General features: G+C 58.5%; 54 protein-coding genes and 1 tRNA gene. 30 read left to right on the top strand and 25 right to left on the bottom strand.

Annotated features, from left to right (window positions below):
* The first annotated feature begins 119 nt into the window (after positions 1-119).
* Positions 120-575 (top strand): Fur family transcriptional regulator, encoded by a 456-nt coding sequence (locus NCN05_RS08790; protein ID WP_250397792.1) that lies wholly within the window; start codon positions 120-122, stop codon positions 573-575.
* A 15-nt stretch (positions 576-590) separates the two neighbouring features.
* On the opposite strand, the gene NCN05_RS08785 is transcribed toward NCN05_RS08790, so the two are convergent.
* From NCN05_RS08785 to stpA, 6 genes are all read right to left on the bottom strand, one after another.
* Positions 591-791: a hypothetical protein gene (locus NCN05_RS08785; RefSeq protein ID WP_250397791.1), complete on the bottom strand. Its 201-nt coding sequence runs from the start codon at positions 789-791 to the stop codon at positions 591-593.
* Positions 792-895: 104 nt separating this feature from the next.
* Positions 896-1,291: a DUF3721 domain-containing protein gene (locus NCN05_RS08780; RefSeq protein ID WP_045172888.1), complete on the bottom strand. Its 396-nt coding sequence runs from the start codon at positions 1,289-1,291 to the stop codon at positions 896-898.
* Positions 1,292-1,294: 3 nt separating this feature from the next.
* On the bottom strand, positions 1,295-1,510 hold the full coding sequence (locus NCN05_RS08775) for a DUF3721 domain-containing protein (RefSeq protein ID WP_250397790.1): 216 nt from the start codon (positions 1,508-1,510) through the stop codon (positions 1,295-1,297).
* 47 nt (positions 1,511-1,557) lie between these two features.
* Entirely contained in the window at positions 1,558-2,511 is a 954-nt protein-coding gene (arsS, locus tag NCN05_RS08770; RefSeq protein WP_250397789.1) for an arsenosugar biosynthesis radical SAM (seleno)protein ArsS, read from the bottom strand.
* 952 nt (positions 2,512-3,463) lie between these two features.
* On the bottom strand, positions 3,464-8,929 hold the full coding sequence (locus tag NCN05_RS08765) for a DUF4347 domain-containing protein (protein WP_250397788.1): 5,466 nt from the start codon (positions 8,927-8,929) through the stop codon (positions 3,464-3,466).
* Positions 8,930-9,400: 471 nt separating this feature from the next.
* Positions 9,401-10,609: a glucosylglycerol 3-phosphatase gene (gene stpA, locus NCN05_RS08760; protein WP_250397787.1), complete on the bottom strand. Its 1,209-nt coding sequence runs from the start codon at positions 10,607-10,609 to the stop codon at positions 9,401-9,403.
* A gap of 179 nt (positions 10,610-10,788) precedes the next feature.
* Between stpA and NCN05_RS08755 the strand changes: the two genes are divergently transcribed.
* On the top strand, positions 10,789-12,093 hold the full coding sequence (locus tag NCN05_RS08755; RefSeq protein WP_250397786.1) for an aromatic ring-hydroxylating dioxygenase subunit alpha: 1,305 nt from the start codon (positions 10,789-10,791) through the stop codon (positions 12,091-12,093).
* Between the two features lie 32 nt (positions 12,094-12,125).
* On the opposite strand, the gene NCN05_RS08750 is transcribed toward NCN05_RS08755, so the two are convergent.
* A complete protein-coding gene (locus tag NCN05_RS08750; RefSeq protein WP_250397785.1) occupies positions 12,126-12,515 on the bottom strand; it encodes a hypothetical protein in 390 nt (129 codons plus the stop codon).
* A gap of 287 nt (positions 12,516-12,802) precedes the next feature.
* Between NCN05_RS08750 and NCN05_RS08745 the strand changes: the two genes are divergently transcribed.
* From NCN05_RS08745 to NCN05_RS08710, 8 genes are all read left to right on the top strand, one after another.
* A complete protein-coding gene (locus NCN05_RS08745; protein WP_250397784.1) occupies positions 12,803-13,366 on the top strand; it encodes a glutathione S-transferase family protein in 564 nt (187 codons plus the stop codon).
* Between the two features lie 144 nt (positions 13,367-13,510).
* Positions 13,511-15,025 (top strand): DUF8648 domain-containing protein, encoded by a 1,515-nt coding sequence (locus tag NCN05_RS08740; RefSeq protein ID WP_250397783.1) that lies wholly within the window; start codon positions 13,511-13,513, stop codon positions 15,023-15,025.
* 70 nt (positions 15,026-15,095) lie between these two features.
* On the top strand, positions 15,096-16,226 hold the full coding sequence (locus NCN05_RS08735; protein WP_250397782.1) for a phosphotransferase enzyme family protein: 1,131 nt from the start codon (positions 15,096-15,098) through the stop codon (positions 16,224-16,226).
* A gap of 1 nt (position 16,227) precedes the next feature.
* Positions 16,228-16,803 carry a DOMON-like domain-containing protein gene (locus NCN05_RS08730; RefSeq protein WP_250397781.1) on the top strand — a complete coding sequence of 192 codons (576 nt, stop codon included), beginning with the start codon at positions 16,228-16,230 and terminating at the stop codon, positions 16,801-16,803.
* Positions 16,804-16,842: 39 nt separating this feature from the next.
* Positions 16,843-17,832 carry a lytic transglycosylase domain-containing protein gene (locus NCN05_RS08725; protein WP_250397780.1) on the top strand — a complete coding sequence of 330 codons (990 nt, stop codon included), beginning with the start codon at positions 16,843-16,845 and terminating at the stop codon, positions 17,830-17,832.
* A gap of 43 nt (positions 17,833-17,875) precedes the next feature.
* Positions 17,876-18,547, top strand: a complete 672-nt coding sequence (locus tag NCN05_RS08720) for a hypothetical protein (protein WP_250397779.1) — start codon at positions 17,876-17,878, stop codon at positions 18,545-18,547.
* Positions 18,548-18,575: 28 nt separating this feature from the next.
* The gene (locus NCN05_RS08715; RefSeq protein WP_250397778.1) at positions 18,576-19,901 is read left to right on the top strand and encodes an O-acetylhomoserine aminocarboxypropyltransferase/cysteine synthase family protein; all 1,326 of its coding nucleotides are present in this window, start codon (positions 18,576-18,578) and stop codon (positions 19,899-19,901) included.
* Positions 19,902-19,918: 17 nt separating this feature from the next.
* Positions 19,919-20,812 carry a homoserine O-succinyltransferase gene (locus NCN05_RS08710; protein WP_250397777.1) on the top strand — a complete coding sequence of 298 codons (894 nt, stop codon included), beginning with the start codon at positions 19,919-19,921 and terminating at the stop codon, positions 20,810-20,812.
* A gap of 26 nt (positions 20,813-20,838) precedes the next feature.
* Here the strand turns inward: NCN05_RS08710 and NCN05_RS08705 are convergent, their stop codons facing one another.
* Positions 20,839-21,156, bottom strand: coding sequence for a DUF723 domain-containing protein (locus NCN05_RS08705; protein ID WP_115081774.1), 318 nt, complete (start codon positions 21,154-21,156; stop codon positions 20,839-20,841).
* 59 nt (positions 21,157-21,215) lie between these two features.
* Here NCN05_RS08705 and NCN05_RS08700 point away from each other — a divergent pair, with 59 nt between their 5' ends.
* Positions 21,216-21,800: an alpha-ketoglutarate-dependent dioxygenase AlkB family protein gene (locus NCN05_RS08700; RefSeq protein ID WP_250397776.1), complete on the top strand. Its 585-nt coding sequence runs from the start codon at positions 21,216-21,218 to the stop codon at positions 21,798-21,800.
* Here the strand turns inward: NCN05_RS08700 and NCN05_RS08695 are convergent.
* On the bottom strand, positions 21,791-22,705 hold the full coding sequence (locus tag NCN05_RS08695; RefSeq protein ID WP_250397775.1) for an AEC family transporter: 915 nt from the start codon (positions 22,703-22,705) through the stop codon (positions 21,791-21,793). The two genes, NCN05_RS08700 and NCN05_RS08695, sit on opposite strands and share 10 nt — an antisense overlap.
* An 88-nt stretch (positions 22,706-22,793) precedes the next feature.
* Here NCN05_RS08695 and NCN05_RS08690 point away from each other — a divergent pair, with 88 nt between their 5' ends.
* From NCN05_RS08690 to NCN05_RS08680, 3 genes are all read left to right on the top strand, one after another.
* Positions 22,794-22,985: a hypothetical protein gene (locus NCN05_RS08690; RefSeq protein ID WP_115081919.1), complete on the top strand. Its 192-nt coding sequence runs from the start codon at positions 22,794-22,796 to the stop codon at positions 22,983-22,985.
* A gap of 191 nt (positions 22,986-23,176) precedes the next feature.
* Positions 23,177-23,566, top strand: coding sequence for an AbrB family transcriptional regulator (locus tag NCN05_RS08685; RefSeq protein ID WP_006849603.1), 390 nt, complete (start codon positions 23,177-23,179; stop codon positions 23,564-23,566).
* A 123-nt stretch (positions 23,567-23,689) separates the two neighbouring features.
* Positions 23,690-24,001, top strand: coding sequence for a hypothetical protein (locus NCN05_RS08680; RefSeq protein ID WP_170950954.1), 312 nt, complete (start codon positions 23,690-23,692; stop codon positions 23,999-24,001).
* Between the two features lie 27 nt (positions 24,002-24,028).
* Here the strand turns inward: NCN05_RS08680 and NCN05_RS08675 are convergent, their stop codons facing one another.
* The 4 genes from NCN05_RS08675 to NCN05_RS08660 are packed head-to-tail and all read right to left on the bottom strand — an operon-like array spanning position 24,029 to position 27,694.
* Positions 24,029-24,772 (bottom strand): amino acid ABC transporter ATP-binding protein, encoded by a 744-nt coding sequence (locus NCN05_RS08675; RefSeq protein ID WP_186497476.1) that lies wholly within the window; start codon positions 24,770-24,772, stop codon positions 24,029-24,031.
* Complete coding sequence (locus NCN05_RS08670; protein ID WP_250397774.1) at positions 24,769-25,743, bottom strand: amino acid ABC transporter permease; 975 nt, start codon at positions 25,741-25,743, stop codon at positions 24,769-24,771. The genes NCN05_RS08675 and NCN05_RS08670 overlap by 4 nt, the downstream gene beginning before the upstream one ends.
* A complete protein-coding gene (locus NCN05_RS08665; protein ID WP_115010207.1) occupies positions 25,743-26,633 on the bottom strand; it encodes an ABC transporter permease subunit in 891 nt (296 codons plus the stop codon). Before NCN05_RS08665 ends, NCN05_RS08670 begins: the two co-directional genes overlap by 1 nt.
* Positions 26,633-27,694, bottom strand: a complete 1,062-nt coding sequence (locus tag NCN05_RS08660) for an amino acid ABC transporter substrate-binding protein (protein WP_250397773.1) — start codon at positions 27,692-27,694, stop codon at positions 26,633-26,635. The genes NCN05_RS08665 and NCN05_RS08660 overlap by 1 nt, the downstream gene beginning before the upstream one ends.
* A gap of 69 nt (positions 27,695-27,763) precedes the next feature.
* Between NCN05_RS08660 and NCN05_RS08655 the strand changes: the two genes are divergently transcribed.
* On the top strand, positions 27,764-28,108 hold the full coding sequence (locus tag NCN05_RS08655; protein WP_250397772.1) for a hypothetical protein: 345 nt from the start codon (positions 27,764-27,766) through the stop codon (positions 28,106-28,108).
* Here the strand turns inward: NCN05_RS08655 and NCN05_RS08650 are convergent.
* Together NCN05_RS08650 and NCN05_RS08645 are read right to left on the bottom strand one after the other, a co-directional pair.
* A complete protein-coding gene (locus NCN05_RS08650) occupies positions 28,087-29,649 on the bottom strand; it encodes a SulP family inorganic anion transporter (RefSeq protein WP_250397771.1) in 1,563 nt (520 codons plus the stop codon). The genes NCN05_RS08655 and NCN05_RS08650 overlap by 22 nt on opposite strands.
* Positions 29,650-29,679: 30 nt before the next feature.
* Positions 29,680-30,993 carry an FAD-binding oxidoreductase gene (locus tag NCN05_RS08645; protein WP_250397770.1) on the bottom strand — a complete coding sequence of 438 codons (1,314 nt, stop codon included), beginning with the start codon at positions 30,991-30,993 and terminating at the stop codon, positions 29,680-29,682.
* On the opposite strand from NCN05_RS08645, the gene NCN05_RS08640 reads away from it, so the two are divergent.
* Both NCN05_RS08640 and NCN05_RS08635 read left to right on the top strand, forming a co-directional pair.
* On the top strand, positions 30,934-32,031 hold the full coding sequence (locus tag NCN05_RS08640) for a sirohydrochlorin chelatase (RefSeq protein ID WP_250397769.1): 1,098 nt from the start codon (positions 30,934-30,936) through the stop codon (positions 32,029-32,031). The genes NCN05_RS08645 and NCN05_RS08640 overlap by 60 nt on opposite strands.
* Before the next feature lie 406 nt (positions 32,032-32,437).
* Positions 32,438-32,704: a DUF2811 domain-containing protein gene (locus NCN05_RS08635; RefSeq protein WP_250397768.1), complete on the top strand. Its 267-nt coding sequence runs from the start codon at positions 32,438-32,440 to the stop codon at positions 32,702-32,704.
* Here NCN05_RS08635 and NCN05_RS08630 read toward each other — a convergent pair.
* The 6 genes from NCN05_RS08630 to NCN05_RS08605 all read right to left on the bottom strand — a co-directional run bounded on the left by NCN05_RS08630 (position 32,685) and on the right by NCN05_RS08605 (position 36,984).
* Entirely contained in the window at positions 32,685-34,328 is a 1,644-nt protein-coding gene (locus NCN05_RS08630; RefSeq protein WP_250397767.1) for a GMC oxidoreductase, read from the bottom strand. The two genes, NCN05_RS08635 and NCN05_RS08630, sit on opposite strands and share 20 nt — an antisense overlap.
* Before the next feature lie 58 nt (positions 34,329-34,386).
* Positions 34,387-34,463, bottom strand: a tRNA-Met gene (locus NCN05_RS08625).
* Positions 34,464-34,508: 45 nt separating this feature from the next.
* Entirely contained in the window at positions 34,509-35,477 is a 969-nt protein-coding gene (locus NCN05_RS08620) for an asparaginase (RefSeq protein ID WP_250397766.1), read from the bottom strand.
* A gap of 16 nt (positions 35,478-35,493) precedes the next feature.
* Positions 35,494-35,988 (bottom strand): CGLD27 family protein, encoded by a 495-nt coding sequence (locus NCN05_RS08615; RefSeq protein ID WP_115010212.1) that lies wholly within the window; start codon positions 35,986-35,988, stop codon positions 35,494-35,496.
* A gap of 11 nt (positions 35,989-35,999) precedes the next feature.
* On the bottom strand, positions 36,000-36,356 hold the full coding sequence (gene rsfS / locus NCN05_RS08610) for a ribosome silencing factor (RefSeq protein ID WP_038554011.1): 357 nt from the start codon (positions 36,354-36,356) through the stop codon (positions 36,000-36,002).
* A complete protein-coding gene (locus NCN05_RS08605) occupies positions 36,349-36,984 on the bottom strand; it encodes a DUF3318 domain-containing protein (protein ID WP_011364772.1) in 636 nt (211 codons plus the stop codon). The genes rsfS and NCN05_RS08605 overlap by 8 nt, the downstream gene beginning before the upstream one ends.
* A 104-nt stretch (positions 36,985-37,088) precedes the next feature.
* On the opposite strand from NCN05_RS08605, the gene carB reads away from it, so the two are divergent.
* Genes carB through NCN05_RS08590 form a run of 3 tightly spaced genes read left to right on the top strand, consistent with a single transcriptional unit; the run spans position 37,089 to position 42,522 of the window.
* Positions 37,089-40,412, top strand: a complete 3,324-nt coding sequence (carB, locus tag NCN05_RS08600) for a carbamoyl-phosphate synthase large subunit (RefSeq protein WP_250397765.1) — start codon at positions 37,089-37,091, stop codon at positions 40,410-40,412.
* A gap of 35 nt (positions 40,413-40,447) precedes the next feature.
* Positions 40,448-41,113 (top strand): DUF3386 domain-containing protein, encoded by a 666-nt coding sequence (locus NCN05_RS08595; protein WP_250397764.1) that lies wholly within the window; start codon positions 40,448-40,450, stop codon positions 41,111-41,113.
* Positions 41,114-41,169: 56 nt separating this feature from the next.
* The gene (locus tag NCN05_RS08590) at positions 41,170-42,522 is read left to right on the top strand and encodes an alanine/glycine:cation symporter family protein (RefSeq protein WP_250397763.1); all 1,353 of its coding nucleotides are present in this window, start codon (positions 41,170-41,172) and stop codon (positions 42,520-42,522) included.
* Between the two features lie 67 nt (positions 42,523-42,589).
* On the opposite strand, the gene NCN05_RS08585 is transcribed toward NCN05_RS08590, so the two are convergent.
* Together NCN05_RS08585 and NCN05_RS08580 are read right to left on the bottom strand one after the other, a co-directional pair.
* Complete coding sequence (locus NCN05_RS08585) at positions 42,590-42,820, bottom strand: DUF6447 family protein (RefSeq protein ID WP_114987892.1); 231 nt, start codon at positions 42,818-42,820, stop codon at positions 42,590-42,592.
* A gap of 49 nt (positions 42,821-42,869) precedes the next feature.
* The gene (locus NCN05_RS08580; protein WP_250397762.1) at positions 42,870-44,615 is read right to left on the bottom strand and encodes an ABC transporter ATP-binding protein; all 1,746 of its coding nucleotides are present in this window, start codon (positions 44,613-44,615) and stop codon (positions 42,870-42,872) included.
* A gap of 39 nt (positions 44,616-44,654) precedes the next feature.
* Here NCN05_RS08580 and NCN05_RS08575 point away from each other — a divergent pair, with 39 nt between their 5' ends.
* From NCN05_RS08575 to NCN05_RS08560, 4 genes are read left to right on the top strand one after another with little or no spacing between them, the layout of a single operon-like run.
* Positions 44,655-44,852, top strand: a complete 198-nt coding sequence (locus NCN05_RS08575) for an RNA-binding S4 domain-containing protein (RefSeq protein WP_041435023.1) — start codon at positions 44,655-44,657, stop codon at positions 44,850-44,852.
* Between the two features lie 32 nt (positions 44,853-44,884).
* Positions 44,885-45,616 carry a triose-phosphate isomerase gene (gene tpiA / locus NCN05_RS08570; RefSeq protein ID WP_115010249.1) on the top strand — a complete coding sequence of 244 codons (732 nt, stop codon included), beginning with the start codon at positions 44,885-44,887 and terminating at the stop codon, positions 45,614-45,616.
* Between the two features lie 43 nt (positions 45,617-45,659).
* A complete protein-coding gene (gene folP / locus NCN05_RS08565) occupies positions 45,660-46,439 on the top strand; it encodes a dihydropteroate synthase (protein ID WP_250397761.1) in 780 nt (259 codons plus the stop codon).
* Positions 46,436-47,419 (top strand): GlcNAc-transferase family protein, encoded by a 984-nt coding sequence (locus NCN05_RS08560; RefSeq protein WP_250397760.1) that lies wholly within the window; start codon positions 46,436-46,438, stop codon positions 47,417-47,419. The genes folP and NCN05_RS08560 overlap by 4 nt, the downstream gene beginning before the upstream one ends.
* Before the next feature lie 80 nt (positions 47,420-47,499).
* On the opposite strand, the gene NCN05_RS08555 is transcribed toward NCN05_RS08560, so the two are convergent.
* A complete protein-coding gene (locus NCN05_RS08555; protein ID WP_250397759.1) occupies positions 47,500-51,510 on the bottom strand; it encodes a magnesium chelatase subunit H in 4,011 nt (1,336 codons plus the stop codon).
* A 117-nt stretch (positions 51,511-51,627) separates the two neighbouring features.
* Between NCN05_RS08555 and dapB the strand changes: the two genes are divergently transcribed.
* Genes dapB through NCN05_RS08530 form a run of 5 tightly spaced genes read left to right on the top strand, consistent with a single transcriptional unit; the run spans position 51,628 to position 54,850 of the window.
* Entirely contained in the window at positions 51,628-52,461 is an 834-nt protein-coding gene (dapB, locus tag NCN05_RS08550) for a 4-hydroxy-tetrahydrodipicolinate reductase (protein WP_250397758.1), read from the top strand.
* A gap of 10 nt (positions 52,462-52,471) precedes the next feature.
* Positions 52,472-53,128: a DUF8619 family protein gene (locus NCN05_RS08545; protein WP_250397757.1), complete on the top strand. Its 657-nt coding sequence runs from the start codon at positions 52,472-52,474 to the stop codon at positions 53,126-53,128.
* A gap of 50 nt (positions 53,129-53,178) precedes the next feature.
* The gene (locus NCN05_RS08540; protein WP_114987899.1) at positions 53,179-53,430 is read left to right on the top strand and encodes a CAB/ELIP/HLIP family chlorophyll-binding protein; all 252 of its coding nucleotides are present in this window, start codon (positions 53,179-53,181) and stop codon (positions 53,428-53,430) included.
* 41 nt (positions 53,431-53,471) lie between these two features.
* Positions 53,472-54,617 (top strand): FAD-dependent monooxygenase, encoded by a 1,146-nt coding sequence (locus NCN05_RS08535; RefSeq protein ID WP_250397756.1) that lies wholly within the window; start codon positions 53,472-53,474, stop codon positions 54,615-54,617.
* A gap of 20 nt (positions 54,618-54,637) precedes the next feature.
* Entirely contained in the window at positions 54,638-54,850 is a 213-nt protein-coding gene (locus NCN05_RS08530) for a DUF2949 domain-containing protein (RefSeq protein WP_114987901.1), read from the top strand.
* Here the strand turns inward: NCN05_RS08530 and NCN05_RS08525 are convergent.
* On the bottom strand, positions 54,841-55,395 hold the full coding sequence (locus tag NCN05_RS08525; protein ID WP_250397808.1) for an adenine phosphoribosyltransferase: 555 nt from the start codon (positions 55,393-55,395) through the stop codon (positions 54,841-54,843). The two genes, NCN05_RS08530 and NCN05_RS08525, sit on opposite strands and share 10 nt — an antisense overlap.
* A gap of 521 nt (positions 55,396-55,916) precedes the next feature.
* Here NCN05_RS08525 and NCN05_RS08520 point away from each other — a divergent pair.
* On the top strand, positions 55,917-56,622 hold a 706-nt coding region (locus NCN05_RS08520), incomplete at its 3' end, for a DUF4347 domain-containing protein (protein ID WP_250397755.1).

Raw genomic sequence — 56,622 nt, 5'->3', positions numbered from 1 at the left:
CGCTATCACCAACTTTCATCTCGCTGATTGCAAACGAGGGCACCGACGAGGGGCCTGAGCCGGAGGGCGAGACAGCACTCTCATTAAGGCCTACTCTTGAGAATGAGCGAGGAGAATCAGTGACATCGTCCTCCGCGCCTGCCGCAACGGACATCACCCTGCAGCAGGGGCTGCATCAGGACGGACGCCGTCTGACCCCGCAGCGCAAAAGGGTTCTTGAGCTGTTCGAGCGCTGTGGGTCCGGCTGTCACCTCAGTGCCGAAGAGGTGCACCAGCAGCTAGCGGCCCTTGAGATGAAGGTGTCTCTGGCAACCGTGTATCGCACCCTGCGCCTGCTGGCCGACATGGGTCTGCTCCAGGAACTGGAGCTCAGTGAAGGGGGGCGGCGCTTCGAGCTCGCCGTTGACGATCACCGCCAACATCACCACGTGGTGTGCATCCGCTGCGGCCGCACCGAGGAATTCGAAAGTGAACCTGTGCTGGCAGCAGGAGCCGCTGCCGCCGCCCATGTTGGTTTTCAGTTGATTGAATCGAGCCTGAACGTGCGTGCGATCTGCCCCAAATGTCAGGAATAGATCGCAACAGCCGGATCATTCAGCGCGAAATTCCTTGTCGTAGAGATCAGCCACCAGAAGCTCAATCAGCTCGACGGACACCAGTTCCTTTTCGCGTCTCAACGTGTTCAGCAAGATCTGAACCTGGCGGTGATGCATCAATGACACTTCACCCATCTCCAACCATCGGGTACTGAGCAGGGTTTGAAGACGTTGGCGTGGCGACGATGGTGACATCAGATGCGCCCTGTTTCGCACACTGAAGCCAGCAGCACAGCCTCTGAAAAGGCGTGAGCAACAGAAGTCTTCCGAAGCTTTTGTGAAGCGGAAGCGCGGGCTGCTTACTGAGGATGCTCGTTGCAGGGCATCCAGTAGCGATCGCCCATGCGATGCACGCCCTCACAACCCAATTGGCGCGCCTGTTCCTCCGCCTCTTCGCGACTGGGATAGGCCAGATAGCGGGGATTGGTGGTGGAGCGGATCTGAATCAAGCCCATGCTCATCGGGCCGGCCGTGATCACTCCCATGGTGTTGACACCAACCGCCACCAATCCCATCCCGACGATGGCGGCATTGATCACGCCCATCGCCACCACACCAATCGACACCACACCCATCGGCACCACACCGATGCAGATCACCCCCATCGGCACGATGCCGATGGAGATGGTGCCGAGGGGAGCAACGCCGATCGCGATCCGCTTCGGCTTGCTGCCGCAATGCCCGCCTTCAGTCATGGATCAGTGGGCTCCCTGGTAATGCGCATCACCGTGCTTGTCGCAGACCATCCACATTTCGCCCATCTGGTGGGCACCGGTGCAGCCAAAACCTGGGGCCGCCGCCTCAGCTTCAGCCTGCGTTTTGAACATCGCCTGCTTGGGCTTGCCGTGGGATCCGGCCATGGCCGTTGTTGCCGTGAGCATCAACGTGGCGACAGCAAAACAGATGCGTTGCAACGGATGGCCTCTTCACAGATCCACCCACTATGCCCATAACGCGCTGATCAGCCCTGGAGCGCCCCGCCACAACTTGAGCCGGCGCCAGCGGTGCAGCCAAAACAATGCGGGGCCGTGTGGATGGGCTGATCCGCCGGAGCGGTCTCAAGCAGGATCAGATCACGAAGGTGACGCACCTCACCGGGGCAGGGCAGGCCAAGCTGCTGATTGAAATCACAGTCGTAGAGATGGCCCTGCCAATCCACACTGATCAGCTGACGGCACATCACAGCCCCCAGATTGTCCGGGTTGTGCGCGTCCTCCAGAAGGGTCTGATAACGCTGCAAATCGCCACTGCGTTCCAGTTGCTTGGCGAAACGTTGGATGGGCATGTTCGCCAACGTGAGCAGACGATCGAAACGGATTCCCAACGCGCCCAACACCTTCTTGTAATCCGCCTCCAAGGCTTGCTGAGGAGGAGGCAGCACCGGACCCAGCGGGTTGTAGACGAGATCCAACTGCCGGTTTGGATCACCCGTTCCATAGCCCAGGGCATTGAGCTGGCGCAGTCCGCTGATGCTGCGCTCAAACACGCCATCGCCCCTCTGTTGGTCAACGTTCTCAGCGCTGTAACAAGGCAAGGAGGCAGTGATGCAAACGCCCTGCTCCGCCAGGAATTCAGCCAGATCGTCCTGGCCGGGTTCGCTGAGGATCGTGAGATTGCAGCGGTCAATCACGGTGGTGCCGCGTGAACGTGCCTGGCGCACCAACGCGCGAAAACCCGGATGCAACTCCGGTGCTCCCCCCGTGAGATCGAGGCAGGAAATGGAATGCCGTTCAAGGATCTGCGGAATCAACGCCAGCAGATCCGCACTCATCATCTCGGTGCGGGCGGGCCCGGCATTGACATGGCAGTGGGCACAACTCTGGTTGCAGCGGTAGCCGAGATTGACCTGCAACGTTGTGAGCTGTCCGCGCTTCAGGGGCGGGAAAACGGTCTCAACAACAGCCACCGGCTCCACGCAAGTCAGACTGATTCTTCCAGACAGATCACTGGGTTACTAACAGCATGGCGATTTATCCCTTTCATATCAATGGGTCTCGGTTCTTGCAGATCTGAGAAATCCCCACACCCCCTTACAGCTCTGATCACTTGAACTGATGGAGTTGTCGAAGCGAAGCGGCTGATTGGTAGCGCCAAGCGATCAGGCGGCATAAAGGCTTTTAGTTCCCTGCACGTACGGAGAAAGGCCTCAGAAATATCTTTAAAATTTGAGCATGAAGTTCTGTTCTCACTGCCCTAAAAGGTGATGTTCGTATCTATCGATGGAGAAGACACAAGGGAAGCAAATAATGGGTGACTTAATTCTTTTACCGGTATTGATCCAGCTGGGCGCTATGGATGCAATCAAGGCTGCTGTCGTTGGGGGGGCTGTTTTTGATCCACCAATCGGTTCCAAATCGGAGCCCTCAAATTTACGGTGTTGTCGACAAGTAGGACAAGCAAGGGGAAGAAGCTGCAGAAGAGAGCAGACCGGCCGATTGGACTAGTAGTTCTTGTGGCGTTGGCAGCAGGGTCGGCGGTCGAGGCTGGATTAGCAGTGAAGTAATCACCTGTAGCGGAGAAACTACTCGCCAGACCGTCAAAGCTTCGAAGTAGGGGCTACAAGGGCTTCCATCGCTACCTTCAAGTAGGAAGGCCTTATAGATATTTAGCCAAGTTTACTTGATTGACAATTGAAATAAGCACAATCAGAATTAATTGTAGATCAAGGTCTTCAAGTAGCTATATCACTCGTTGCCCTGCCGGAGATCAGAAAGAAACATTTAGGCAGACAAATCACGCAAACGAAAAGCCATTCATCCCAAAACACATATAAATCAGAGAACTAAAGACTAGCTATCAATCACACAGATGAGCCCATCTTGCTAACACTTAATCTGCTTCAAGCAATCGCAATTAAGTCAAAACAATCAATTCTCAGTGACTTTGCTCGTTGTTGTCGAAGTAAGGTTTGATTCGCCAATCAAAGCCAACTGTTCTGAAGTCGTAATGTCATAGCTGGAGATCGCTTCCGCAGATTGATCAGCCGTCGAGACCGCAATGCCAACAACCGTTGAAGCCTCTACAAAGCCTTGCTCGCTCACGATCGCGCTGATCGACTCTGAATTCTTAATCGTGTTCGGGTTGCTTCCACCAGAGATGCCCTGAATGCTGGACGTCAAGCTCGAGACGGCATCGCCAAACACTGATGTGGACGATGCCGATGTGCTGTCGGTTAGGTCCGCACGGATGCTGCTTTCAATATCAGCAAAACTGAAGTCCGTATCACTAATACCAGTTGTATGGGAGATGGTATCAGCGATAACGATGCCTCCAATTCCGACCCCATCTGCGCCAACAGATTCGGCTGAAACACTATTCATCACTTGAGCATCAACATCAATCAAGCCCAGACCACCACTGGTGACGTTGCTGTCCTGAAGCACTGAGACGTCCTGCCAACCAACAGCTTCACTACTGCCAGCAGTAGTAGTAGCAATCGAAATGGTTTGAACATCAGCGCTCAGCGCTGCCTGTACAGACGCATCAGCCGCAACCATCAGTTGTGTGGCATCAACAATGTCGTTGCTGCTCACTGCCATTACATCACCAACAATCGACTCTGCATCTGCCATCACCCTAGACATATTGGAGATCACAAGATCCAACTCACTTCCAGTGAGATTGACGTCAGTATCAGCAATACCATCGGTGCCAATAAAGCCAAGACCAAAACCAACCGCGACGGCATCAGATCCTTCTGATGTACTGCTAGTCGACGCGGAACTCATTCCACCAAAATCAAGATCAAAGCTCACTCCATCTGCAGCATCGAAGTCGGAATCCTCCACTCCAATCGTGATCAATTCGCTGTAGGCAGAAGCCCCAATCGAAACACCTACGGCATCGGCCTCGCTACTGCCAGCGACGTCATAGTCAACTATGACATCATCTTCCACATCAACCGTTGTTTCACTCACACCAACAAGACGCACGTCCGATACTGCATTTGAATCGAAGCTTGTTTTAATCCAATCGACGGACTCAAGATCCTCAGTACTCAACCTTAAATGATCTGATTGGAGCGTTTCTTCGGTGGGTTTTGAGACATAATTGACAAAGTCGCCAAATTCACCAGATCGCGCAAAGTTTGAAACATTTGAAACATCCCAGCCAGTAAATGAAAGCTTGTCAAATCCAGACCCACCATCAATAAAACCATCAGCTTCGCCATCTACGTAAGATTCGATTATCGCTGAATCGTTTCCAGAGCCCATCCCAACAATTCCGACCTGTTCAATCGCAAAGAATTCATCATTGCCGTCAAACAGATTTGTGGTACCACTACTAGTTACCAGATTAACCGTATCATCGTTGGAGCCAGTATCGATTGATCCAAAGTTAGTGCTTACATTCACCGTGTCTTCGTTGGAGCCAGTATCGATTAATCCAGAGTTAGTGCTTACATTCACCGTGTCTTCGTTGGAGCCAGTATCGATTGATCCAGAGTTAGTACTTACATTCACCGTGTCTTCGTTGGAGCCAGTATCAATTGATCCAGAGTTAGTGCTTACATTCACCGTGTCTTCGTTGGAGCCAGTATCAATTGATCCAGAATTAATGCCTACATTCACCGTGTCTTCGTTGGAGCCAGTATCAATTGATCCAGAGTTAGTGCTTGCATTAACTGTGTCACCACCAGAGCCAGTATCAATTGATCCATAGTTAGTGCTTACATTCACCGTGTCATCGTTGGAGCCTGTGTCGATTGATCCAGAGTTAGTGCTTACATTCACCGTGTCACCGCCAGAGCCAGTATCAATTGAGCCATAGTTAGTGCTTACATTCACCGTGTCATCGTTAGAGCCTGTGTCGATTGATCCAGAGTTAGTGCTTACACTAACTGTGCTAGTGCCATGGCCGCGGTGCAAGATAGATCCATTATTTGTAGTTACGCTTACAATGTCATGCCCCCCGCCAACATCAATCGTTCCGCGGTTTTCCATTACGTTAACCACATCATGATCATTCTCGGTCATGATTCGACCATTCGCGCCATTGAGGCCTACATTAACGAAATCATCCTGATTACCAGTATAAATAGAACCAAAATTCTGTAAAACATCAACACTATCACTATGGTCAAGAGTGTTAATTACACCATAATTTTCGGCTAAGTTGACAGTATCGTCGTCAGGATTCGAATTAGCATATACGCCAGTATTCAAGGTAATACCACTTTCCATGACGTCTCCAATGACGCTGTCGCTACCACCGTTTAAATTAATTATCTCGAAATTATCAATTTGAGTAAAATCCGAGTTTAGCACATTTGAATTTATTTTATATACTCCAGAGTCTATCTGAAGTGAATTTGCATTATCATTTGCATTAAACGTATCCCTGCCTCCTTTGGCATCAATTAATTCAACATTTAAGAAACTGTACAGTTGATCACTTGTTCCGCTGTGATCATCATCAAGATTAATAGTGTTGTTGCTGCTATTTAGATTCATAGCATCGTATCCAGCACCAGCATCGACTTGATCGACGCCAGTAAACCTAGCAATATCGTCTGTACTACCTTGATGGATTCCGGTTATATTGATCGTATTGTTGTCTGAGCTAAGGTTTAATATATCTAGGCCATTAGATGCATTTATTTGATGAATACTTGAGAATTTAGCAATAGCGTCTGTGCTTCCCTGATTGAGCCCAGTAAGATTTATGGTGTTTGAGCCGCCGTTTAAAGTCAGCGTATTGTAACCGCCACCGCCATTGATTTGATCAAAGCCTGCGAACTTATCGATATGGTCGGTGTAACCCTGACCGTATGATGACAATAAAATTTGATTGTCATCATCGTTTAAATTAAGTACATCATATCCACCTCCTGCCTGAATTTCGTCGATGCCATTGAATTTAAGTAATTCTGCAGTTCCTGAATTATAACCATAAATATTGACAGTGTTATTATCACTATTAAGCGTCAGTTTATCGTATCCGATGCCAGTATTGATCTCTTCAATATTGGAAAATGAGGAATTAACACTGCCAATGAAACCACCGTAACCATCGTTTAGGGTGATATCGCTTGAGTAATCTTTAGATGGATTAAAATTGATAATATCATAATCAGGGCCGCCATTAATATGGCCGTTAGAGAACGAAGCTGACTCCAAATTTATTATATCATTTCCTTTCTGAAGATTGACGTTAGGTAGAGAGAATAAGAGATTGTCGATATATGATGATATTCCATCAGACTCAACATTCATTACATTATCTGCATTTGCGGGGACGACGGTCACACTGAAATCTTTTGAGTCAGAAGTATTACGTTGACCATCAACTGCAGGTCCGTCAGCTACAGTTATACGATAAAACTCTGTAAGAACATTATCTAGTGTCGCGATTTTTTCTGAGCTCAATGTGTAATTAATATTGCCTGTTCGTTCACCAGTCTGCGGTATGCTCAAATCTCCAGCTTGATCAATCAATCCACCTGACGCAAGTTTGTAGTAGTGAATATTGTCTACAACATCAGGATCACTAACGTTAAAACTTTGAAGAAATGAGGCTTGAAGGGATCCATTAAATGCAGGGTCTAAAACGTTTAAACTTAAGGGGATGCTAGTAATATCAACTTGATCATTTAGACCTTCAATACTAATAGTCTGATTGAGACTTGCTGTACCATCTTTTGACACAAATGCCAAACTTCCTCTCGCTACTTCATCACGCCCAAGAGTATTGAAATCCTCGTCTCTAACATAAACGCTTCTGGATGAACCATAACCAGTAGTAAATATTTCTCCGACATCCCTGCCAGAGGTAGTTATCAAATCTGATGAAGAAGTTGCTTCTGAAAATTCATCATCACCAAAATCATCATCGATAACGGTAACATTTCCAATAAAACTAGTACTACCTGTAGAGGTGTCATCTTCTGTATGATTTTCATCAACACTGGAGATTATGCGTGCCAGATAATTACGATTAGCATCTATTTTGTAATAACCGGTATTGCCGTCAGCTGATCCCACTTCAAGAAAAACAAGTGAGCCCTTCAGATCACCTGCATTGAATGCACCACCTGAGCTAAAAGGGTTAAGACCAATTGCACCTGCTTCAGTTTCTATAACTCCAAAACCAGTTGCATTTGAAAGAGATATAGATGCAGTTCCGTTAACTCCATCGGCTGAGACAAGTGGAGCCTGCAAACCGGCGAGCCCTTCCTGGACTTCCCCCGAGTCCCATCCTATGGAACCCATTACGGTGGAATAGGCCGATGCACCGACTTCAACAACTGGATTGTCCAAGAACGCCTTACCTATTGCCCCCCCGACGTTGTAAATCGCTAATGATGGATTGAAAGAACCGAGTGGAGTAGAAGTTACAGTGAAGTTGTACTGGCCATCAGATCTAGCCAGAACAGGGTGCCAATCGACATCACGAAGAGGGACCCCAGATAAATTAACTAACGGGGCAAGAAACCCGAACTCATTATCATCAATATAATAATTAATTTGGCCGCGATTTGTTACACTGCTATTAGCATTTAAATCTATATTCTGAGTTAGCAGAAGAGCTGAAAGTTGATCTGCAAAGAAAAAACTTGGAGCTAAAGGACCAATTTCAACAGCACGTATATCCTCTGCGATATCTAGGGTATGTTCTCCAGCTCTTTGAGCTGCTGCCGCCGCAGCCTGAGCTGCTTCGGATACAAAATTTGCAGCGTCTTCTACCCCATCAACGATTGCATTGCCTGCATCTTCAGCAGCTCCACCAATGGCGTTGCCTACATCTTGAGCAGCTCCACTAATTGCATTACCAGCATCCTTAAATGCATTACCAATATCGCCAAAAATAAGTGTTTGGCTAGAATCATTAATGATTTGATTTAACTGATAAAAATCTGACTCGTCCAAGATTTTCCCTTGACCAAGCTTCTCTGAGCTTGAAAAAATTTGTGCACCACTCAATTCACGAAAGGTGCTGATAAAATCTGAAGAAGCTCCAGTTTCACAGCTCCAAAGGAATATATTATTTATATTCCATCCCGATATATCTTCAGCATTAGCGATTAAAGCAAAACGATCAATGACATCACCCAAATATATTTTGCCTGCACTGCCATGTGCAACTATATGCAATTCATCAAATGTTTTATTCGCGAGTTTCTGACTAATAATCGAAATTGTATTTTGATGCGGAGCAATTGTAATACAAGCTTCTTCCGGGTAAGCGTCAGAAAAAACTCTTTCTAGCTCGAGTGACTTATCAAAAATTACTAAGCGGCTATTTGAATGAGGGGTGGTTATTGAAGAGCACCCATGAAGGCCTGAACCGTCGCTCAAAGCACGGGCTTTACCTCTTTCACGAAGTAGAGTCATTACTTCAGTGTATATGCTCTAACATACTTGGATAACTCAACTACTGACAACTGAATTTGTATAGACGAGAAAATATTTTGTTATCACGTTGTATTGATCCATGAAAAAAGTCTGCGGATTCATGCGCTGACTACATATAGATGTATACACAAGGATCAATCTTCTCTTGTCAGTTAATACAAGGCACTGCATCATTCATGCATCTTTTGTAAGCATTTATACATTTACCTCTCTAAGTACTCGGCAAAGCTCAATGAAATGAGGAATTATTAGTTACCACTGGTGGACGGACAAAATCGGCTTATGACTTGCAAGTACATAGATATGCATTAATTATGTTTTTTCACATTTTTGGCCGCGCCCTAGTCAGCCGAAAGCCATTTGGACACAAACAAGTTGCAATCACTATGTTCTGCCCTGCAGAACGCATTCAGGCGAAAGAAACGGATGCTCCCGCTGCTGAGCAGCTGATCAACCCACCCGGCGACGTTCGGAGAGCTTTCGGAACCAGGCGATGTACTGCTCCGGGCCATCGGGCATTAGCACGTCAATCAGCAGGGGATCCTCCGGATCGGTGATGCCCTGCAAGCTGCCATCGGCATGGCTGGGGCGATCCACTTCTCCATGGCTGCTGTCAACAAGGACAACACGATTGGATCGACCGCACCAGTCACCGAGGTCCTGCAGCAGGTTGAGGAAACCGCGATCACTACCACCCCGCAACCAGCCCTTGCCATCAGCCGATGCCGTGGATGTAACCGTGTCTCCCACCCCCACCAGCAACGGCATCCATTCCGAGGGGATGCGCTGCCGCACCAACGCCAACAGCGCTTCGGGATCGTGGGGAGCCGTTCGCACATTGAACGTCTCACCCAAGGGAGATTCACCCCAACGGAGCTGGATGTGCTGATTGAGCAGCACCAGAAGGCCGGCCTCCTTGATCGAGCCGGTGAGCATGAATTGAATGTCGGTGGTTCCCACATCACCTGCAGCAGCTGGCTTGATCCGTTCCTGACCTTGTGCATCACGGCCCAGGTTGGGAGCCACATGTAGGAAGAACGATTTCCCCAGGCCCTGGCCTGCCGCCTCAGCAAGCAACTGATGCATCAGCTCCGAGAGCATCGTCTGCAGGGCCTGCTGAGTGGTGACATCAGCGGGGACGAGTTCAAAAATCCCGTTGAGATTGATGGTGGGTGAAACCTGGGTGTCCAACACCGCGGCTTTGGCGACCTCGGCCAGATCATCCACACCCACCCGCGGCAGCAGGTCCGGCAATCGCTCCATCAATAGAGCTTCCATTCGGTTGGGGGCTGCAGCGAGAAAAGCCATTTCCGCCGGCGAGACGCCGGGGTGGCTCAGGTCGCCAAAGCGATCCTGCAGCTGCACCCCTCCAGCCGCCAGGCCTGGCAGATAACGGCCCTCATGTCTAGGGAGATCGGAATTTCCCAGGGCCTGCTCCACGAGGCGGTTCACCCCGCGCCGCCCTTCATGCTCACCGTTGGTCAACACTGCGAATTGACCATCCAGAGCGGCGACCGCATCCACATAGGACGGGTCCATGCGCCGCGTCAGTGGATCCTTCACCAGTTGCATGCAGACGCCGTCCAAGTCCTGCACGATCAGCAGATCCTCAGCACCAGTGAGTTCCTGCAGCAACTGGTCGGGCGTCAAACGGGGCATGGAGGTTCAGGGGAGGTCGCTGCAGCCGACGGAACAGCGGTGCACTTTTATCGCGCAACTGATTAGTGCCAAACCCGTAAGAAGTCCAGTGGGGAAGGCAGTCAGAAGCACGGATAACAAGCGAAACACCACAGCCAAGCCATCCGGCCAGCGAACATGACGGCCTTGATGCTCCTGCCATGCACCCCACCTGGACAGAACAGTGGTGGCCGATCAGTTATGTGCAGGACCTCGACCCCAATCAGCCGAGCCGGTTCACACTGCTGGAACGGGATCTGGTGATCTGGTGGGATCGCGCCGCATCGAGCTGGCGGGTCTTCCCGGATGTCTGCCCCCATCGTTTGGTGCCCCTCAGCGAAGGGCGGATCAACGAGGAAGGGCTACTGGAATGCCCCTATCACGGCTGGAGTTTCGACGGCGGCGGCCAGTGCCAGCGCGTGCCGCAGGCTCTCGAGAACACCCAGCCCAACAACCGTCGGTCCCGCTGCGCCAGCCTTCCCACAGCCACGGGACAGGGGCTGCTGTTCGTCTGGATGGGGGCCCCCGATGCCGCAGACCCCAGTCAGCTCCCCCTGGTGCCAGCCCTGGAGGAGAACCCCGACAGCTGGACGGTGCAGGACACCTTCCGGAATCTGCCGATGGATGCCGTGACCCTGCTGGAGAACGTGCTGGATGTGAGCCACGTTCCCTTCACCCACCACAAGACCGTCGGCAAACGGGAGAACGCCGCGCCGGTGGAAGCTTCCATCACGGGGGAAGACGCCAGCGGCTTCACGGCCCACTGGGAGGAGGGGCCGCGTCGGGGCAAACTCGGCGCACAATCCACCACCTTTCATGCCCCGCAGCTGATGTGGCATGACCTCACCGCCAAGGGTTTCGGGCGAATTCTCACGGTGGTCTATGCCGTTCCGATTCGCCGCGGCGAGTGCCGCCTCTTCGCCCGCTTCCCCTTCCAGTTCCAATCCGCCGTCCCCCGGCTGCTGATCGGATTAAGGCCCCGCTGGTTGCAACACATCGGCAATCACAAGGTGCTGGAAGACGATCAGGTGTTCCTGCACTGGCAGGAGCGGGTGCTGGAGAGAGCCGGCGGCAGCCCCGCCGTGGAACGCAGTTTTTTCATGCCCACAACGGCAGACGTCTACGTGGCGGCTCTGCATCGCTGGTTGAACGCCAACGGCGGCGAGCCCTTTGCAGGACAACCCCTACCTCCACGGCAAAGCACCACGGCGCTGATGGATCGATACAACAGCCACACCATCCATTGCCGCAGCTGCTCGTCGGCGCTGAAGCGGATTCGTGCGGCACGCCCCTGGGCTTGGGCCCTGCTCTGGGGATCCGCCGTGCTTGTGGGCATCCAGCAGGGCAGCGGCTGGAGCAGCACCGGCTTGGTCACTGCCGCACTGTCGGCCCTGGCACTGCGACAACTCAACCGCTGGGAGCAGGGGCTGACCATTGGCAGCGGCGCGGCCCCCCGCAACCGCTGATCAGAGCCCCGGAACAGGAAGCAAGGTCGGCTTCACCTTGCCCTGGATGTCGACTTTGCCGCCGATGGTGACTTTGTTGTCGACAGACACGTCTGCCGTACCGCAAGCGGGTCTTCAGCTGTGAGGGACACAGCTCCTTCAACCGCCAGAGGGGCATTTCCGCTGATGGTCACCGGGCCTTCGATCGCGAGGGGCGCAGCGCCACCAATGGTGACCTGCTCATGCACCACGACCGGCAAAGGGGTATCGGAGCGGATGGTGACACTGGGCGGAAGCACCAACTTGTCGACCTGCAATCCGCCCTTAATCGCGATGGGGATGGGCCGACTCAAAAGCTTGGCGGCCGTGACCGCCAGAACCAGGCTGGACAACACAACCGCTGCAGGCCAGCGATACGCCATCAGCAGATCACGGCTGGTCACAGGCCTCTGGGCAATGGTTTGAGCGCTTTACAGCGTGTTTGACCCGGTCCTGCCCGTGATGACAACCGCCCAGCCCCATCAGGCCGCTATCGACCAGATGTTGTTGCGTGCACGCCGAAGCAAAAGATTGACATGTCACATGTCCACCACAACGGGATCCCCATCAATGCATCCAACAAGGCATCCAAATTGCGAGCAACATTGACATCAAACCCCACCAGAGCTTGCACCACGCAACGTCACTGATTCATTCCAATGGATAGCATGGAGAAAGTTAATAGTCAGCGATGACGCTTTATCTCTACGGCGGCCCCAAGACCCGTGTTTCAATGCCGAAATGGTACTTAGCAGAAAAAGGAATTTCTTACGAATACGTCAACATTGACCTGGCAGCTCGCCAAAATCTTGCAGCGAGCTATCTGGAGGTCAATCCTTTCGGCAAACTGCCTGCCCTTAAAGACGCCAGTAATGGTTTGGTGCTGTTTGAGTCGGGCGCCATTCTTCAGTATTTGTCTGAGAATTACGCCGACGAAGTCCATGACGCCGCAACACGAGCCTCGATCAGCCAGTGGATTCTATTCGCCAACTCCACACTGGCAATTGCTTTATTCGTTCCCTCCAATAAAGAGCGGGAGTTCCCCAGGCTGATGGCAACTCTGAATGACATCTACGCCAAGAAACAGTTTCTGGTGGGGGATTGCTGGACCGCAGCAGACTGTGCAGTCAATGCATACCTCGGCTATCTCCCCATTTTCTATCCCAACGAAGACCTCTCCGCTTATCCCGAAATCCAGGCTCTCAATGAGCGAACACGATCCAACCCGAATTACAGAACAATCATGGGCCTTTGAATCATTCAATTGCCGTTGAATTTCACGACTTTCTTTCATTTAATTTCCCGCCCTGCTCAATGCTTCCAACTCCGCATCACCCAAGGGACTGGCGTCTGTCTTCTGTGAGCAGTCCTATCGGGAACGCTGCTTAGTCTTGTCGGCATGCGCAATTCCTTCTTCGATCAGAGCCTCGACGCCGGCGCAATCCGTCGGCGCGTGCAGGAGCTCTCGACCGGCAAGGTGGGGTTCTACAGCGTCGGGCTTTATCCAGCTTCGCTGGCCTACAACTGCGCCATGCAGAACGCCAAAGGGCGTCTGCTGCTGGCCCCTCGCCCCGGCCGGGACCTCCTGGGAGCCTTCCCCCAGGAGACGATTGCAACGATGGACGATGAGCACGTGGAGACCGTGCTCAACATGGGCGGCAACCGCATCGGAGGTGAGCTGGTTGCCAACACCCTGAGCGATCTGATCCAGCGCTGCGAGCTTGTGGTGCTCAGCGCCAACAGCAACCACATCGAAGAAGACCTCCAGGAAGCCTGCCGCCTGCGCAAGGAGCTCCATCGGGAGCAGGTTGTGCTGGCCTGCCTGGCGGGATCCTTCAGCCATGACCCGATCAGCAACAGCGCCTATGTGCTGTGCGAACAACAACCCGAGCTCGCCTTCTTCTCCGGCTTCCATCGCCATGGGGCTCTGCGCAACCCCTTCGACAGCTTCACCGCCAATTTCTGCCATCCCAATGCCCTGACGGCCATGTTGGGGGCTCAACTGATGGATCAACTGTCCCCGAACATCCAGGTGTCCGCCGGTGTTCACAACGTGGAGGGCCAGTTCATCAAGGCCGCCAAAAACATGGCCTCGGTGTTCGCCGGTTTCGGCTACGGCTTCCATCAGGACAATCCCGGGGTGTTGCCAACGCTGCTGACCCTGCTGCTGAACCAGTGCCTGGACCAGGCGGCCACCGTGTCGATGGCACGCCCCGACCGTCAACGGCTGTACCACCGGCAGCCCTTTCCGCTCACGGAACTGGGCTATGCCGTCCCCAGGATTGAATCCACCCTGGTGCGCGATGGCGACTTTGAGCGGGTGCGTGACCACACCTTCAGCCAACTCACGGCGATGGTGGCCGATGTGCGCGGCAGCATGATGCTGCCGGTCTCCGGCAGCCCCACCCGCAACTTCCAGGCCGGGCAGGTGATGGCCGAGGCGATGCGCGATCAAGGCCGCTGCCCACATTCCATGGAGGAATTGGAGCAGTGGTGTGAAGCCGCAGGCCTGCGCAAAGGTGGACTGGAGGGGCTCAAATCCCTGCGGTACTGGCCTCAGATCGCCCGCAAGTACGCCATCCCAGCCAACGACGCCTCGATGGTGAACCTGCTGTACATGGCGATTTACGGGCGTGCAGGCGTGAAGGAGACCGCCTACCGGGTGATGACGGAAAGCCGTGAACTCTCCAGTTACTGCCAGGAATCCGTGCGGCCCAGCCACAGCCGTCGCTACGCCGAGGCACTTCAGAACCTCGATGTTCCCAAAGCCCTCGAGCTGGTGGTGAATGCCGTGATTGCCGACAACGCCAATCAGGCCATGGGCAGCAAGATGGCTCTGGACGAGAACGGTGAGACCGGGGTACCGGCCTACCTGGAGCTCATGGATGTGATCGAAAGCCAGCTCGATGCCTGAGTCGGCTGTGGTTCTGCACACCTGAACGGGGCAGAGCACCGGAAGAACGGCAAGGTGCCATGTGAGACCCATGCGACCGTTCATGACCGAGGCCCTGGAAGCCATCGCCGATCGCTTCCATCCTCGCGAGGGGATCAAAGCCATCCGTTCCCTTGGTTCGGGCAACGTCAACGAAACGTTCCTCGTGACCCACGAGGGACAGGACGGCGCCTTCGTCATGCAACGCCTGAACACAAACGTGTTTGAGCGGCCTGACCTGGTGATGCAGAACCTGCAGGCCCTGGGCGACCACATGGAACGCCGTCTCGCCTCTCCACCCCCACAATTGAAGGGGCGGCGCTGGGAAGTGCCCAGGGTGGTTCCCTGTCGGCGAGAGGCCTCCCCCTGGATCGAACAGAACGGAGAGTTCTGGCGCTCGATCACGTACATCGGCGCAGCAACCACCAGCGATGTCATCCGGGACAGTGCCCATGCCCAGGAAGTGGGCTACGGGCTGGGAATGTTCCACCACCTGATCAGCGATCTGCCCATCAATCAACTGGCGGACACCCTCGAAAATTTCCACGTCACGCCGGCCTACCTCCAACACTTCGATGCGGTCGCCAAAGCCACAGACCGCCTTGGGTCTGCCGAACGTGACGCCTGCGCGTTCATCGAGGCACGTCGTCAGGGCGTCGATGTGCTGGAAGCAGCGCTCAGCCGCGGTGAACTCCATCACCGCCCCATCCATGGGGACCCCAAGATCAACAACGTGATGATCGATGAGGCCAGCGGCCAGGCGATCGGTCTGATCGATCTGGACACCGTCAAACCGGGGCTTGTTCACTACGACATCGGCGACTGTGTGCGCTCCTGCTGCAATCCATCCGGAGAGGAAACCCTCTGCCTCGACGATGTGAACTTCGACATGGAGCTCTGTGAGGCGATCCTCACGGGCTATCTCTCCGTTGCTGGTGGGTTCCTGAGTGACTGGGACCTGCACTATCTGCCCCACTGCATCCGCCTGATCCCCCTGGAGCTTGGCCTGCGCTTTCTCACGGATCACCTGGAGGGCGATGTGTATTTCCGCTGCGATCGACCTGGGCACAACCTGCAACGGGCCCTGGTGCAGTTCCGACTTACCGAAGCGGTGGAGCAGCAGTTCAACGCCCTGGAGCAACTGGTTGCGCGGCTGAAGCAGCAGCCAAGTCCAAACCTCTGAGATGGCGCGTTCTGCCGTGATGCTGCGTCAGGCCTGCCGCCTGATTCCCTTTGAACGGTCCATTCCAGCTGGGGTCCAGATCAGCGCTGAGCTGGTGTGGAAGCGCGAGGGTTGGCTGGAACTCAGCTACGGGGTTCTGGCCCGCGCGGCCAAGGGCATTGGCGTCCTGAAGCTGCCGGCAGGGCTGAACGATGGGACCCAACAGGGGCAGCGCAAAGATGAGCTCTGGACCACCACCTGCTTCGAAGCCTTCATCGCTGCCCCCGGGGAGCAGCGTTACTGGGAAGTGAATCTGGCTGCCGATGGCGATTGGGCGCTCTATCGCTTCGATGGCTATCGCAGTGGACAAACGCAGCAGGAACTGAGCACACCCCCAACGGTGCGGCTGCAACGTGGGTTGCACCAACTGCGGCTCGACGCCCGGATTGCATTGGAGCCCTGGTGGACACCAGACGTCTGCCCAGACCTGGCATTGACGGCCGTGATCGACCGTGGACAGGAGGGGTTGAGCCATTGGGCCCTCCGCCACGGCTGCAAGGCCGACTTTCACGACCGCAGCACCTTTCTTGCCGCCTGAACCACACCGGTAGGGTCAACACAGCGCCCCTGCCCCACCATGCGCAGCCGCAATGTGCTTGTTGTCTCAGCCATCACGGCAAGCCTGCTGAGCGGGCTGTGGCTGAGACCAAAACAGCCGCAGGCCGCAGCCGAAGCGGTTGTTTCCCAGCAAGCTGTCACCAAGCCAGGGGTGAAATCACCTGTGCTGCTTCCTGCCCAGGCCAGCCAACCGAAAACCAAAGATGGCCGGCAGTACCCCCTTGTGCCCGCTGAGCCAGCCGAGCTGGCAACACTGCTGGCGGCCGTTGAACAGGCGCTGAGGGATCCCGCCACAGCGGCCGAGGCCCTGCCCGATCTCGGCCACCAACAACAGGTGATCTACCGGGTCTTGTCGACGGACCAACCCAGATCTCAGCAGGTCGTTGACGCGTTACCCCCGCGCTGGCGCAGCGTGGCGAAAAGCCACCTGGCAGCACGGCGTGAATTCGTTCGCATGAGCCGCGGCCGTGGACCGACGATGCTCCCCGCCTGGCGGATCATCCAGCCCGAACCAGCGGCGAAGCTGCTCAGCTATTACCGCAAGGCCGAGGCAGCGACAGGAATCGAATGGGAGGTTCTGGCGGCCGTGAACCTGGTGGAAACCGGAATGGGACGCATCGATGGCGTCTCCGTGGCCAATGCCCAGGGCCCGATGCAGTTCCTGCCCACCACCTGGGCCGAACCCGGCGTTGGCGCCGGGAACATCCGCGATCCCCACGACGCCATCCAGGCAGCAGCGCGTTACCTGGTGAGGCGGGGCGGACTGCAGGACATTCGCCGCGGCCTCTGGGGCTACAACAACAGCGATTACTACGGCCGCGCCGTGCTGCTCTATGCCTCACTGATGAAGGAGGACCCTGCGGCCTACACCGGCCTGTATCACTGGGAGATCCACTTCAATGCAGCGGCCGGTGATCTTTGGCTGCCGGTGGGTTACAACCAACCGCAGCGCATCACGGTTGAGCAGCATCTGCAGGCCAACCCAGCCAGCAGATCACCAAACGGGTGAGCATCGACACCTACGCTGAGACCTGGCGTGATCCAGGAAGCGGGTGTCCAAGGAAACCTCCCATCGCGGTGACGAACTGAAGGGTCTCGGCTGGTCCGAGGCGGATGTGGCTCGCTACGTCGAGCTGTGGGAATACCGGCAGCGCTGGGGGGCCATGAATTTGGAACGGGAGGATCGCCTGTTCCTGCGCAAAGCCGAAAAAGCTCTGCCGGCGATTGTGACCGGACGGGCCGCCGCCAAGAAATCAATCAAAGACAAGACCTACTACCGCTGGCTGCGCTTCCATCTCGATGCGATGACCGAAGCCGAGGCGGGGATGGGCCTTGGCGACGGTGAGCGCGGAGCATGGCCGGTGCTGCTGGAGGCTGAACTCCGTTTGCTCGACCATTACGAGCCCGTGCTCGGCTTGCCCGACACGTTGAAAGCCAAAGCCCTCAGCCCTGTGCGTGAAAAGCTCACGGCCCAAGTGGCTGCTCTCGGCAACACCAAGGCCTACGACTTCCAGGCGCCCCTGATTGCGCTGAAAGCAGAAGACAGCAGCAACCGCTGGAAGCATCTGCGCGAGGTGGATGCAAGTGATCGCACCTATCCCCTGCTCAGCCCCGATGGCGTGGCTGGATTCCGCAGCGAAGCGCACCGCGATATTCAAGAGGTGATCCGCAACACATTCCCTTCTTTGGCGGAAACCGACAAACCCGAGCTCTCTGACGACTAGAACTGGGGCAGTGGCCCCGCCGAAGACCATGTCTCACCGCTTCGAGACCCTGCAGCTGCACGCCGGGCAGTCCCCGGATAGTGCAACCAACGCACGGGCGGTTCCCATTTATCAGACCAGCTCCTACGTCTTCAATGACGCCGAACACGGAGCCAACCTCTTCGGTCTGAAGGAATTCGGGAACATCTACACCCGCCTGATGAACCCCACCACCGACGTGTTTGAAAAACGCGTCGCCGCCCTTGAAGGCGGGGTAGCCGCACTGGCGACTGCCTCAGGCCAGTCGGCTCAGTTCCTGGCGATCACCAACTGCATGCAGGCGGGAGACAACTTCGTTTCAACGTCTTACCTGTACGGCGGCACCTACAACCAGTTCAAGGTGCAGTTCCCTCGCTTGGGAATCGACGTGCGCTTTGCCGAAGGCGACGACGTCGCGAGCTTTGCAGCGCAAATCGACGACAACACCAAGGCGCTCTACGTGGAAGCGATGGGAAATCCCCGCTTCAACATCCCTGACTTTGAGGGTCTTTCAGCGCTTGCCAAAGAGAAAGGTATCCCCTTAATCGTCGACAACACCCTGGGAGCCTGTGGAGCTCTGCTGCGACCAATTGACCACGGCGCTGATGTGGTCGTTGAAAGTGCGACCAAGTGGATCGGGGGCCACGGCACCAGCCTGGGGGGCGTGATCGTGGACGCCGGCACCTTCAACTGGGGCAACGGCAAGTTCCCGTTGATGAGCCAGCCCAGCGCGGCTTATCACGGCTTGGTGCACTGGGATGCCTTTGGCTTCGGCAGTGACGTTTGCAAAATGCTTGGCTTGCCCGATGACCGCAACATCGCCTTCGCCCTGCGGGCCCGGGTGGAGGGCCTGCGGGATTGGGGGCCGGCCGTCAGTCCGTTCAACAGCTTCCTGCTGCTGCAGGGTCTGGAAACCCTGAGCCTGCGCGTTGAGCGCCACACCGAAAACGCCATGGCGCTGGCCACCTGGCTGCAGGACCATCCCGCCATCGCCCATGTGAGCTATCCCGGTCTGGCCAATGATCCTTACAACGCTGCCGCGAAGAAATACCTGACAGGCCGTGGCATGGGATGCATGCTGATGTTCTCCCTCAACGGGGGCTACGACGATGCGGTTCGCTTCATCGACAGCCTCAAGCTGGCCAGCCACCTCGCCAACGTGGGCGATGCCAAAACGCTGGTGATTCACCCCGCGTCCACGACACACCAACAACTCAGTGAGGCGGAACAAGCTTCGGCTGGCGTGACCCCCACGATGGTGCGGGTCTCCGTCGGACTCGAGCATATCGAAGACATCAAGGCCGACTTCGAACAGGCCCTCGCCGTTCTCAGCTGAATGACGTCCCAGCTTCCATGGCGCTGATCCTTCCTGGCAGTTACCACAAAATCGCGGAGGTTGAACGCAACCGGATTTCCTGGATTGAGCCCGAACAGGCTGAACGCCAGGACATCCGGCCCCTGCGGATCGGCATCTTGAACATCATGCCGCTGGGCAAGCAGTACGAGTTCAACCTGCTGCATCCGCTGGGCCTATCGGTTCTGCAGATCGAACCAATTTGGATTCGCCTCAACTCCCACGCCTACAAGAGCTGGGATCAGAACCATCTTGAGCAGCTCTATGTGAGCTGGGATGAAGCCTTGTCCCAGGGTCCTCTGGATGGCTTGATCATCACCGGTGCCCCTGTGGAACACCTGCCCTTTGAACAGGTCAGTTACTGGAACGAACTGGTCCAGTTGATCGAGGAAGCGCGCAGCACCTGTGCCAGCACCCTCGGACTGTGCTGGGCCGGTTTCGCCCTCGCTTACCTTGCGGGCGTCGACAAGGTGGCCTTCCAGCAGAAGCTGTTCGGGATCTACCCGATGCGCAGCCTTGTCCCGGGGCATCCATTGATGGGAACCCAGGACGACCATTTCGTCTGCCCCCAAAGCCGTCATGCCGGGCTGCCGGATGCCGCCATGGAAGCCGCCGAACGGGACGGACGTCTTCGCTTGCTCGCCCATGGTGAACAGGTGGGCTACACCATTTTCGAGACACCGGATCAGCGGCAACTGATGCACCTCGGCCACCCCGAGTACAACGTGGGGCGGATCCTCGGAGAAATGGAACGCGACCGAGCCCGGGGAGATGTTCCGCCGCCCGAAAATTTCGATGCGGCCCAACCCCAGACCCTCTGGCGCTCCCACCGGAACCTTCTGTTCCAGCAGTGGCTCTGGTTCTGCTATCAGCGGGTCAGCCTCAAAGCCTGATCAGGCTTGGTTGCAGCAACACCCCCTTAGCTGTGTCGTTTCGGAGTGGGTTCAAGATTGGCCGAAGGCTCCTGAGCGACGGCCTCTGGACGCTCAGCGGATTTGCGATTAAGTTCCCGCTCCAGCGAGGCGATGCGTCTCTCGCGAAGGCAATGACGGCATCCACCCAGGGTTTGCAGATGCTTTTCCGGTGTGATCGTGATCGGTTGAACCGGATGGGCGTTGCAGCGAATTTGAACAGGACTCTTGTAACTGCGCCAGCGGATCAAGCTGTAATCGAATTGATCACCGAAGCGCTGCACGGCGCGCTTGAGAAATTCGTCTTGGGTGATTCGGGCTCCCATGCCACCGAATGTATGGGACAGTCTCGGGATCGAACCGACCTCGTCATCCGACGTCACGAATGACCATCCATCCAGCTGCAGCTGAAACGGACTGGTCCCTGCATGAGGGTTGGCTGAAGCCAGAGCTTGCCAGGCACTGGCAAACACAGCTTGAACACCAGCTCCAGTGGGAGCAGCCCGTGGTTCAGGTCTATGGGAAGCGCCACCCGGTGCCCCGACTGACGGTGTTTCTTGCCAATGAAGGAATTCACTACCGCTACAGCGGTGCCATTCACACCGGTGATGGCTGGCCTGCATGGTTCAAGCCATTGCTGCACCAGGTGAATGAAGCCTGTGAAACCAACTTCAACGGATGCCTGCTCAATTGGTATCGCCATGGCGATGACCGCATGGGTTGGCACGCCGATGACGAACCGGAAATTGATCAGCGGGCTCCAATTGCCTCCCTTTCACTCGGGGCAACGCGGGATTTTCAGCTCCGCCACCGCAAAGCTGCACACCTAAAAATGTCTCTGCCATTGGCCGATGGTGACCTTCTGGTGATGCACCCGGGCTGTCAGAGCCGATGGATGCACAGTGTTCCTCAGCGGCGCAAAGTGCAGAGCACCCGCATCAACCTCACCTTTCGCCGTTTTCAGAACTGAGATCGCAGCAGCACACCCCATGCAGGCGCTGAAATTAGGGCCAGCAACGTGCTCCAAAACACCAGCCCTGCGGCCCGCTCCTGATCAGCACCCACTGATTCTGCAATGAGCAAAAGAGAGATTGCCGTCGGAGCGGCGCCTTGCAGAGCAACCGCCTGAACCATCAAAGGCTTGAACTGCAGCAGAGACGCCAGAAGCCAAAGCAGCAACGGGTAGAGCAGCAGCTTGGCCACCAATGGCTTAAGCAGCTGCAGGGGACGTGCTTCCGGCGCAATGCCCTGGCCATGAATGCTGCCCAGGCGCATGCCCACCACCATCAGAGCCAGCACAATCACGCAGCGTGAAGGCCACCACAGCGCATCGGCCACCGACGCAGACCATGGGGTCGCCTGAACCAGCAAAGCGCCGATGAGCCCGCGGGTTGCCGGACTCCCAGCAACGCTGCTCAGCAACCCTCGCAACCGCTGAGATCCATCGACCTGCCCCCCAATCAGCAGCGGTCCCAGGCTCCAGACCAGCAGAGTCGCCCCGAGGTCGTAGCCAATGCTGATGGGCAGAGCCTCATCGGGAAGGAAAGCCAGGGCGAGAGGAACCCCGAAATAGGCAGTGTTTCCGGTGCAGCTGCCAAGCCGCAGCGTGGGAGACGCCAGCTCAGCCAATCCCGGCAGGCGCGCGGCACCCACAAGAACAAGACCCATGGCAAACACCGCAAGGCCTGCGGCCTGCAACATGTCGCTGCTGAGGCCACCCTTCAACAGCAGGCCCATCACACTGATCGGCACACCGAACCTCACCAGCGGTGCGGCCAAGCGAGTGGACAGGGTTTCATGGCGTCGTCCAGCCCAGAACCCAATCAGAAGGGAGGGCACAAGCTCCAGCAAGAACCGAAGAATGGACACCTCCATCAGATCAATCGACCCTAGAAAGCTGTGATAACTGATGCCTCAGCCCCAGGCTTAATCTGACTTTTGATCCACCGCGTGGATTCAGCTGATGCAACCAGCTTCACGCCATCGCATCGTGCGCAGTGATCAATCAGAGGATCAGCTGACAAGGCTGCGCTTTGACAGCTACAACGCTGCCTACGATGAACTCGAGCGTTACTACGGGGATTTTTGCTGCTCTGATGATGATCGTGTCGAGTACACGATCGTTTCTGAACCCTCAGACAGTGCTGAGGTTTAAACCACTGAGGACGCCTCAACATCAGCCCGCAAGCTTCATCGCATGAGAGCAGTCTCAAAAGCCAGACCACAGAGACGCATCCCTAGATACAAACCTTTCAAAGCACTGAGCCTTGGCAATATCGGCTCGATTGATTGACATCCAGCCAGCCAACCAGCTATGAACTATGTATCCATTGAGACGCATTTAAAATGCTGACCGGTTCCGAGCTGCTTGCCAAGGTCAAAGAACTTGGAGATGTTTCCAAATCCGATCTGGTGAGAGCTTGCGGATACGTCTCTGATAAGAAAGATGGTGGCGATCGCCTGAATTTCACAGCGTTCTACGAGGCCCTGCTCGAGGCCAAGGGCGTGAATCTGAGCAGCGGTGGTGCTGCGATTGGCAAAGGTGGTCGCAAACTGAGCTACATCGCCAAAGTTCAGGGCAATGGCAATCTGCTGATCGGCAAGGCATACACCGCCATGCTGAACCTCGAACCCGGCGACGAGTTCGAAATCAAACTCGGCAAGAAAGCCATCCGTCTGATCCCTACGGGTGCAGCTGCGGAGCACAGCGAAGCTGCCGACCAGGTTGACGAGTGATCAACTGATCCATCCCCCCAAGCTGAATTCCTTACAGCCCCTCCCCTACCCGGAGGGGCTTTTTTTGCGCAACGAAGCAACCGAGGCCCTGAGGCAACCACACTGGGACTGGCATCACAATTGTTGCTCGGTAATGTGAGCCGGATTGGCGCGACAGAGTTGAAATCCTTCAAGGCAACCGTCGCTTCGTTCCTGAGCAATACGTTTCTGTTGGGGGGCTCAGTCGCCCTGTCCATCCATGTCGTGCTGACCTTCTTTCGGATGCACGGACTAGCACTGACCCTTGCTTTTGTGGCGTTTTGGCTGATCTGCGTGACGGCCTACTTCCGTTGGCAGGGCAAGCAGTCGACACCTCGGACGGTCAGCAAAAATTCAACGCAGGACAAGCACAGCCGAAAGCCCACTGAGGCTTGGAGAGAACGACAATCGGCCTGAAGCACGTCACACGGTTGGGCAAACCGTTCAGTGCTGCATCTGATTGAGGAACCTGCGGCTGCGTTCCTCCCTGGCATTGCTGAAAAAGGTCTCTGGATCGGAGGTCTCCACCACCTGGCCCCGATCCATGAACATCACCCGATCCGCCACCTCACGGGCAAAGCCCAGTTCGTGGGTGACCACCACCATCGTCATGCCGCCTTTCGCCAGCTGGCGCATCGCATCCAATACCTCCTTCACCCGCTCCGGATCCAAGGCACTGGTGGGCTCATCGAAGAGCATCACCTCAGGATCCAGGGCCAGAGCCCGGGCGATCGCCACCCGCTGCTGCTGACCACCGCTGAGCTGCGCCGGGTACTTGTGGGCCTGCTCGCGAATGCCCATCTGGTCAAGGAGATCCATTGCCCGCTGCTCGGCAGCGGCCTTGGCACGCTGTTGCACCTTGATCGGGGCAAGGGTGATGTTGTCGAGGATGGAAAGGTGAGGGAAAAGGTTGAACTGCTGAAACACCATCCCCACGCGCTTGCGGATCTCCCGCACCTGACGTTCTGCATGGGTGGCGTCCAAGCGAACCCCAAGCACATCCAAGGCGCCGCCATCCAACGACTCCAGACCGTTGAACGTACGGATCAGCGTGCTCTTGCCGGAGCCGGAAGGCCCCATCACCACCAGCACTTCGCCGCTGTTCACCTCAAGGGTGACGCCATCGAGAGCTCGAACTCCTTGGGAATAGCTCTTGACCAGATCAGTGGCACGAATGGCGACAGTCATGAAGCGGAGCGGGCAGGGTCAAGCTGAACTTCCAGGTGGCGGGCCAGCAGCGCCATGGCGGTACACGCCAGCCAGTAAACCGCAGCAATCCAGAGGTAGACCTCCAGATAGCGGCCGATGAAAGCCGGATTCGCCAACAGGCTGCGGCTGATGCCCAGCAATTCCACCAAACCGAGAATGGCCATCAGGCTTGTGTTTTGCAGCAGACCCACCGCCTGATTGGTTAGCGATGGAAGTGCAACCCGCAGCGCCTGAGGCAGCACCACCAATTGCAGCACTTGGCGTGGCGACAGCCCCAGCACGGCTGCAGCTTCCCGCTGGGTGGGCGGAATCGCCTGCAGGCCTCCGCGAACATCCTCTGCGATGTAGGCCGCTGCAAACAAGGCGAAGGCCACAACCGCCCGCAGAACTCGATTGATCTCAAGGCCTGGCGGCAGAAACAACGGGATCAGCAGTTGTCCAAAGAACAGAACCGCAATCAAGGGCACAGCCCGCATCAACTCGATGTAAGCGGCGCTGCTCCAACGCAGCACCGGCAGCTCACTGCGCCGGCCGAGGGCCAGGAGGATCCCCAACGGAAGCGCCAAAGCTCCACTGCCTCCCGTGAGCAGCAGCGTGAGCGTCAGACCACCCCAACTGCGTGTCCCCACCGGCAGCAGACCCAAACCTCCGGCCAACAGCCAGAGCCCCAGCGGTGCCATCGCGATCCAGACCAACGGCAACCAACGGCGAACCCAGCCACGCTTCGGACCAGTGAGGGTCAGCAGCGTCAGCGTGATCAGTGCTGCCATCCACAGCAATGGACGCCAGCGTTGATCCGCAGGGAAACTGCCCACCGCATACAGCGGCAGATTGGTGGTCACCACAGACCAGTCGGCTGCCACCAGCAGCCAATGCAGCATGGACCAGCCAGCCCATCCGAGCAGAGCCAGCAGCAGCAGGGTGATCCCGCGATCCAACCAACGGTTCATCAGCGGCTCCTGTTCAGACGACCCAGCACGGCACGGTTGAAGGCAGCCATGCCGCCGCTGATCAACAGATTTAGTAGCAGAAAGCTGAGCAACAACAGCAGGAAGCCCTCAATGGCGCGGCCGGTTTGGGTGATGGTGGTGTCACTGACGGCGTAAAGATCGGCGTAGCCCACGGCAATGGCCAGGGTGCTGTTCTTGGCGAGATTGAGGTACTGGCTCGTGAGCGCAGGAAGAATCGCCGGCAGGGCCTGAGGCAACACAATCCGACGCAGCCCAAGCCCTTCTCCAAGCCCAAGGCTGCGGAAGGCCTCCCACTGGCCCCGCGGCACCGCATTGATGCCACCGCGCACGATCTCGGCAATCGATGCACCCGTGAACACCGTGAGCCCCACAAGAACCGCACAAAATTCAACGCTGAGGTTCAGGCCCAACAGCTGAATGCCCTGATTCGAAAGCCGGATCAACCCACCGATCGGCACCGAGGGAAGGCCAAGGAAGGCAACGAAATACCAGAACAGCAACTGCAGCAGCAGAGGAATCTGACGAATCAAGGCCACGTAGCTTCCGGCCAGGCTGCGCAGCAGACGGTTGTTGCTACCGCGGGCTGCACCGGCAGCCACACCCAGGCCGGTGGCCAAGACCAGGCCAGCCGCGATCACCTTGAGGCTGTTCAGCCAACCAATGGTCAGGGCCCAGAGGTAGCTATCAGATGGGGCATAGGGGAGAGCTGTTTCCGCCAGAGCAAAACCAGCGGGTCGGCCCAGCCAGCCAAAACCCAGTCCCAAGCCCGTTCGAATCAGGTTGACCGCCAGATTGTTGACCAGCAGAGCCACAAGGCCCAGCAGTACGGCGGCGACAGCAACCTGAACCAGGAGACGACGCTGCCGCATCAGGTGAACGGTGGGGAAATCATCAAACCACCTTCACCGGACAGCCGGTTCGCCCCCCGGGGAATCGCCACGGCACTGTCGGGTCCGAGATGGCGGTTGTAGATCTCGCCATAATTGCCGGTGGCACGGATCACCTGAACGACAAAGTCATCGGCGAGTCCGAGTTTGCGACCCAGACCTGGGTCCACCCCCAGGAAACGCCGCTGAGCGGTCTGGGAGGGGTCAGCTGCGGCTTGCTTCACCACCGCATCAACATTGGCTTGGGTGATACCCCGTTCCTCGGCTTCGATCAGAGCGTTGATCACCCAGGTCATGGCATCACCCATGGGCTGATCCCCACCCACCACAGCTGGAGCCAGAGGCTCCTTGCTGATCCGGTCGTCGAGGATCTGATGCGCCTGGGGATCACTGAACCCTGAGCGTGCCGCCGCCAGTTGCGAGCGATCAGACGTCATGGCTGCGCAGCGCCCCTGGAGGTAGCCGCCCACCACCTGATTGAGATCTTGATATTTGATCGGTGTGTAGGGAAGCCCCTCGGAGGCGAAGGCGTCGTTGAGGTTTTGCTCGGTTGTAGTGCCCGATCCCACGCAAATGGACTTGCCGCTCAAGTCAGCCAGCGAACGCACTCCGCTGGCGGCATTCACCATCAAGCCCTGTCCGTCATGGAACACCACAGGTCCAAAGCGCAGCCCATTGCCCCCCACAGCATCGCGGCTGAGGGTGTGGGTGGTGTTGCGAGACAACAGATCGATCTCGCCCGATCGCAAGGCCGTGAACCGCTCGGGCGCGGTTAAAGGCCGGTATTGAACCTTCTCGGCATCACCAACGAAAGCAGCAGCCATGGCACGGCAGATGTCGACATCCAGGCCGGTGTAACGACCATCAGGACTGAGAAAACTGAAGCCTGGAATCTTGCCGCTCACCCCACAAAGCAACTCACCACGCGCTTTGACCAGATCCAGACGCGAGCCAGCTGCACTATCCAGTGACGCGCAGGACGCCAGGAACGAGGACAACCCGGCCAACGCAACGATCAGAACACGTGAACTTGATCGGAACATCAGCGTTGGTACGGATCGGGTGGGATTGTCCCAGATCCCCAGCACATCCCCCACATCCGACCTACGTTCATGGCAATCAGCCTGGCTGTAATGAAGGTCTGGGCCTGCCTTTTGGCCGGACTGATCGCTGGAAGCACGACTCCCTGTGCTGTCGCGGGGGACGAGCACGACCGTGGGACCTACAACAACAAGATGGCGCTGTTGGGCTTCCTTCTAGAGAGTGCTCGGCAACGGGCCCGACGTGATGTTCAAACCCTTTGCCTGTTGATGAGCATCAGCAACGACGTCACCGAGCAGTACGTGGAGACCAACCCTGAGGACTTGCAGATCCAGCAGCAGCTCATGGCGATGCGCCAAGACCTCAGGGCCTGTCTTGCCAACCAAGCCGATGCTCATGCATGGGCTGATTCCTGACCACCGATCCGCTCAAACAGATCAAGGCTTTCCTCGTTCAGGCCAATCACGCTGACCACAGATCCACCGCTGCGGTATTTGCGGATGACCTGATCCAGCGCAGCCACGCCGCTCTGGTCCCAGATGTGGGCTTGGGAGAGGTCAACCGTGATGCGCTCGGGATGGTCGTGAAGATCAAATCCCTGGAGGAAGTACACCTTGCTCACAAAAAACAGCTGCCCCTGCACCCGGTACAACCGCTCCTGATCGCTGATCTCGACGGCCTCCACCTGAATCACCTTGGCCACCTTGCGACTGAACAGAATTCCTGCCAGCGCCACGCCTGCCAACACGCCAAGGGCGAGGTTGTGCGGGGTGGTGAGCATGGTGACGGCAAAGGTCATCAGCATCACCGAGGTGTCGCTCTTGGGGATGCGACGCAGGTTGCGCAGACCGTTGATGTCAGCAGTGCTGACAGCGATGCTGATCATCACGGCCACCAGAGCCGCCATCGGAATTTGCTTGAGCCAGGGCCCAGCCAGCAGGATCATCGCCAGCAGGCTCACCCCCGAGAAGAGGGTGGACAGTCGCGTGCGGCCGCCGTTGTCCACATTCATCACGGACTGACCCACCAGGGCACAACCGGCCATGCCACCGAACAGGGAGGAAACGATGTTGGCGATGCCCTGGCCCCGGGCCTCAACGTTTTTGTTGGTGGTGGTGTCGGTCTTGTCGTCGAGGATGTCCTGAGTCAGGAAGGTTTCCATCAGACCCACCAAAGAGATGGCCAAGGCGGTGGGAAGCACCAAGCCAAGGGTGTCCAAACTGAAGGGAACACCACCTTCACCAAAGGGAAGGCTGAAGGAGGGCAGACCTGCAGGAAGGGTGCCGAGGCTGCTGACCGTGGGGATGTCGAAGCTGAATCCCACGCTGATCGCGGTCAACACGATGATGGCCACCAGCTGTGAAGGCACCACCCGGGTAATCCGGGGAAGGCCATAGATGATCACCAGGCCCAGCAGGACCAAGCCCCAGACGACGGGGATCTGGCCGCCGTGGGGGAGCAACGACGAGGCCCCATGGTCACCATCTCCAGCGTGAAGGTTGAGACCGAGCTGGGGCAGCTGGGCCTGAAAAATCAGCAAAGCCAGCGCATTAACGAAGCCGCTCAGCACCCCTTGGGGAACAAAGCGCATCTGATAGGCAAGACGCAGATACCCCCAGAAGATCTGCAGCAGACCCGTCACCAGCCCCGCCACCATCAGGTACTGGACCCCCAGGCCTGGCCCCCGGGCTTCACCGGTGGCCACAAGGCCTGTCATCAACAGGGCGGTGGAGCCCGTGGCTGAGGTGATCATGGCCATGCGACCACCCACGAAGGCGATGGTCAGCGACAGGCAGAAGGCTCCAAACAGGCCCACTTTGGGGTCCACCCCAGCGATCCCAGAGAAGGCAATGGCCTCGGGAATCATCGCGAAAGCCACCACCAGACCCGAGAGCAGATCTTTGCTGGGGTTGGCCAACCACTGATTCATCAGGGTTGGGCTGGATCGTTTGGCCATCAAAGGATGCCGATTAGGGGCGACCGTAAATCAGAGCGTCGGCAGGGTGCCTGCTGGATCCAAGCGCTGTTTCAGCTTTCGCAACTCGGGCAACCAGGGGCCGAACGCCGCCTCCAACTCCTTGTGATGGAAGGGCAGATGGTCATGAAACTGCGCCAGATGCACACCAGGGCAGACCGACTGAAGGACCTGCCAGACCTCCTCCAACCAAGCAAGACTGCGTCTCTGGCCCGGGGCATCTCCAGGAGTCCAGGCGGCGGTGATCCAGGGCTTCCACTCGGCAGTGCGATGCACGAACGAGCTGGCCTCCGCGGCAACCTGTTGCGTTGCCGCCCCCAGCTGCTGACAGGCCAGGCTGCAGAAGGGATGAGGACGATGCTGCAGCAAACGGCATAAATCCGGCATCACGACCTTCCAGAGCTCAGCAGCTGCCGGGCCCAGCAAGCCAACCACCTCCGTGTGAGATCGCGAAGGCATCGGAGCCGATCCCCGCAAGGGTGGGAGCTGGTGCAACCCTTCGATCATCTGCGCACCGGCCCATGGGGCATCGGCAATCCGGAGCAACTGCACCGCGTCAGCCCTCTCCCAATGCCACTGCAGACTGGTGCTGGCGTTTGACGCTTCTGCCCTGAGCATGAGCTCAGGCAGTTGATCCGGAGCCACCACGCATTGCTCCACCCACAGCGGCAAGAGCGGCTGGGTGGCCATGCGCAGCGCGCTCACCACCCCCAGAAACGGGGCTGCTCCGCAGAGGCCTCTCCACTCCAGCGAACCGGCATCGTCAACCCGAGACAGGGCAAAGGGGCTGCCATCACCCCAGACCCCATGGATCTCGAGCACTTGATCCACAGCAAGCCCCACCTGCCGGCTCAGCGGTCCCATGCCACCCGTGAGCACATAGCCAAGCCCAGGCAGACCCGACAAACCAGCCGCCACGGTTCGGCCGTGGGGAAGCAAGGCCTCCAGCACGTCTCCCATGCGGCAGCCCGCGCCAATCCAGACCGACTGATCCGCGGGTTGCCACGCCACACGTTGGAAATGGGTTTGCAGATCCAGGGTCCAGTGGTCGGCCACGGCGGCCCGAGATGTGGTGCCCCCGCCACAGAGACGCAGCGGCCGGGGACCGGACCAGTTCTGAACCAACTCCGCCAGCTCCGCTGGTCGAGGGGAGACCAGACCGGATCGCCTCGCATCAGCCGCCTGCGCGTTGAAGAAAACGGGACGGTCTGAATCCATTGCGATGCGACCGATATCGTCAAACCATTGGAACAGCAGAGCGACCTTTTGGCCGAACAGCACGCGGAAACCGGCAACGAGCGTCTTGGTGTTCTGATCTGCGGCCACGGGAGTCGCAACCGACTGGCCGTTGAAGAGTTCGCCCAGATGGTGGACGCCCTGCGGCCTCGGCTGGCCCCGATGCCGGTGGAACACGGCTACCTGGAATTTGCACGCCCCATCCTTCGGGATGGTCTTGAAGCGCTCCGCGAGAAAGGCGTCACCAAGGTGCTGGCCATTCCCGCCATGCTTTTCGCAGCGGGGCATGCCAAGAACGACATCCCCTCCGTTCTGAACACGTACACGGCCGAAACGGGGTTACCGATCGATTACGGCCGGGAGCTGGGGGTGGACCGGTTGATGGTGTCGGCCGCCGGGGCTCGCGTTCAGGAGTGCCTGAATGCCGCTGAGCACGACGTTCCCCTGGCCGAAACTCTCTTGGTGGTGGTGGGTCGAGGCTCCTCGGATCCAGACGCCAACTCCAACGTGGCCAAAGTGACGCGGCTGCTAGTGGAAGGATTTGGTTTCGGCTGGGGAGAAACGGTGTATTCCGGTGTGACCTTCCCCCTGGTGGAACCGGGGCTGCGTCACGCCGTGAAACTGGGCTTCCGCCGGGTGGTGGTGGTGCCCTATTTCCTCTTTTCAGGGGTTCTGGTGAGCCGAATCCGCCAACACACCGAGCTTGTGGCTGCCGATCACCCCGAGGTGGAGTTTCTCTCTGCGGGCTATCTGGGCGACCACACACTCGTGGTGGACACCTTCAAAGAACGGGTCGAGGAGGTGCTGCGAGGGGACACCGCCATGAACTGCTCGCTCTGCAAGTACCGCGCCCAGGTGCTGGGCTTCGAACAGGACGTGGGACGCGCCCAGGAAAGCCACCACCACCATGTGGAAGGCCTTGCGGAAAGCTGCACGCTTTGCGAACTGGAGTGCACGGGGGCCTGCCAACCCGACGGCATCCCGATTGCCCATGACCACAGCCACTCTTCAGATCACAGCCATGGCTCAGACCACAGCCATGACCACCATCACCCCCCTTATCCCCACGCCGACCATCCCCTGGGTCCTACCACGTTGAAGCGCAACAACGGCACGCCTAAAGATTGATTCCATGGATCCAAAGAGAACCTGCTGATGGCTTGTCGCCAATGACACGGTTCTCGAAAGCGACAGCAGCGACGAAGTAAAGATCAGGTTTTCTTATCGAAATTGCTTCGCCAGGGTTCACCCCCTTTTTCCACACAAAAAAACGTCGTTTTCCACAGGCTGAAGTTGGCTCGCGGGCTGTGACGGTCAACCTGTGAATTTCCGAGGGAATTGCACCACCGGGTTGACAGACCATCTATTCGGCCTAGAGCAACCGCGCCTCGTCACTTCCCGTACTCCCAAACCCAGTCACAGACTGCCGTCTCATCTCGTCTCAGCCGCAATTCAACAAATGGCGACGGCTTTGACGCAAGCGCCGGTTGTGTGGCTTTCTTGGTGGGTGTTGGACAGGGACAAGCTGGACGGAATGGATCGAAATCACCTCGAGCGATGCCATGAAATGGGAACCATGGAGCGCGGAACTGCTTCAAAAGCCAGCTACGTGAGCCTTGAGACGGAAATCCCCGAGGTGCTCTATCGAGGCATGAAGGATTTCATCGGAGAGCACCCCAGCTGGGACCAATACCGCGTGATGAGTTCTGCTCTTGCCCACTTCCTGTTTCAGAACGGCTGTGACGACCGCGCCGTGACCGAGCGCTATCTCGACGATCTGTTCATTCGCCCCGACCACTGAGGGCCAGCAGGCAGGCCCGACGGCTCAAGGCCATCATCGTCAGCGTTGGGCTCTGCCAGGCCGACGTCGGCCAACAGGCGCCATCCACTACAAGAACGTTGGGCGCACGCCAAAGACGGTTGGAGGAATCAACGACGCTGCTGGTCTCGCTTCCCCCCATTGCAGCCCCTCCCACCTCATGGATGTAATACCCCGGGGGGGCTGCACCTTCAGACAGGGCAACAGCACCCTCCAGGAAAGGTTCAACCAAGGGGAGGTGAAAGAGGTCTTTGATCGATTTGGCTTCGCCTCCGGCGGCGGTAATGCAGGCCTGGATCGAGACGCGCATGTGCCTCACCATGGCCAGTTCATTGCTGCTCCAACGACAGGCAATGGAGGGAACACGCACGCCCCAGCGATCCGTGCGCTCACTCAGGGTCACCCTGTTGTCAGCCCTGGGAAGAACTTCGCCGTGACCAATCAGGAACCCGGTGACGCTTGAAGGGCGACGCCGTAACCAACGCGGCGGATCAAACCGTCCAATGCCACCCCAGAGGCCATAGCCGCCCTGAAAATTAGCCGATGGCAGGTGTCGGCCAAACGGAACAAAAAAACTTCCAGCCCCCGTGAGCATGGGCTGATCCCCCTGAACTGGCTCGGGGAAGGCAAAAAACTGCGATGTGGAGACATGGTCCATCAAGCGTGTGCCCAGTCGTCCTGAAGGGTCGTCCAGACCGTTGCTCTGCTCCCCACGACGGGAGCGCAACAGGATGGAGACGGTCTGAATCGTGGAAGCAGCCAGGACCACGAGATCCGCCTTCAACTCCCTGCGGTTGCCATTGGATTGGTCAACGGCAACCACACCAATGGCTTTATCTCCAGCGGCATCCATCAACAGATGCTCCACCAAATGCGCAGAGAGCAGCTGGGTGCGTCCTGTGGCCATGGCGCGAGGAAGGCTGCTACCGCAACTGCTGGAGCGGGGCCAGGCGGGATCCTCTCCCTGCGGCGCCGGACCAAACCCCCTTGAGGGAATCACGGGATACCCCAAACGTTGCTGCACAGCTTCGGCAAAACGCTGTTCCGCCGGCGTCGCCGCCAGAGCCGGTTGCGTTTCACCGTCCGGCAGATGCTGCAAACCATCGCGCCCACCATGAACGCCCAGCCAACGCTCCAGTTCGGCGTAGTGCGGTGTCAGCTCACCGCTGCGCAACGGCCAACGGACCTGTTCACCCTCCAAATCCACACCGCCCAGATCCTCATCCGAGAGACGCAGGGTGATGCCACCCCAGGTGAGGCTGCGCCCGCCAACCTGCAGGCCTCGCGTCCACAGAAACGGCTGGTCCGCCGGGTGCTCATAGGGATGCAGACGCTCGTCGGCATACAGACGAGGGTTGGCTTTCCAGTAGCCGGGATGCTGGGACTGCTGGCGATGGCTGCCGCTGGTCAGGCCCACGATCCGACGCAGCAGATTTCCCGGTTCAGCCCCGAAGGCTTGCGTGCTGTTGAGGTCAGGTCCTGCCTCCACCACAAGCACCCGAGCTCCTGCTTCAGCCAGGGTCATGGCGGCCACGCCGCCACTCGCTCCCGAGCCCACAACAATGGCGTCCCAGGGGCCATCGCAGTTCATGGAGCGACTGCTCATGGAGGTACGACAGACAAAAAAAATCTCCCGAAAGGGAGATTGTTGATTCAATCAGATTTGGTGGCGGGGGGGAGATTTGAACTCCCGACCTTCGGGTTATGAGCCCGACGAGCTACCAGACTGCTCTACCCCGCGGCGACTCAAAAATCATACATGTCGGTGTCGCAGATGACAGCAAAGTCACGACTGCAAGGCGCCGGACACGCTGAGCTTGACGCTCGGGTTCACGACCAGCAACTGCTCATCGAGCTCGTCTAGCCCCATGGGTGTGAGCCACTCGAGTTGACGCAAGAGATGCAGTGCAACCGCTTGCTTGGCACGACGGGAGCCGTCTTCCACCTTGATGGCTACTCCAAGACCTTCACCCACGCGGCTGAGGCATTGAATGCCCTCTGCACCGCCCTTGCTCAGAACCTGGCCGTGGCTGCGCCGCATCAGCTCGGTGTCGAAACGACCCTCACCAGCCACAAGGTCGGGGTGACTCAGCATCGCCCGACTGATCTGCTCGAGTTCGGCATGTTGTGAGGCACCGAGGTGGGCATAGAGCAAGGCCATCTGAGCCAACTGCAACACCAGGGTGGGAGCGCCACAGTCATCCCGCTCGGCAACCAATTCCTCAGCAGGCAAGCCGATCAGTTCAGCGACCCTGCGGTTCACTTCGACCTGGAGAGGGTGGTCCTGCTGGAGATAGGTCTCGATGGGCCAGCCCATCTTTCGGCTTGTGGCCAGGAAGGCAGCGTGCTTGCCGGAACAGTTGTGCTGAAGAGGACTATCAGCCCCATTCGGCACAGGGCATTGAAGTGAAGCGCTGTCCAACTCCGCTTTCCAGAGCAACCGGAAGGCTTCCCGGGCGTGGGCATTGGTGCCCGCATGGGACGCGCAGCTGATGGCGATGCCCCGTTCATCAACATCCAGTTGGTCGGCGGTTCCACTGCTGAGAAACGGCAGGGCCTGAAAGGGCTTCAGAGCCGAACGAATGAAGCTTTCCATGCCTGGATTTCCTGCCGACATCAACACCCGTCCTCGGCCATCACAAACCACGGCATGAACGCGATGCACCGATTCCGTGATCGATCCGCGCCGCAAGCAGACCTCAAGGGGGGGTGACCCGGTCCGGGCTGCAGGGCTGAAGCCCGAGGGCAAAGTCATCGGAACCCCGATTGGTTCAGAGAGCCTGACAGAGACTGGCACCGGCCAGCATCAAACCCGCTGAGGTGGCCATGGCCCGTCCCAGACGACCCAGGATCGGACGAACCTCATGCCGGGCCACCAGGAGGTCGCGTTCCCGCCAAGACAGAGGCTTTTCCCAGGTCTGCCCGTCGTACCAGCCGGATTCCTCATAGTCGACGGACTCACGCAGAAGCCGCTGCATGACGTAGGTCCAGCCCAGCCATTGCCGCACCAGCAACAGCAGGGGAAGCACAAGAGCGGCCACAGCGGCTGCGGCCAGGAGCCGGGGCGGATCCTGCTTCAGGGTCCAACTCCCACTGGCGATCAGGCTGCACACCGGCAACATCAGCAGCCAGAAGCCTGCTAGGCGTTGGCTCAGGCGAGGTTCCTGACCCGCTGGCCAGGAGAAGAACCATGACTCGCAGAGCTGTTGAAACTCCTCGAGAGGCCGCTGCTCCGGTGGAACCGGGCAGGACACCGCTTCTGGCATGGATCAAGCGGCTACTTCACCGACGGTAAGAAGGTTCTGCTTTCGCCGTGACTCCAGAACGCCTCAAGGTCGTAGTAGCCGCGCTCATCGGGCATCAGCACGTGAACGATCACATCGCCGTAATCAAGAAGCGCCCAGCGCCCCTCATTCAGCCCTTCCTTGCGCAAGGGGAGCAGGTCTGCCTCAGTTTCCAGGCGGTCTTCAACCGACCGGGCAATGGCACGCACCTGAACGTCGGACTGACCGCCTGCGATCACCATCCAATCCGCCAGGCTGGACACCTCATCCACACGAATCAGACGGATGTCGGTGGCCTTGCGGTCATCGCAGGCATCGGCCACCAGTTCAGCAAGCTTTTCGCTATCCATAAACGTTCTCGCTGGTAACGGAGCTGCGTGAGCCCTCCTGTTGGGCCATTTCAGCTCTGGCCTTACTGGCACTCTTGCGCAGCGCCTCAAGCCGGTCTTCGTAGTAGCTGCGGCGGCGCTTCTTACGAGTCTTTTCGACCAGCTCCTTCAACGCGCCCCCAAGACTGCGATAGGCATTCGGCACGCTGTAACCAAATCGGCAGGCCAGATCGATCGCGCGCTCGTCTGCACTGATGGCGTCCTGCAGGCGTTTTTCGGAATTGTTCTTCAGATAAAGCCGATACCCCGCAAAACCGGACAGGCCCAGGGCCATCAACAGCAGCAGGCCGTCCTGAACCCACAATTCACCGATGGCACCTCCGAGGCCGATGGCCAGAGCAGCCATCTCCCAACCGTCCCGGGGAATTGTGTCGTTCTGGATCCGACCAACTTCATGCCAAAACAGCAAATTGCGGTGATCCAACGCCAGGGCATCCCATTCGTCGAGATCCACCTGGATCTCCACTTCATCCCGGCCGATTTCCTCAAGGGTGATCAATGGAGGATCGACTGCAGCAGCTGATTCCACAAACACCCAGCTCTGCATTTCCGGTGGCAGCAGCCCCTTCAGGCGCTGGAGCTCACTCATTGCAACTCTGGTGCTGATCTCCCTTCACCGTAGCGAGGCCAAGTCCCCCAGTTGGGGCGAGGCCGCGTGAGAGGCTTGATCTGTTTGGCCAAGGACGATTTCCCATGCCGAGGCGGTCTGATCTGCGTCGCATTCTCCTGGTGGGATCTGGTCCGATCGTGATCGGCCAGGCCTGTGAGTTCGATTATTCCGGAACCCAGGCCTGCAAGGCCCTCAGAGCCGAGGGATATGAAGTCATCCTGATCAACTCCAATCCGGCGTCGATCATGACCGACCCGGAAATGGCCGATCGCACCTACATCGAGCCGCTCACGCCGGACGTGGTGACACGGGTGATCGAGCAGGAGCGCCCGGATGCTCTGCTGCCGACCATGGGAGGGCAGACCGCCCTCAACCTGGCGGTCACCCTGGCGGAAAACGGCACCCTCGATCGCTTTGGCGTTGAGTTGATCGGTGCCGATCTCAAAGCGATCCAGAAGGCGGAAGACCGTCTGCTGTTCAAGCAGGCCATGGAGCGCATCGGGGTGAAGGTCTGCCCTTCGGGCATCGCCTCATCTCAAGAAGAAGCTGAAGCCGTCGGGGCCGCGATCGGAAGCTTCCCCCGGATCATCCGGCCCGCCTTCACGCTGGGGGGAAGTGGCGGGGGCATTGCCTACAACCCCGAGGAATACGCAGCAATCTGCAAGAGCGGGCTTGAAGCGAGTCCGGTATCTCAGATACTGATCGAGCAATCGCTTCTGGGCTGGAAGGAATTCGAGCTTGAGGTGATGCGTGATCTGGCGGACAACGTCGTGATCGTCTGCAGCATCGAAAACCTCGACCCCATGGGGGTGCACACCGGGGATTCGATCACGGTGGCTCCGGCCCAGACCCTCACGGACCGGGAATACCAACGGTTGCGGGACCAATCGATCGCCATCATTCGGGAGATCGGTGTCGCGACGGGCGGCAGCAACATCCAGTTCGCGATCAATCCCGACAACGGCGACGTCGTGGTGATCGAGATGAATCCCAGGGTGAGCCGATCGTCGGCCTTGGCCAGCAAGGCCACCGGCTTCCCGATCGCCAAGATCGCCGCTCGCCTCGCCGTCGGTTACACCCTCGACGAAATCCTCAACGACATCACCGGCAAGACGCCTGCCTGCTTCGAACCGACGATCGATTACGTCGTCACCAAAATTCCACGCTTCGCCTTCGAAAAATTCCGAGGCAGTCCGGCGGTGCTCACCACCTCAATGAAATCGGTGGGGGAAGCGATGGCCATCGGCCGTTGTTTCGAGGAGTCGTTCCAGAAAGCCATGCGTTCCCTGGAAACCGGATTCTCGGGCTGGGGAGGCGACCTGGAGGAACCGAAGCTCACGGATGCTGAGCTGGATCGTCAGCTGAGGACCCCCTCTCCGGAGCGCATCCTCAGCGTGCGAACGGCGATGGTGCGCGGACGCAGCGATGAGGAGATTCATCGGATCAGCAGGATTGACCCCTGGTTCCTGGCCAAACTGCGGCGGATCATTGAGGCGGAGGCCAGGCTGATCAAGGGCAAAAGCCTGGATCAGCTGGATGCCGACAGCTTGTTTGAGGCCAAGCAGCTGGGTTTTTCAGACCGACAGATCGCCTGGCACACCAAAAGCGACGAATTGTCGGTGCGTCAGCGGCGCCATCAGCTCGATGTTCGCGCCGTCTTCAAAACCGTCGACACCTGCGCAGCGGAGTTCGCTTCCTCCACTCCTTATCACTACTCGACCTACGAGCGTCCCTTGCAGACCCTGCAGGCCGACGGATCCCTCAAGCCCCTTCCCGCTTCATCCGAGGTGAGTCGTCGTGAGGACGGCCGCAAGATGATGATCCTCGGCGGTGGACCCAACCGAATCGGGCAGGGCATCGAATTCGACTACTGCTGCTGCCATGCCTCCTTTGCCGGGCAGGATCAAGGGATCACCACGGTGATGGTGAACAGCAATCCGGAAACGGTGTCCACCGATTACGACACCAGCGACAGCCTCTACTTCGAACCGCTCACCCTGGAGGACGTTCTCAATGTGATCGAAGCGGAGCGTCCCGATGGCGTGGTGGTCCAATTCGGTGGACAAACGCCTCTGAAACTCGCCATTCCTCTGCTGCGCTGGCTGGACAGCGATGAGGGGCGCGCCACGGGCACCAGCATCTGGGGCACCTCCCCTGAATCGATCGACCGGGCCGAAGACCGCGAGCAGTTCGAAGCCATCCTCCGCGATCTGAACATCCGCCAACCCCGCAACGGCTTGGCACGCAGCGAAGAGGAAGCACGGGCCGTGGCCACACGCGTGGGCTACCCGGTCGTCGTGCGTCCCTCTTACGTCCTGGGAGGACGGGCCATGGAAGTGGTGTTCGACGAAGAGGAACTCAACCGCTACATGCGCGAAGCCGTACAAGTGGAGCCCGACCATCCGGTGCTGATTGACCAGTACCTCGAAAACGCTGTTGAGGTGGACGTGGACGCCCTCTGCGATCACACCGGTGCTGTGATCGTGGGTGGTCTGATGGAGCACATCGAACCGGCGGGCATCCATTCCGGCGACTCGGCCTGCTGCTTGCCGTCGGTTTCCCTCGGCGAGGCGGCACTGAACACGATTCGCGAGTGGAGTCGCTCCCTGGCGCAAACGCTCGAGGTGCGGGGTCTGATCAACCTCCAGTTCGCCGTGCAGCGCAACACTGATGGCTCGGAAGTGGTTTACATCATCGAAGCCAACCCCCGCGCATCCAGGACGGTCCCCTTCGTCGCCAAGGCCACAGGTCAACCTCTCGCTCGCCTGGCAACCCGACTGATGGCAGGCGAAACCCTGGCCGACATCGGCATGACCAGCGAGCCGAAGCCGCCACTTCAGTCGATCAAGGAGGCGGTGCTGCCGTTCCGGCGCTTCCCGGGGGCCGACACGGTGCTGGGGCCGGAAATGCGCTCCACGGGAGAGGTGATGGGATCCGCCGACAGTTTCGGCATGGCCTATGCCAAGGCTGAGCTCGGTGCTGGAGAAGCGCTGCCGACCCAGGGGACGGTGTTCCTCTCCACCCACGACCGCGACAAACAGGCGCTGGTGCCCATCGCCGCTCGGCTGATCGAACTCGGGTTCGATGTGACGGCCACATCAGGCACGGCTCAGGCGCTCGCCAACGCGGGATTGAAGGTGCAATCGGTGCTCAAGGTGCACGAGGGGCGCCCCAACATCGAGGATCAGATCCGCTCCAATCAGGTGCAGTTGGTGATCAACACACCGATTGGCCGCCAAGCTGCCCATGACGACAAGTACCTGCGTCGGGCAGCGCTCGATTACGCCGTTCCAACGGTGACGACCCTCGCGGGAGCACGGGCAGCGGTGGAGGCGATCTCAGCGCTCCAGCAACAGCCGAGGCTCAGCATCCATGCCCTGCAGGACGTGCACGCCATGCAGCGTTAGGCCACCGGTAGGGTTGCGGGAGCCACCTCAACGCTGTGACAGCCTCCGTTCCCGTCAAGCCTGGAAGCGACCTGCGTGATGACTTCCGTCGCGCCTACGAGAACCGCTACACCTGGGCGCCTGGATTCTCCGGCTATCGCGGCCGCTGCATCTGGCAACAGGGCGATCAACGGGTCGAGGGCACGTTTGAGATCGGTGCCGATCTCAAAGCCAAGGTGGACGGCATTGAAAACGAAGAGATCCTCAAGGCGGTGAATTCCCAGCTCTGGGAAGTCGCGATCCATCGCGTGCGTCGCAGTTTCGACCAGACCCACGGTGAGAACACCTTCACCGCCGGTGACACCAATGAAGTGGGAACCGAAGTACTCGTCGGCGGCAAGGGTGAAGGGGACAAGTACCGCATCAAAGATGACGTGGTGACCATGGTTCACCGCCACATCCACGGCACCGTCGTGACGATCTACACCACTGATGTCACCGACACGGGTGCGGGCTACCTCAGCCATACCTACACCAGTCAGTACGCCGACCCGGCAACGGGAGAAGCCCGGGGCGGCCGCAGCAGCTTCAAAGACAGCTTCGCTGCTCTTCCTGGAGATGGCCCTTGGGTGCTGACCGAGCGGGTCGTGACCACCGAAGCCCATGGCGATACCCCCGCCGGAAGCCAGACCTTCCGTTTTGAAGATCTCGAATCGCTCTGAGTTGATTGCCGGTGCAAGCCGGCTATGAGACCATCCGCCCAAACCTGTTGAAAGACATGGGCGGAGTCGAGTCGACCATTCAGGCCATCAATGGCCCGATCAACAGCATCGTCTGGGGATGGCCCACCGTCCTTTTGATTGCCGCGACGGGCATTCTTCTAATGGTGGGCCTGCGGTTCATGCCGCTGCAACGGCTGGGCTATGGCATCTCGATGATGCTTCGGCCGGCTGCATCACAAACGGAAGGAGAGATCACTCCCTTCCAAGCGCTGATGACGTCTTTGTCGGCCACGATCGGCACGGGAAACATTGCCGGTGTGGCGGGAGCCATCGCCGTTGGTGGACCTGGTGCCGTCTTTTGGATGTGGATCATCGCGATCTTCGGCATCGCAACCAAGTACGCCGAAGCGGTGCTCGCGGTTCAGTTCCGCGAAACCGATGGAGACGGCAACCACGTGGGTGGGCCGATGTACTACATCCGCAACGGACTCGGCAGCGGCTGGAGCTGGATGGCGGGCCTGTTTGCCCTCTTCGGCATGTTGGCGGGCTTCGGCATTGGCAATGGGGTTCAGGCCTTTGAGGTGTCGTCTGCCTTGAGCCTGATCGGCATCCCGAGGCTGGTGACCGGAGTCGTTTTGGCAGCCCTGGTTTTCGCTGTCGTGATCGGTGGCATCAAACGCATCGCCCAGGCGGCCTCCGCCATTGTTCCGTTGATGTCGATCCTCTACATCGCTGCATGCCTTCTGGTGTTGCTGGCCAATCTGGGCAGCGTGCCTGAAGCCTTCGCCACGATTTTCTCCAACGCCTTCTCCGGCCAAGCCGCAGCCGGTGGAGCCCTCGGTCAGGTGGTGCTGATGGGCTTCAAGCGGGGCATCTTCTCCAATGAAGCGGGCCTGGGCAGTGCTCCGATCGCCCACGCGGCTGCCAGAACCGATGATCCCGTTCGCCAAGGCACGGTGGCCATGCTGGGCACCTTCATCGACACCCTGATCATCTGCACGATGACTGCCCTGGTGATCATCACCACCAAAGCCAATCTGATCCTCGATGCAGCCGGCGACAAGCTCAGCGGCGCAGACCTCTCCATCGCTGCCTTCAACACCGGCATCGCCGGCAGCGGCGTGGTGGTCACCCTGGGACTGGTGGTCTTCGCCTTCACCACCATTCTCGGCTGGAGCTTCTACGGCGAACGCTGCACCACCTACCTGTTCGGTGATTCCGCCGTGCTGCCCTTTCGTCTGACCTGGGTGGCTGTTGTCGTGATTGGTGCTGTCGCCGGCGACCGCGGCGTGATCTGGTCGATTGCCGACACCCTCAATGGCCTGATGGCTCTCCCCAACCTCGTGGCCTTGATCCTGCTTTCCGGAACCGTGTTCAAACTCACCAAGGCCTACAGCTTCAGCGACTGAGCACAGCGGCGAGCAATAAAAAAAAGGGGGGGGGCTGTTGAGCCCCCCCTTTTTTATTGGCAGTCAATCAACCCTGATCGGGCAACGGAGTCACAGACTTGAGCCTTTCATTGAGCTGAGTCGCCAAGCTCTGACGACCCACCGCCAGAACCTTGAGGGTGTCTTCGTGCATCCGCAGTTGAGCATCGGCAACCTGCATGCCACGCACAAGCTCCTTGAGCTCATCAGGAAGTGTGTTGAGGTCGTAGCGCTTGCCTTCAAAGGTCAAGACGGGGTTGTTGGCTGCGGAATCAGTCATCGTTCATTGCCGGGATGGCGGTGTACCGGCAGCCAGATCGTAGAGGGCTTCAGGACTTCTGCCGATCTCGAATGAACTGCCGTTCGCACAATTCGCGGTAACGCCCACCACGCTGCATCAACTCGTCGTGGGTTCCTCGATCGACCACGGCTCCCTTTTCAAGAACCACAATGCGATCGGCCTCCTGCACCGTGGCCAGACGATGGGCGATCACCAACACGGTTCGCCCCTTCATCGCCTGCTTCAGTCCGAGTTGCACCGCCGCCTCAGCTTCAGCATCAAGGGCACTGGTGGCTTCATCCAGCAGCAACAGCGCTGGATTGCCAAGCACCGCCCGTGCAATGGCGATCCGCTGCAGTTGGCCACCGGAAACGTTGGTTCCCCGTTCCTCGAGCAGGGTGTTATACCCCTGGGGCAAGGCACGGATGAAATCATCCGCATTGGCCAACCGTGCCGCATCGCGCACCTCGTCGTCCGTCGCACGACGGCCAAACCGAATCGCTTCGGCAATGGTTCCGGAAAAGACGGTTGTGCGCTGCGGAACCAGGGCCACCTGCTGACGCAGCTCACGGGCGCGCATCAAGCTGATGTCAGTGCCATCGAGACGAATCTCGCCCTGTTGCGCCGTGTTGAACCGGAGCAGGAGCGACAGCAGAGTGCTTTTGCCCGCACCGGAGGGGCCAACAATGGCCAGCACCTGGCCCGCATCCACCCGCAGGTTGAGTTGATGCAGCACCGGCTGGACCGGGTCATAGCCAAAGCTCACCTGATCAAAGACCAGATCACCCTGGAGAGCACCGATGGAATGCGCCTCAGCTGGATCCGAAGCCTCCTGGGGCTCGCGCTCGATCTCCCGCAAACGTCGCAGCGACGCCTGACCCTGCTGAAATTCGTTGAAGTTGTTGGTGACGTGGGCGATGGGATCGATCAGCACGATCAGCCCCGTCAGGTAGCTGCTCAGCCCGGCGATACTCAGATCACCGGTCTGGATTCGCCAGGCTCCGAGGGCGAGCACGGCAAACAGACCCACCACCTCGATGATGCCCACCACCGGATGCTGGAGCGCCACAAGGCTGTAGGTGCGATGGCGAGCCTGCCGGTGTTGATCGATTTCCGTCTCGAAACGGTCCTGCAGCCAAGGCTCGGCGGCAAAAGCACGCACCAGGGGCAAACCTTCGATGGCCTCACCCAGAAGACCGGCCAGTTCGCTCACCTTTTTCTGACTGCGCTCCGTGGCCGCCATCACGCGAGCACCAAACAGACTGATCAGCCAGACGATCACGGGCGCCAGCAACAGGATGGCCAGCGTCAGCTTCCAGTCGAGCCAAAGCATCATCCCCAGCACCGCAATGAGCTGAAGCACGCTGGGGACCGTGTCGTGAATGGTCTTGTACAGCACCTCGCTGACGCGATCGGCGTCTTCGGTAAAGCGGTAGGTGAGATCACCGGCTGAAAGCTTCTCGAGCGCCCCCAGCTCGACGGTCTGCAGGCGGCGGAACAGATCACGCCGTAAGTCCTGGCTCACCAGCAGTGCAGGGCCGGCAAGAAGCGAGTCCTGACCGAACTGGGCGATCTTCTGAACAGCAAAGATCAGCAACGCCAGCCCGATCAGCTGAAGCACCCGAGTCAGATCACCCGAGCCCATTGCGGGGAACAAATCTCCGGCCAGCTGCACGAGCAGCGGAAAGCTGCCGACGTAAATCACCATGCAGCAGCCCCCCCAGAGCAGTTCCCGCAGGTGGGGACGAAGCAACGGCAGCAGCCGGCGAAATCCGGCCTGGGATGGGGTCAGCATCGCGGCACAGTATCAATGGTGAGCTCAAAACTCTGCCCAATGAAGCTGGATCAGTTCCTGAAATGGAAGGGTTGGGTCTCCACCGGCGGTGAAGCGAAGCAACGCATCCAGATGGGTGAAGTGGAGGTGAATGGGAGCGTTGAAACCCGGCGGGGCCGTCAGCTTTCCCCGGGAGATCGGGTTGTGCTTGCTGGTGAGGAGTCCGTTGTCGGGGATGAAAACGCGACCGGGCCGTAAGTTGGCTGCCACATTCCATGGGGAAGCAAGGCGTGCGCAGACCGGTGATCGCTGGCAACTGGAAGATGCACATGACCTGTGCCCAGTCGCGGGAGTTCATGGAAGCCTTTCTGCCATTGATTGCTGACACCCCGGACGACCGCGACCTGGTGCTTGCACCACCATTCACGGCGCTGTCGACCATGGCGGAACTCAGCCAGAACTCCCGGGTCTGCCTGTCGAGCCAGAACGTGCACTGGGAAGGCCAGGGAGCCTTCACCGGGGAGATCTCCCCAGCCATGCTCAAGGAACACGGGGTGACCCACACGATCGTGGGCCACAGCGAACCGCGCAAATACTTCAGTGAAAGCGACGAACAGATCAACCACCGGGCCAGGTCATCCCAGTCCAACGGTCTGATTCCGATCGTTTGCGTTGGCGAAAGCGATGAGCAACGCGAACGGGGCGAAGCTGAACGGGTGATCCGCCGTCAGATTGAGCAGGGCCTGGAGGGTCTCGATGCCGAGAAACTGGTGGTGGCCTACGAACCGATCTGGGCGATTGGCACAGGCAAGACCTGCGCTGCCGAAGAAGCCAACCGCATCTGTGGTCTGATCCGTAGCTGGGTTGGCTCCCCCGATCTGGTGATTCAGTACGGCGGCTCCGTCAAACCCAGCAACATTGATGAGTTGATGGGCATGAGCGATATCGACGGGGTGCTGGTGGGGGGTGCTTCCTTGGAGCCCGAAAGCTTTGGACGGATTGCCAACTACCAAGCGGCTTGATTCAGGCGGCTGGCCCCAAGGTTGGGGCCAACGCACAGCCGTGATGGGGGTGATCAACGTCACCCCGGATTCCTTCAGCGACGGAGGGAGATTTCTAGCGAGTGACAGGGCCCTTGCTGAAGCTCAGCGGCAGCTGAGCCGCGGTGCGGACGTGTTGGATCTCGGGGCGCAAAGCACCCGACCTGGAGCGGAGGAGGTGGGCGCCGAAGAGGAGTTGCGGAGGCTCCTACCAGCGCTCAAAAGCATCCGGCAGAGCTGCCCAGAGGCGCTGATCTCCATCGACACGTTTCTTTCGCCGGTGGCCGCCAAAGCACTGGAAGCAGGGGCCAACTGGATCAATGATGTGAGCGGTGGCAGCCGGGATCCCGATCTGCTGCGGGTGGTCGCCGATGCCGGCTGTCCGGTGGTGCTGATGCACAGCCGCGGTGACAGCCAAACCATGGATCAGCTCACGGCCTATGCCGATGTCGTGGCAGATGTGAAAGAGGCGTTGCTGGAGCGCAGTGAAGCTGCGATTCAAGCCGGCGTTGATGAAAGCCAAATCATCTGGGATCCAGGTCTCGGCTTCGCCAAGACCCACGAGCAGAACCTGCAGCTGCTGCGGGATCTGGAACAACTCACTGCAGGAACGCGACCGGTGCTGATCGGCCCTTCACGCAAACGCTTCATTGGCGCCGTGCTCGATGAGCCCAGGCCCAAAGCGCGTCTCTGGGGAACAGCTGCCGTTGCCTGCCGCTGCGCCCAGGCGGGTGTTGCCGTGCTGCGGGTGCACGATGTAGGCCCCATCAGCCAGACGCTGCGCATGGCGGCTGCACTCTGGTGAGCTCTACGATCTTTGTTCAGATCGCGGCTTACCGGGATCCGGATCTACCGGCCACACTGCACAACCTGATTCAGCGGGCAGCCCAGCCAGAGCGCCTGCGCTTCGGCATCTGCCTGCAACTGGCGGCTGATGACCCGCCCCATTGGGGAACAAGCGCGTTTCCGGATCATCCACACCTGAAGAGCATCAGATTCGATGCAACTGAAAGCCGCGGAGCCTGCTGGGCCCGACGGCAGGCCCAGGGTGTTTACGGCGGGGAAGACTTTCTGCTGCAGATCGACAGCCACATGCGGGCTGTAGAGCACTGGGATGACTTGTTGCTGACGACCTGGAAGGAATGCAGCGATGAGCGTGCCGTTCTCAGTGTTTACCCGAACGGCTTTCAACAGCCGTGCCGGTTGCAGACATCAACCCTGCCTGTGATGGCAGCCGCCGGTTTCGATGCCTACGGCATTCTCAAATTGCGAGGCATCAGCCGATTCCAACTGCCAGAAGAACAACCTGATCGCCCCATCCACGGGGCATTTATCGCAGGAGGCTTCCTGTTCGGCCCGGGCTCAATCGTGGGCGAAGTGCCCTACGACCCCGAGCTCTACTTCTATGGCGAAGAGATTGCCATGTCGGCACGACTGTGGACTTCGGGTTTCAACATCTACGCCCCAAATCGCCTGCTGCTGTTTCATCTCTACAAGACAGAACATACAGATCAAGAGCATGCAGCCACCCATTGGGGCGATCACAGCAATTGGCACGATTACAACCTTCGCGCACTCAAACGTATACACACACTGCTCGGCAGCCTCAACAACGCACCGACATCAATCCGCTGCTTGAATGATGAGCATGGCGAACTTGAACCCTTCGGATTAGGGAGAAAACGTAGCCTGTATATGTATCAACAATGGGCTGGAATTAATTTCAAAACGTCAGAGATCAGCCAAGCCGCAAGAGATGCAGAATTCAAGCCCCTGAAAGCCTGATTTGCCCATCATTCATCGCCAATAAAAAAGCCAGATTCCGGCAGGAACTCTGGCTTTGATGATCAACACTTGGTCTACGATCAGTCGGTGACAACACCCTCAATTCGATCCTCAACCTCCTGGTACAGCTCCTGAAGCTGCTCGATGTTTTCATCCGAGGTCTCCCAGTATCCGCGGCCATGCACCTCAAGCAGGGTGCCCACGATCTGACGGAAGCTGTTGGGGTTGAGTTCCAGCAGACGCTTGCGCATCTCAGGATCGTTGATGAAGGTTTCGTTGGCTTCTTCGTAGACGAAGTTGTCAACGGCACCACTCGTGGCACTCCAACCCAAGGTGAAGTTGAGGCGCTTGGCCACCTCACGCACACCCTCGTAACCGGAGTCGAGCATGCCTTCGTACCACTTGGGATTCAGCAGCTTGGTGCGTGAATCCAGGCGGATCGTTTCACTCAGCGAACGCACCTGAGCGTTGGCCGTGGTGGTGTCGGCGATGTAGCTGGTGGGAGCTTTGCCGTCATCACGCAGGCCAGCGATCAACTTGGTGGGGTCGGAGTCGAAGTAGTGGCTCACATCGGTGAGGGAGATCTCAGCCGAATCGAGGTTCTGGAAGGTGACATCCGCCGTCTTCATCACGTTCTCAAACACCTCCCGCTTCTGGTTCATCTCACCGGGGTTGTCGGCATTGAAGGCGAAGGTCTTGCGGGAGAGGTACATCTCCTGCAGCTCACCTTCCTCCTCCCAGGTGCTGTTCTCCACGGCGAGGTTCACGTTGGAGCTGTAGCTGCCGCTGGCGTTGGAGAACACCCGGCAGGCCGCATCCCGCAAGCTCGTGCCTTCTTTTTCCGCCTGCTCGAGGGCGTGCTTGCGAACGAAGTTCTGCTCCAGAGGCTCATCGGCCTCGGCAGCCATCTTCACGGCCTGATCGATCAGCGCCATCTGGTTGATGAACAGATCGCGGAACACACCGGAGCAGTTCACCACTACATCAACGCGGGGGCGGCCGAGTTCTTCCAGGGGAATCAACTCAAGCTTGTTCACCCGACCCACGGAGTCCGGCATCGGCTTGACGCCAACGAACCAGAGGATCTGAGCCAGGGATTCACCGTAGGTCTTGATGTTGTCGGTTCCCCAGAGCACGCAGGCGATGGTTTCGGGCCAGGTGCCCTGCTCCTCGCGCTGACGCTCAATCAACTTGTCCACAACACTCTTGGCTGCAGCCACCGCAGCACGGGTGGGGATCGCCTGCGGGTCGAGGGCGTGGATGTTCTTGCCGCTGGGCAGCACACCAGGATTCCGGATCGGATCACCACCGGGGCCCGGAAGGATGTATTCACCATCGAGAGCCTTCAGCAGACTCTCCATCTCCATGTCGGCACACACCTGCTCAAGGCAGAAGCGCAGATAGGCAAAGAGCTTGTCGAGCTCGGTGGCGTCGATCTGCACGAAGCCAGCACTGCAGCAGGCCCGCAGCCAGGGCGAGGGAAGCTTGAAGCCGAACTTGGCCAGCAGGTCGTAGAACCAACCGAAGCTGTTGCGCAGGCTGACCCGACCGTCACGCCCAGTGAGGGTGCGAACCATGGCGCCAATGGCAGCTCGGGATGTCTCCGTAATCGTGCGGTTGAGCTCTACATCGGCGAGGACGCCCTCGTCGTTGCCTTTGTAGATGTCTTCGATCGAGCGGCCCATCGCCTCAGCCAGCAGGCCAGGGAGTGAACGCAGCCCATCCTCCTCACGCTCGAGAGCAGCGATGTTCACCAAGGTGGCAACGGCTTCCTCTGCAGTGGGGGGCTTGCCAATGGTGTGAAGGCCACAGGGAAGGAGACGGCTTTCGATCTCCATCAACTGGCGGTAAACGGCGCCCACCAGGGCATCACGTCCCTCCAGGTCGAGGGTCGAGGCATCCTCCTCAGGAAGGTCGACGTCCTTATCGAGGTTGCACTGACGTGCGGTCTCAATGATCGTGTTGACGATCTGAATGCCGCGGCCGCCCTCACGCAGCTGCTGGTAGGAGCCCACCAGCTCACCCAGTTCCTTCAGGCCCTTGTAAAGGCCAGCATTTTCAGCCGGAGGGGTGAGGTAGCTGATGGTGGAGGCATAACCCCGCCGCTTGGCGATGGTGGCCTCGGAGGGGTTGTTGGCGGCGTAGTAATAGAGGTTGGGCAGCGCACCGATCAGTGAATCGGGGTAGCAGGTTTCGCTCATGCCCATCTGCTTGCCGGGCATGAACTCGAGAGAGCCGTGGGTGCCGAAGTGGAGCACCGCATCAGCCTTCCAGATCTTCTGGAGATAGGTGTAGTAGGCGGCGAAGCCGTGGTGGGGGCTGGCGCTGCGGGAATAGAGCAGTCGCATCGGATCACCCTCGTAGCCGAAGGTGGGCTGAACGCCAACGAAAACGTTGCCGAAGTGGCGACCGAAAACCAGCAGGTTCTGGCCATCGCTGTTGAGATTGCCGGGGGGCTTGCCCCAGTTCTCTTCGAGCCGTTCGGAGTAAGGCGTCAGACGCTCATACTCCTCAACGCTCATGCGGTGGGCGATCGACAGCTCCGGAGAGCCCTGCATGGCATCGGCGTCGTTAATGACGGCCTCCAACAGCTCTCGAGGCGTGGAAGGCAGGTCCTGCACGTCGTACCCCTTCGCCTTCATCTCCTGCATCACACGATGGATGGAGCCGAAGACGTCGAGGTAAGCCGCCGTACCGACATTGCCTTTGTCGGGAGGGAAGCTGAACACGGTGATCGCCAGCTTCTTCTCGTTGCGGGGCTTGATCCGCAGCGATGACCAGCGGATGGCCCGCTCAGCGATGGCATCAACCCGGTCTTGAAGGGTGTGCGCCTTGCCGGTGGCATCGTCGCGACCCGAGAGAACGATGGGCTCGATGGCGCCATCCAGTTCCGGAATGGCGATCTGCAGGGCCACCTGCACCGGGTGCAGGCCAAGGTCGCTCTGTTCCCATTCCTGGGTGGTCTGGAAGACGAGGGGAAGCGCCACCATGTAGGGGCGGTTGAGCTTCTTCAGCGACTCAATCGCCTTGGGGTGGTCCTGGCGGGCCGGACCTCCGACCAGTGCAAAACCGGTTAGGGAGACGATGCCATCCACCAGGGACTGCTCGGGATTCAGCGGGTCATAGAAGAAAGCATTGACCGGCTTGGAGAAGTCGAGACCGCCGCAGAAGATCGGAATCACGCGAGCGCCACGGAACTCCAGCTCCTGGATGGTGGCCACGTAATGGGCATCGTCACCGGTGACGATGTGGCTGCGCTGCAGCACCAAACCGATCACCGGCCCTTTGCGGGCTTCCTCAGAAAGGTCGGTGCGGCTGGAGGTCCAGTTCAGATATTCCTTGAGGTCCTCGAACATCGAGGGAGCCAGGGGGTGCCAAATGCCGAGGTCGGGGAACACTTCGGGCTCCGCCACCTCCATTGCCGGGCGCTCCTCACCTTCTGCAGCTGGGAAGACGTACTTGTCCGCCAGCATCAACAGGAAGTTGCGCAGGTTGTCGGGAGTACCGCCCAGCCAGTACTGGAAGCTGAGCATGAAACTGCGGGCGTCCTGCGCCTTCTCAACCGGCAAGTACTTGAGAACGGTGGGCAACGTGTTCAGCAGCTTGAGCATCGCGTCCTGGAAGCCGGCACCTCCGGCTTCCTTCCGCTTCTTCATGAAGCCTGCGATGGCGCTCTTGCTCTGACCGAGCTGGGCCATCGAGAAGCTGCCCAGCTTGTTGAGACGCATCACCTCCGGCATGGACGGGAAGACCACAGCCGCCTTGAGTCGGTCGCGGTGGGGGGCAACGGCGTCCACAACCTTCTGCGCCAGATCCTCAATGAAGATCAAGGAGGCCACAAAGACATCAGCCTCAGCCACGTCGGCGCAGAAGCCGGCGTAGTTGTCGTCGTCGCGGAGTTCCTCGATCAGATAGCCGCTTAGCTCGATCCCGAGATCGCCACCGGAAGCATTGAGAGCCGTCGCTGCCTGGGTGAGGGCGTTTTGGTACTGGGGCTCCAGCACCACGTAAACCGCCTTCATGACGGACTTGTGGTTCTGGCCCTCCACAGGAGCAACGCGGCGATCGGCGGAGCGGACCTGTGTGAACATCAGCGCGCTTTGAGCAATGTGAAGAACCTTACGGCGACTGGCCCTTAGGGCGCGAGGATTTCTGATCGGCCGTTACACGAGCCGACCCATAGGCTTTGAAGCGTCTGCTGCGCTTTCATGACCGCTCCGATTCCCGTCGTTGTTGCCGGTGCCCTGGGGCGCATGGGCGCCGAGGTGATCAAGGCTGTGGTGGGAGCCGAAGACTGCTGCCTGGTTGGCGCCATCGACAACACCCCCGGCAAAGAGGGGGCAGACGTGGGTCTGGAGTTGGGCCTGGGGGAACTGGAGGTGGCCGTGACGGCTGATTTCGAAGGCTGTCTCTGCGCCGTGAGCCAATCGGTGCGGGACAGCGGCAGCGGCGCCGTGTTGGTGGATTTCACCCACCCCTCCGTTGTTTATGAGCACACCCGCGCGGCCATCGCCTATGGCGTTCACCCCGTGATCGGAACCACGGGACTCTCCCCTGAACAACTCAACGACCTCACCGAGTTCTCGGCCAAAGCGTCCGTGGGTGGGGCCGTGATCCCCAATTTCTCTGTGGGAATGGTGCTGTTGCAACAAGCGGCAGCCGCAGCGGCACGGTTCTACGACCACGCGGAACTGACGGAACTGCACCACAACCGCAAGGCGGATGCCCCCAGCGGCACCTGCATCAAAACCGCTGAGCTGATGGAAGAGCTGGGCAAGAGCTTCAATCCCGAGGAAGTGGACGAGCACGAATCCCTGGCGGGCTGCCGCGGCGGACAGCGGGACAGCGGCCTGCGGCTGCACTCCGTGCGGCTGCCGGGCCTGGTGGCTCACCAGGAAGTGATGTTCGGTGCCCCGGGGGAGACCTACACCCTGCGTCACGACACCATTGATCGTTCCGCCTACATGCCCGGGGTGCTGCTCACGGTGCGCAAGGTGGGCAGCCTCGGCAGCCTTGTGTATGGCCTTGAGCGCCTGATCTGAAGGCGACACCATGCTCATCCCTCTCCGCCCAGGCGAACTGCAACGACTGATCCCGGCCGTTGCCACCGGCAACCAGTTCCGCTTTGCCCTTGGCAACCCCCAGCAGGTGCTGCAGCGCCTGATGATCGCCGCCATCGGGGGAGTGATCACGTTCCTGATCTACAACCAGGCGCAGCTCGGCAGCCGCTGGGGCCCCGTCTGGTTGGTGATCAGCGTTGTGTTCTTTCTGTATGTGCTTTGGGGCCCGATCGTGCAGGCCGGCCAGCGCAACGCCACGCTGCGGCGCTATCCCGCGGCTGCCCTGTTTGAGGGCGAGGTGGCGGACGTGATCACGCGTGAGCGGGTGGAAAACCGCCACGAACAGGCCGACAGCCGCGGGCGGCTGGAACTCGTGGAGAACCGACGCACCTGGATGCTGCTCGAACTTGAAGACGAGGAGGGTTATCTCGGCCGGGTGGCCTTTCCGATGGAGAAAAAGCACCAGTCGATCCGCCGCGGCAGCCTGATCCGCTGCCTGGTACTGAGCGAGCGCAAGGATTTCTCAAAGATCGGAGCCCTCAGCGATGCCTGGCTGCCGGGCATGCGGATGTGGGTTGGCGAGTACCCCTTCCTGCTCCGTCCCGCCTTTGAGGAGCTCTGCCAACTCCGCCTGAACAGCAGGCGCTGAACATTTCTTAAACCTGGTTTACACTTCTTAGCAATCAAACGGCGGCATCGATGTCCCAGTCCTCTCCCACCACTCCTGTCGTGCGCGGTGCACAGGTCACCACAGAAGACGGCGGCCGCCTCAACGCCTTCGCCACGGAACCCCGCATGGAAGTGGTTGAAGCAACCCAGGGTTGGGGTTTCCACGATCGCGCCGAAAAACTGAATGGCCGCATGGCCATGCTCGGTTTCATCGCTCTGCTGGCTACTGAACTGGCCCTGGGCGGCGAATCCTTCGTTCACGGGCTGCTCGGCCTGGGCTGATCGCCTCGCGCTGGATCGGGATGGCTGGCCAGACTCCCTGAATGGCTCCATCCCCTCCAGAGATTCATGTTTTGGGCGCTGGTCCCACCGGCGCCCTCACTGCTCTCGCCCTCGGCCTCCGTGGTCAGAGGGTGGTCCTGTTTGACCCGCTGACGGCATCGGAACTTCAAGCCAGAAGCCGGGCGTACGCCATCACCCACTCCAGCCGCCGACTGCTGACCAACCTGGGCCTATGGCACGACCTGCGCGATGCCTTGGTGCCCTTCCGCGACCTGGATTTGCGGGATGGGGCCACCAACGCCCGCGTTCTCTTCAGCGAGGACGACCTGGCATCAGCCAATCGACACCATGACGGCATCGGCTGGATCCTCGATCACCGGCCCTTGATGAAGTTGTTGCTGACTCGGCTGGAGGCCAATGGCAACGTGGCCATGCACCTGGCCGAACCATGCCCTGATCCAAGCGCTGATGCCCTGATCGTGGCGGCTGACGGACCGAGCTCCCCCACACGGAAGGCCTGGGGCATCCGTCACTGGGGCATGCGCTATCGCCAGGGGTGCCTCACCGCCAAGGTGTCCCTGCGGGGACTTCCCCACGACAGGGCCTGCGAGTTGTTTCGCCCGGAAGGCCCTCTCGCCGTTCTGCCCTTGGGGCAGGGCACGTTCCAGGTGGTGTGGAGTGCACCCTGGCAGCGTTGCGAGCAGCGCAGCACGCTGCAGCGCAGTGCCTTTCTCGATCAGCTGGCCGCTGTTCTGCCGGAGGGAATTGAACCGGATTTCCTTCTGGATCAACCCCGAGCCTTCCCACAACAATGGCTCCTGGCTCGCCGCTTTCATCGCGGACGGGGCGTGCTGATCGGCGAAGCGGGCCACCGCTGCCATCCCGTGGGAGGCCAGGGGCTCAATCTCTGCTGGCGTGATGTGGAAGGTTTGCTCCGCGCCGTGGAGCGGGGTGGCAGCGCCGCAACAATCGCTCGGCGCTACGGGACGAGCCGCTGGCTCGATGTACTCCAGGTGGGAGTGGCGACGGATCTTCTGGTGCGGGTGTTCTCCAACCGCCAACCGCTGTTGCTTCCACTGCGGCGTTTGGCCCTGCTGCTGCTGAAACAGTTTTCTGGGCTGCGCCAACTCAGCTTGCGGGCCATGAGTGACGGCCCCATGCAGCTCTGGCGGGCCTTGCCAAACTGAACCAAGCGCGGGTCGCGACCATGGTGATGTCCAGCCAGCGGCAACCCCCAGCAACAGACGCCTTGCTGCAATTTCTTCAGCGGCGTTTGGGGTTGAGTCCCAGCGCCCTGGAGCTGGGACAACGCCAGGCGGAACTGGAACAAGCCCCCCTCCCAATCGTGCTGTGGAGCTTCGGGTTGTTGAGTTTGCAGCAGTTGGAAGACGTCTTCGACTGGCAGAACACTCAGCCGTAGCGCAACAACGCTTCAACGGGTTGACCCGCGGGCAAGGCCTGACGGCCTCCGAGCCCCTCCAGCTCGATCACAAAGGCAAAGCCCACCAAGCAACCGCCGGCCTGCTCCACCAGTTGTCCCGTCGCCGCAGCCGTGCCACCGGTGGCCAGCAGATCGTCCACCACCAGCACCCGTGGTGAATTCTCCAATGCATCGGCTTGAATCTCCAGCCGATCGGTGCCGTACTCCAGGGCGTAGTCGAGACCGACCACCTCACCGGGGAGTTTTCCAGGCTTCCGCACAGGCACGAAGCCAAGCCGTCGGTCGCTGGCCAATGGTGCCCCGAAGATGAACCCCCGGGATTCGATCCCCACGATCAGATCAGGCTTCACCTGGTCGCAGAACGCACCCAACTGGCGGATAACCTCGGCCATTGCTTCTGGTGAGCGCAGCAGCGGATTGATGTCTCGAAACAGAATTCCAGGCTTGGGAAAATCTGGAATTGAGCGAATGTGCGACTGAAGATCCAAATCCAGGTGACGCAATGGCGGTGCCCCTGGCATCATCGCAGCCATTTGTCCTGTCAATCCCTAAAGCACTGCAAACACAGGGCTTGCACGAACTCTCCAGGGGTATTGCGACAGGGTTCTACGACAGTTAAACGACAGCAGAACTACGAAAGAAGGGGTATGGGGGCTTCCAGGTCTATGCGTGCACGTAGAAGAGCTTCTGATTTTCCACCAAGTTTTGGAGGCAGCAACGTCATGACTGGCGCATCTGAAATCCCAGCGTGCCAATCGACTTGCAAACCAAACCGAAGCGCACGTACACATAAAGCATGCTGATACGGCCCCTAAACCAACCACCGGTGCATGGATGCCAACCGCCAACTTATGCATCCTGCACATACGAACGTGGCATCCGGGAAGGCTGAAGCCAGTAATTCCGTATATATGCCCTTGTCGGCAATACGAAAGCCTCAAACTGCCCACTGCAAGAGAGGAACAAAAGAAACCGGAGTCAATACGCGTCAATACTGACAACCCCTCAACAGGGGGCTTAGACGTAGTGCATCGGAGCTAGTCCCATGACCTACTCATCCCTGTTGGCTTCTTCAACCCGTCAAGGGCTTGTAGTTGCTAGCGACCTGAGCGAGGCGCTTAAAGGCCTTAAGGGAACTCCTCAAAAAACCCTCGGATCAGATCTGGATCCAATTGAAGAGATCAGTCGAATACTTCGAGACGATCCCTTAGACCAGCTAAATATTGTTGCTCACGGTACCGCTGGTTCTATTGATCTGGGGACAGGACTGGATAAAGAAGTTCTTGTTGCTAATCAGCAGCAATTTACAGAGTGGAATGTAAAAGAAATTGTATTGTGGTCATGTGATGTTGCACAAGACAAAGATTTTGTTGCGCTTTTAGAAGAATTTACTGGCGCAAAGGTAATTGCATCCCAACAAAAGCTCGGCCTAGGCAATACTATTCCGAACACAGGATTCGATGAGCTTGCTAATATTGTAGCAGGTTTAAATTTTGAACTTCACACTAATACTGTTGGCTTTGATGTAACTCCTGGCGATACCAATGATACTTTTGACGTAACTTTATTTTATGGGTCTTGGCATAGTAATGCTCCAGCTGAAGGTGCATTATCGTTATACACTCTAGGCGGTGAAGATAGCACTAACTGGGCAGATTACAATGTAGAAGCCTACGGCCAGGGTGGAAATGTATCTAACAACACATTTCCATTCACTAAATCAAATAATAATCAAAGCGGGAATATTAAAT

The organism is Synechococcus sp. MU1651 (genome assembly GCF_023630635.1).
GTDB lineage: Bacteria > Cyanobacteriota > Cyanobacteriia > PCC-6307 > Cyanobiaceae > Parasynechococcus.
This window is presented reverse-complemented; position numbering and strand designations above follow the sequence as displayed.

What these genes read in the sequence shown, in the direction of transcription:
- NCN05_RS08585 (WP_114987892.1), bottom strand. Translation starts at nt 42,820, where the DNA reads ATGACTGATTCCGCAGCCAACAACCCCGTCTTGACCTTTGAAGGCAAG.
- NCN05_RS08745 (WP_250397784.1), top strand. Translation starts at nt 12,803, where the DNA reads ATGACGCTTTATCTCTACGGCGGCCCCAAGACCCGTGTTTCAATGCCG.
- NCN05_RS08755 (WP_250397786.1), top strand. Translation starts at nt 10,789, where the DNA reads ATGCACCCCACCTGGACAGAACAGTGGTGGCCGATCAGTTATGTGCAG.
- stpA (WP_250397787.1), bottom strand. Translation starts at nt 10,609, where the DNA reads ATGCCCCGTTTGACGCCCGACCAGTTGCTGCAGGAACTCACTGGTGCT.
- NCN05_RS08605 (WP_011364772.1), bottom strand. Translation starts at nt 36,984, where the DNA reads ATGAGTGAGCTCCAGCGCCTGAAGGGGCTGCTGCCACCGGAAATGCAG.
- NCN05_RS08735 (WP_250397782.1), top strand. Translation starts at nt 15,096, where the DNA reads ATGCGACCGTTCATGACCGAGGCCCTGGAAGCCATCGCCGATCGCTTC.
- NCN05_RS08650 (WP_250397771.1), bottom strand. Translation starts at nt 29,649, where the DNA reads ATGGCCAAACGATCCAGCCCAACCCTGATGAATCAGTGGTTGGCCAAC.
- NCN05_RS08705 (WP_115081774.1), bottom strand. Translation starts at nt 21,156, where the DNA reads ATGGGAGCCCGAATCACCCAAGACGAATTTCTCAAGCGCGCCGTGCAG.
- NCN05_RS08540 (WP_114987899.1), top strand. Translation starts at nt 53,179, where the DNA reads ATGTCCCAGTCCTCTCCCACCACTCCTGTCGTGCGCGGTGCACAGGTC.
- NCN05_RS08575 (WP_041435023.1), top strand. Translation starts at nt 44,655, where the DNA reads ATGAAGCTGGATCAGTTCCTGAAATGGAAGGGTTGGGTCTCCACCGGC.
- NCN05_RS08780 (WP_045172888.1), bottom strand. Translation starts at nt 1,291, where the DNA reads ATGACTGAAGGCGGGCATTGCGGCAGCAAGCCGAAGCGGATCGCGATC.
- NCN05_RS08785 (WP_250397791.1), bottom strand. Translation starts at nt 791, where the DNA reads ATGTCACCATCGTCGCCACGCCAACGTCTTCAAACCCTGCTCAGTACC.
- NCN05_RS08655 (WP_250397772.1), top strand. Translation starts at nt 27,764, where the DNA reads ATGGCAATCAGCCTGGCTGTAATGAAGGTCTGGGCCTGCCTTTTGGCC.
- carB (WP_250397765.1), top strand. Translation starts at nt 37,089, where the DNA reads ATGCCGAGGCGGTCTGATCTGCGTCGCATTCTCCTGGTGGGATCTGGT.
- NCN05_RS08590 (WP_250397763.1), top strand. Translation starts at nt 41,170, where the DNA reads ATGGGCGGAGTCGAGTCGACCATTCAGGCCATCAATGGCCCGATCAAC.
- rsfS (WP_038554011.1), bottom strand. Translation starts at nt 36,356, where the DNA reads ATGGATAGCGAAAAGCTTGCTGAACTGGTGGCCGATGCCTGCGATGAC.
- NCN05_RS08710 (WP_250397777.1), top strand. Translation starts at nt 19,919, where the DNA reads ATGGCGCTGATCCTTCCTGGCAGTTACCACAAAATCGCGGAGGTTGAA.
- NCN05_RS08630 (WP_250397767.1), bottom strand. Translation starts at nt 34,328, where the DNA reads ATGAGCAGTCGCTCCATGAACTGCGATGGCCCCTGGGACGCCATTGTT.
- folP (WP_250397761.1), top strand. Translation starts at nt 45,660, where the DNA reads ATGGGGGTGATCAACGTCACCCCGGATTCCTTCAGCGACGGAGGGAGA.
- NCN05_RS08715 (WP_250397778.1), top strand. Translation starts at nt 18,576, where the DNA reads ATGTCTCACCGCTTCGAGACCCTGCAGCTGCACGCCGGGCAGTCCCCG.
- NCN05_RS08695 (WP_250397775.1), bottom strand. Translation starts at nt 22,705, where the DNA reads ATGGAGGTGTCCATTCTTCGGTTCTTGCTGGAGCTTGTGCCCTCCCTT.
- NCN05_RS08740 (WP_250397783.1), top strand. Translation starts at nt 13,511, where the DNA reads ATGCGCAATTCCTTCTTCGATCAGAGCCTCGACGCCGGCGCAATCCGT.
- NCN05_RS08525 (WP_250397808.1), bottom strand. Translation starts at nt 55,395, where the DNA reads ATGATGCCAGGGGCACCGCCATTGCGTCACCTGGATTTGGATCTTCAG.
- NCN05_RS08725 (WP_250397780.1), top strand. Translation starts at nt 16,843, where the DNA reads ATGCGCAGCCGCAATGTGCTTGTTGTCTCAGCCATCACGGCAAGCCTG.
- NCN05_RS08635 (WP_250397768.1), top strand. Translation starts at nt 32,438, where the DNA reads ATGGATCGAAATCACCTCGAGCGATGCCATGAAATGGGAACCATGGAG.
- NCN05_RS08660 (WP_250397773.1), bottom strand. Translation starts at nt 27,694, where the DNA reads ATGTTCCGATCAAGTTCACGTGTTCTGATCGTTGCGTTGGCCGGGTTG.
- NCN05_RS08535 (WP_250397756.1), top strand. Translation starts at nt 53,472, where the DNA reads ATGGCTCCATCCCCTCCAGAGATTCATGTTTTGGGCGCTGGTCCCACC.
- NCN05_RS08685 (WP_006849603.1), top strand. Translation starts at nt 23,177, where the DNA reads ATGCTGACCGGTTCCGAGCTGCTTGCCAAGGTCAAAGAACTTGGAGAT.
- NCN05_RS08545 (WP_250397757.1), top strand. Translation starts at nt 52,472, where the DNA reads ATGCTCATCCCTCTCCGCCCAGGCGAACTGCAACGACTGATCCCGGCC.
- NCN05_RS08530 (WP_114987901.1), top strand. Translation starts at nt 54,638, where the DNA reads ATGGTGATGTCCAGCCAGCGGCAACCCCCAGCAACAGACGCCTTGCTG.
- NCN05_RS08765 (WP_250397788.1), bottom strand. Translation starts at nt 8,929, where the DNA reads ATGACTCTACTTCGTGAAAGAGGTAAAGCCCGTGCTTTGAGCGACGGT.
- NCN05_RS08730 (WP_250397781.1), top strand. Translation starts at nt 16,228, where the DNA reads ATGGCGCGTTCTGCCGTGATGCTGCGTCAGGCCTGCCGCCTGATTCCC.
- NCN05_RS08665 (WP_115010207.1), bottom strand. Translation starts at nt 26,633, where the DNA reads ATGCGGCAGCGTCGTCTCCTGGTTCAGGTTGCTGTCGCCGCCGTACTG.
- NCN05_RS08620 (WP_250397766.1), bottom strand. Translation starts at nt 35,477, where the DNA reads ATGACTTTGCCCTCGGGCTTCAGCCCTGCAGCCCGGACCGGGTCACCC.
- NCN05_RS08580 (WP_250397762.1), bottom strand. Translation starts at nt 44,615, where the DNA reads ATGCTGACCCCATCCCAGGCCGGATTTCGCCGGCTGCTGCCGTTGCTT.
- dapB (WP_250397758.1), top strand. Translation starts at nt 51,628, where the DNA reads ATGACCGCTCCGATTCCCGTCGTTGTTGCCGGTGCCCTGGGGCGCATG.
- NCN05_RS08670 (WP_250397774.1), bottom strand. Translation starts at nt 25,743, where the DNA reads ATGAACCGTTGGTTGGATCGCGGGATCACCCTGCTGCTGCTGGCTCTG.
- NCN05_RS08690 (WP_115081919.1), top strand. Translation starts at nt 22,794, where the DNA reads ATGCAACCAGCTTCACGCCATCGCATCGTGCGCAGTGATCAATCAGAG.
- NCN05_RS08675 (WP_186497476.1), bottom strand. Translation starts at nt 24,772, where the DNA reads ATGACTGTCGCCATTCGTGCCACTGATCTGGTCAAGAGCTATTCCCAA.
- NCN05_RS08615 (WP_115010212.1), bottom strand. Translation starts at nt 35,988, where the DNA reads ATGCCAGAAGCGGTGTCCTGCCCGGTTCCACCGGAGCAGCGGCCTCTC.
- NCN05_RS08700 (WP_250397776.1), top strand. Translation starts at nt 21,216, where the DNA reads ATGACCATCCATCCAGCTGCAGCTGAAACGGACTGGTCCCTGCATGAG.
- NCN05_RS08555 (WP_250397759.1), bottom strand. Translation starts at nt 51,510, where the DNA reads ATGTTCACACAGGTCCGCTCCGCCGATCGCCGCGTTGCTCCTGTGGAG.